Genomic DNA, 50,070 nt, shown 5'->3' on the forward strand with positions numbered 1-50,070 from the left:
GCCGCTCTGGCCCGACTGATAGTTGGCACCGCCCATCTACCTCGCGAAGGTAGCCGTATGGCTTCATCGGCTCACCCTGGTGCTGGGCGGCTGGCTGGGCGAGAAGGGCGCGCAGTTCCTTGATGCCACGTTCTTGCGTGATACGCAGGCCGTTGCAGATGTCTTCGGCAAGGTCACGCGGCACGCTGACCATCTGCTCGGTGTTGCTGGATCGGTTTTCTGTGGGCATGGGATACCTCGCCGGGGTGGCGTGATTCGCAGAAATGGGGAAGGCGCTGTCAGGTTCTTCCAGCAGCGTCGGTTTGTTCAGGTAGTTGGTGTGTGCTATTCCGATAGGGTCGACCAAGGAGAGCTCTCATGAGATTTCTCATCGTTTTCGGAATCGCGTTAGCAGCCGCCCAGTTGGTTGGCTGTGGTGAAAAGGTGGAGGCGCAGCCGCAGGCCAACGTTGCTCCTAGTGCTTGCGGATGTTCTGATCAGGCAAACCTGATTGCGAATAAGCACGCCGTATACAATTGCAATTGTGGTGCGATGCAATGCGTCGTCGCATTTTCAGCAAATGGAACCGGCGGTCCCTTGGGGGAAGTTGCGTTGCAGTGCAAGTAGGTCCTTACCGGGTAGCTGGTTGTCTGGCAGCGCCGGACACTCAGGCGGCGGCTCGAACCTTGAAGGTAAGCATGGCCGTTGCGTCGTCGTTGAAACACTCAGCCAGCTCCTGATATGCCCGGTACTTGGCCTGGCTGCGAGTGGCTGCCCACACGCGCCGAACGTAATGGCGCGCGTCGCCAAGCATGTACTTCACGTCATCCCAGTCATACAGGCCGTTGGTGAGCACCTCGAACTGCTTCAGCGGCAGCTCTTCGGCCATTTCGCCGTACTGCATTTCCCAGGTTGGGTGGTAGTTACGGATGCGCTTCTTCGGGTCGCTGTCGAGGATGACACCGATGTAATGGCCGCGGTCGGCGATGATCACGCCAGGCTCGCCGTTGGCGATTACGCGGCGCCCGATCTCGGCTGGCACGTCGTAGTGGCGGCGAACGTAGTCGCAGTTGTAGTTGCTCATGGCTTTCTCCATGCATGCGCCGCCCTCCGTGGCCGGATGCGGCATGTTGATTACTTGAGAATTGCGCGGGCGCAGGCTTGGGTTTCGATCCAGAGCGCCGACGAAGGCCGCGCTTCGTACTTGACCAAGGCCTTGGCGATCCGCTCGGCCAACTCTTCCTTGCTACCGGTTAGAGCCGCCGGCGGGTGATGGGCAACCTGGATAGGCAGGTCGAATTGGCCCGGAAGGTCGATTCTCATGCGTCGCGTCTCCTTGAAGTGCTTCCAGCCCGCTGGGCGGCAAGTTGATCCATTGCTGGCACCGGGCATGCTCGGGTCCCTATCGCACTTTCAGCTTTTAGGAATCGTCTGATACTGGCTGGGCTCTCATGGAAGCATTATCGGTTTCCAGCGAAGCTATATCTCAAAGGATTACTCCTTGTACTGGCATTGCCCGTCTACTCCAGAAGGCTCCATCATGTTGTCCAAGAAGCTGCTTTTTATTGTTTGTTTATTCTTTATGCAGGTTGCTCCAAGCTATGCATTGAAGTGCCAAGAGGCTGGTACCGGCCGGATTGATGTTGAGGAAAGTATCAATGAAACTATAGCTATCCCGAACTCTTTGCCCGCGGGTACCGTGCTCTGGCGTCAAGCGACTAAAACAATTAGTGTTGAATGTTGGGTGGATATTGCCGGTAGGCCGGCAGAGAATATTTATTTCTATATGAATCCAAGTCGAGTTGACCTTGGTAAAGATATTGAAATTGGCGTGACATACCAGGGCAAAGACTATTTATACTCATCCTTGACCGGTGGCAAACTGGATATCGGATGGCGTGTTGATGGATGCACCGAGAACTGTGGCTGGCAGAAAGAAAAAAAGAGTATGTCCTACTCGTTGTTTTTCGTTAAGAAGTCACCTGCCGGAGATAATAAGGAGGGGCCAATTGCCCCGTTCGCAATCCATAGAGCGTTCCAGTTTGATGGGGTTGGCGGTGCGCGTCCCGGATCTAGCTACAACGTAATTGTCTCTGGCTTGAATAAATTTCGTTATCTACCATGTGAGTCGTTGATAAAAATCCATCCAAATGTCATCAATTTCGGTGCAATTCGCGCGTCGGGGGCGGTGGTGGGCGCGACGATCAAGGAAGTGCCATTCACTATAACCGAACAGCGAACCTGTAGTGCCGCCTATGGCCTGGGCGGTTATCTGGAACCGTTAACCGCTACATTGTCTGCGGCACAGGATACCCTAATTCCGACCGACAACAAATCGGTGGGGATTAGCTTGATCAACGAAGTTGATCAAAGCCCGTTAATATTTAAGAAAGAGTTTGTGCTGACGCCCAAGACTACTTCGACTACCAACTCACATAATTTTCTCGCGCGCTTGAAGTGGATGAGTGCGACGCCAGAGTTTGGTGAATTCAATGCGGGCGCAACCTTGGATGTTTTTTACAAATAAAATTTCAGATTTTCTTGATTCATAGATTTAAATGGAGGTCATGTCTTGTTCCTCTAGCGAGGAGTTCTATGGCGTTATCCTTCACCAACAGGATCATGTACCCGTAGCTGATGCCAAGCTTCTGCGCCACTTGGTTCCGAGTGATGCCGGTACCGGCCAGGGCCTTGACCTGCTTGCCGTGCTTGGCGCGCTGCTCATCGCGCTTCTTCCTCGTCTCTGCTCGGGCTCCGCGATCGGTGCTGCTGACCAGGAAGGTGATCAGGTGCGCCTTTGATAGCTGAAGAAGCCGGGCGCGCTCGGCCTGGCCCATCACTATAAGACGCCTGCTTTAATCCGCTGGGTGGCAAGTGAACATGCAGCTGCCGGCGGCGCTGCTGGGTGATCTTTTGGATGCGTCTCATGGGTAGCACACCTCAATTGGCTTCTTGTTCGTAGAGCCAGAGGGCATGACCACTAGTAGACGCTTGTTTCCGCGATACACGCCCCAGGGCCGACCAGTGGAAGTGGCCATGGCCGCCGCGTACTACACGGCGGGGATGGGCAGGGCGATTGTGGCGATCATGGTTACGCCCCGGCCAGGTGATGCAGCGGGGCGAAAGGGATGTCGTCGTCGAAGCTGTCGTAGTCCGGGCCTGGGGCGCCTTGCTGGTTCTGCGGCTGGGCCTGCGGGCGGCTCTGCTGGCGCTGCTGCTGGGGCCGAGGCTGTTGCTGCTGGCTTCCTTGCTGCGCCTGCGGCGGCGGGCTGCCGGCGAACTTGATGATGATCACGCGGCCGGTGAGCTTCACTCCCTGGGAGTGGTCGGCCTTGGTGTAGGTCTCGACGTGGGCGTCGTCGATGGTGAAGTGCAACTGCTGGCCCTTGAGCAGGTAGGGCGCCATGGCTTCGGCCTGCTTGCCCCAGAGCGTGGCGTCGACCCACTGAGTGGGGCGCTTGCCATCTTGGCCTTTGCGGCCGTATTCGCAGGCCAGGGCCAGGTTGCAGACGGCATTCCCTTCAGGCGTGTAGCGCAGTTCAGCGTCGCGGCCCAGGCGGCCGATATCGGTAAGAGTAGGCATCGTGATTCCTTGGTTATGCGGCCAGGCCGAGCACCTTGTTCATGCGCTCGTCGAGGATTTCGTAAAAGGTTTTCACCCGCTCGGTGAGCTTGCGGATCATGGCTTCGTCGCGGTACACGCGCTTGACGAAGAGCGGCATGCCGGGCCAGTAGCTGATGAAGTCGATCCACTCGCGCTCCGACACCCACAGGCCGCCCTGGCACTGGGCTACGTGCTCTTTTGGAACATCGCCAGCCAAGATCACGCCCACCTGAAACTTGGGCAGCTTGGTCTTGATCTCGGTGAGGCCGTCGTCGCCGACAAGGGCGTCAGGCGAGTAGCCGATGCCGTGGTTCAGTATGATCCCGACTGAGCGAGTCTTGAGGCTCTCGCGGTCCTCATAGAGCCCGCGCGCAACACCTTCAAGCTCGTGGCCCCGGATTGTTGCCTTTGTCTGGAAGGGGATCTCGGCGGCCTCTTCGGTGATGCGCTCGCCGATCAGCTGGTCCATGTAGGTGAAGGCGGCCACACCAAAGCCCGCTTCGCCCTTGCCACTTACCAGCAGGCAGTCCAGCTCCGAGCAGGTGATGATGCCCAAGCGCAGGGCCAGCCACTCCGGCGTGCCTTGCTCGATATCAGTGATGATCTGCATGGGAGGTCTCCTAGTCTGCGGCTGTGTTCTGGTTGGCTGACTTGGTGAGCATGCCCAGCACCTGGTCGAACGCGGCTTTCTCAACCGCAGATGGGGTGCCATGGATGCTGGCGAACGCGGACTTGGCTTTGTCGCTGCAGCGTTCCAGCAGCATGGCCAGCTGGCTGGCTTGCACCGAAGTTACCCGCGGCGTCACGACTGCACCGTTGCCGTCGTCGTCCTCGCCGGTGGTGGTGAAGTTGAGCAGGGCACCGGCGGTGTACCGCTTGCCGTAGCTCACGCTGGAGGCCACGGCCTGGACGCCGTTCTTGCTGCCTGTGGTATCGGCCGGCAGGACCAGGGAGGTGGTTTCCCGATGCCCGGCGCGGTGACTCAGTACGCCCTCGACCTCGATCCCGCGCTCGTTGCGTGGCGTGCGGAAGGAGAGGGCAAAGCCGTGGCGGGCCAGCACTGGCTTGATCATCTCGTTGATGTCCTCCCAGAGCGCATAGGTGCTCTGGATGCGGCCGCTCTTGTCTTTGATCCCGCCGCGCTCGCCGATCACCGGCAGCTCTTCCTGCATGGCGGCCAGGGCCTCGTCGAACTGCTGCTTGGCCTGCAGGGCCTGAATGTTCTGGTGCATGACCATCAGGCGCTCCATCTTGTCGATGTCGGCGTTCGGGGACATGGCAACCTGCTGGATAATCTGCAGAACGGTGACCGACTCGGTGGCGATCACTGGGCTGTTGGTCTGTTCGACCCGGGCTACTTGGCTCATGGCGACCTCAGTAGGAAATGGAGACGTTGGGGATCTTGCGCTGCGCGATCAAGGTGACCGCTTGCTTGGCGCAGGCCTCAGGCATGCCACCAGCAATGAAGGCTTCCAGCGCTGCGCGGTTGATGCTCCGGCGATGGGCTTCGTCGCGTTCGCGGGCTTGCTGCTGGCGGAGTATCTCGGCCGCAGCGTCGTCTGCCCGGCGGCGTTCATCAATGCGAGCTTGTTCAGCCGCCTGCTCGGCACGTTGTGCTGCGGCCTGGCGCTCCTGCTCGGCGCGCTGCTCTGTGGCGACTCGATCTGCTTCGGCCTGGGCCCTTGCGCGCTCGGCTTGCTCGGCCTGCAGCTTCAGCTCCAGCTCGCGGCGGTCGGCGGTGGCCTTGGCTTCAAGTTCGCGGCGCTGGGTGGCTTCGCGCTCGGCCTGGGCCTTCTGCTCGGCTTCGATCCGGGCGCGCTCGGCGGCTTCCCGAGCGATGCGCTCTTCGCGCTCTTTCTGCTCGCGGGCTTCAGCCTCGGCGCGCAGGCGGGCCAGTTCGGCCTGTTCCGCTTCGTACTGCTGGCGGGCGGCGAGGGCGGCGCGCAGCACCTTCAGCGAATCGTCCTTGGCCCGGGCTGCTTCGGCTTCGAACTCTTGCCACTGCTCGCCCAGGGCGATGGCCTCAACCTTGGCGATGCGATCAGCCAGATCTTCGGCGGTAATGCCTTCCAGCGCTTCGGCGTGGAGCTTCAGGTGGGCAATGGCGTTGTTGTGTCCGTCTACCCGAGCATCCTCGGCTGCCTGCCAATCATCCAGAGGTTTGCGCACCTCCTTCTGCCAGGATTCAAGGATGTCCCAAACACGTTTGCGCTCTGCATCGATGCGGCCAGGAACCTTCTTTTGTTCTGCTGAGAGCTCCTTGCCCTTGTTTTCGATTGCCGTCTTGGTGCGTGCAACCTCATAGGCCATGGACGCGATTTCCTTGCGGCCTTTGACGGTTTTCAGGTCAGGAACCACGGCCAGGAATTCGTCGATCTTCACGCGAATCTGGTTCAGCCATGGCTCAAGGCCCTTTTCAGCGCTGTACACCGCCAATGCTGTTTCCTGGGGCGGGGCAACGATCAGTTCTTTTTCTGCGGACATGCGAATCTCCCGCGCCATCCCTGCGGTGGGCGCTGATGAAGGGGTTACTGAGTGATCCGATCAGCGAGAGCGCTGAGCAGCATCAAGAAGGTGAAGAGGGCGATAGCTGGGAAAGCGCCGCGCCAAAGCAGGTAGCGGCGTTGGCGTTGGTGGCTGGTCATGGCCGAACCCTCACCGCAATCCGGCCACCTTTCATGGTTGCGCTCAAGCGGCGTGGCAGGCTGGCCACTGCACGTTCACGCGGCAGGCCGATCACCTCATTGAAGGGAAGCCCGAAGCCCAACATCACCAGCCTGGCTTCAATCTCGTCGCATTGCTCATCGATGAGCGATTTAACCGGTGCAGTGCTCATGCAACCTCCTTGCGCCGCTCGGCAACCCGGCGAACGCGCTCGCAGTAGTGTTTGAACTCGTCGGCGTTGATGCCGCCAGCAGTGAAGTGGCGGACGATCAGGGCTTCGGTTAGGGTTTCCTGCAGCCTCGACCCTGATTGCTCAAGGTCGTCCAGGGCGCGGTCTATGGCGATGTGTGGGCTCATAACTCAGCGTCCTCGGCCTGGGCGATCAGCGCGTCATCAGCCAGCGGCTCAAGGAACTCTGCGGCCAGGTCAATCAGGTGCTGATCCGGCTTGTCGTCGCCCAGCAGGCTCGCTGCCGTGGTCCTGCAAGGCTCGCCAAAGGCCGCCTGAATGACGATCTCTGCCAGCCAGTCGCCTTTGTCCTCGCCATTCTCCCAGCGCTTCAACAAGAGCAGCTGAATGTGGGTCTTGAACTCGGCGAAGGTGACGATGCGCGATGCACGCAGGCGGCGCTGCACCTTGATGTCGCTGCCCCGGGCCAGTTGCTCGCCGGCTTCTTCAAGCCATGCTTGGCGGGCAGAGTCGCGGGCATCAACCACTGGAGGCGCCTGCCGGTTGTCGTACTCAAACTGAGCTTTTCGAAGTGCGCCCATGGTCGTCTCCAGTTGGATTGTGCGGCCGCATTGGCCAGATGCCAGGCGCGGGTGACCAAACCCAGCCGTGAGACTGGCCTGGCACCTGCCGATGCGGTCGATTTGAAGGGAAGGGGGGCAGGCGCCCGGCGCTGCCCGGGAAGCATCTGGTCTGGCCGGGAAGGCCCCGGATTCGCCTGCGGTGATGCGATCTGCATCGGGGTGTGATCTGCGCTTGTCATCGCAAGGACGCCCATTCAGTACCGCCTCAAGGGCTCAGCGCGTTGACGTCGCGCCCGGTATGGAGTCGCCTTTCCAGATCACACTCCGATGCAGCCTGGTGATGGGGAACCAGGTGATCGGGCAGTTAACGTCAGGCTGACGTGGCGCTGGTTGTTCAGTCGTTGACGCCTTCGACATCAACCCACTGGCCGCCGACGTAGCGGGTTGGCGTGAATGGCTCGCTGATATCGACAATGTCGAGCAGGCCGTCATCCGCACCGCGCAGCTCGTCGTCGGTGACGTCTTCGGCGCTCTTCATCTCGCCGTCTTCGAAAATGAGCAGGTACATCGTTTTGCCCTCCAGGGCGGTTGATTTCCCGTCAGCCCCTCGTGAGAAGGGCTGCCAGTGAAATCGTCATGCTGCGAACAACTCTTGCTGCTCCGGCGCCGGCATCAAGAAAGCCACCAGCTCCTCGCTTGGCCATTCCGTGACGTCCGTCCAGTCGGGGTGGAGCACCTTGAGCTCAGCCGGGTGCAGCCACCGTCCTTGCTGCTTGTCTGGGCTGATGCAGAACTTGAAGCCTTGGTCTTTCAGATGCATCGCGTTGTCCTCCAGTTGATTCCCAATGCCGCCTCATAGAAGCGGCATCAGTGAATCGTCGGTTACGCAGCGCGAGCCAGTTCCTGTTGAGCCAGCAGCTCAGTAACAGCCTCGGCCGGCGTACAGTCGTCGGCGTAGAAGTCGTGCAGGTCGCTTTCCTCCTGCGAGCCCAGGGCGACCTGGTGGCCGAGCAACTGGGATGCCTTGTCGAGCCAGCGGTAGTAGGTGCGTTCTTCTGCGTCTGCGCGGCATTCGTCAGCCGCCATGGTTGCCATGTTGAACATCGTGAATCCCTCCGGTTGATTTTCCGGATGCCCCTCGCAAGAAGGGCACCGAGAAAATCTCGTGCTGCGGTCACTCCAAGCGCCTATAGATGCCCTTTTAGCTGGACCTTTCAGGGAGACGGTTTGAAGCGCAACCCTCGGTCCGTCTTGCGCGGCCAACCCTGTGTTCCTGGCTGACTGGCGTTCGTCGTGACGTTGAGCAGGCGAAGGTTCACTTCGCAGTAGCCAGTTCCAGAGCTGGCATGGGGATCGAATTTATTGCTCGCGCTGTGCCGTTGCCGGGATCGATCCGCGAGGTTCCCATCAATGTGTAAAGAGCGGTGAGGCTTGAGGGCCTCCCGAGGGGCTGTGTGGCGCCTCGATGGATGCAAATTAGCAATCGCTAAACTTATCGTCAATAGCAAATGCTAAATTATTTTTCAGAACTCCTCCCACCCTTCATGAATAACCAGGGTAAAGGTCGGCGAGCTGGGGTTTTACAATCTGCTAAATCTGGGTATGCTTCCGCCAAGAACTGTACATCCATACAGCTATAAAGGAGCGAGCAATGTCACGCCCGCAAAAGCAGAAGCAACAAGAACGCACCTCGATGAGCGGGATAGAGCGGCTGACGCTCAGGGTTTCAAACATGATTAATCACCCAATCGCACAGGATCAGCGCTGGGTAACAATCCATCGCCTGGACACAGATGGCGACCGGGAGTGGGATGACGTGATGGGGTCGATCGCCGAGGTGGACGGAATTGAAATGACGTTCAACGACGACGAATCATTAACCCTGCGCTGGGAGGCGTCTTCCGAAGAAGACCCTCAGGCAGAAACTCATGATGAATTTGTGGCGATTGAGGAAGAGGCGCCTTTCTGACGACCACAAAAAAGCCCGCGCTGACCGGGCTTCATCGAAAAGCTCGTTCAGTCGGGCAGGGGAGGGAACTTGCCGCTCACGGTGTCGCGATAGTCAACGGTCGCAAAAACGCTTTGCTCGCCTGACAGGCGCTTTGCCGCAACTTTGGCCTCATCCTTCGTCGCAAAAGGCCCTGCACCTATATTGGCTCCATCCATTGGGACAGCAGGGAGTCCTAGAGCCTCAATAGCCGCCCGCGCCCTTTCTTGGTCCTCACCAGGCCGGCAAGGCACAGAGGCAACCCATCCATGCTTTAATTTGGGAGGTGCGACTGCTTCAGCCTCAGCGCCGCAAAACCGGCATTTAACGGCTGCTAACTTGATCTGCTCAGCGCATTGCGGGCAGGCTCTGGTGTCGCTGTAGCTCGCCGCGATCTTGTCGCTGCTCCCGCGACCGCCACGCATGTTCATCAGAATGCCAGCTATCAGCAGGATGCCCCCAATGATCGTGTAGTTCTGCCGCTCAGCCATGAGCCCAAGGTTATTCACTCGGCCTAGGCCTGCTGGTACAGACACATCCATTACCATGGCGCCACCCAACAGTAGTACGCCCACCACAATCACCAGAATTCCGAATCCCCGCACAGGTATCCCTCCCAAGACAAAACTGCCATCCTACCACCCTGGCCCAGCGCCATCATCCAGACAAAGAAAAGCCCGCCTGGGGGAGGGCGGGCTAAGGGTTTCACGGATGAGAATTCACCATGCCTGCGGTGAGGTGAAAATTCTGTGAAGGATAGGCGTGCAGTCGGTTATGGCTTCGTAGCGTCAAGCTACAGCAGTTGCCTTCGGAATCTCAGCATCTGGAATCTTTAGGCCATTCTTGAAAAACATTACCTCGTCGCCGACATATCTGGCCTGGGCAGTGTAGTGAAGACCATATTTCAGGGCTTCGGTCTCGTTGTACATTTCGCAAATTTGGGGGGCATTGTCGTAGGACACAACCCATTGCCTATTGAATTCCGGCGACTGGAGCAATTGGGCAATTTGGAGATGGTCGTCGTGTTTGTAGAAGTTTCGATACAGGTCTCGGCCCTTCACATAGTAGGGAGGATCCAGGTAGATCAACGAGCGGCTTGGGAGCAGTTCCGACACCCTGCTCAGAAGGCTATACGCATCCTCTTGGTGGACCGTGATGCTGTTTGCATGCCGGCCAATTCGCTCAAGCCTCGCTGCGATCATTTCTTTGTTAAATCGAGCATCAAGTCTGTACGTACCAGTTTGCGCTTTACCCCCGATGACACCCCCTTTGAGAATTCCGGAGCGATTGGTCCGATTGACAAACAGGGTGGCGAAGCCTTTTTCAGTAATGGACAGGTCTGGGTCTTGGGCAAGCATCACTTGGCGCAGGCGATACCATTCATCCATTGTGATGGGGGTATCGTGCAGGATCTTTAACAGCCCCTCAGGATCAGACGTCGCAGCAAACCAGAAAGCATGAACTGCAGGGTCGAGGTCGTTGATGTGGATGTGGCTCGCATGGCCATCGAACAGAAGCTCCAGCGCTACACCTGCACCGCCAGCAAACGGCTCTAGGTAATGACCGCCATCCAAGCCGTTGGCACGCATGACCTCTGCGATGAATGGCGCAAAACGCGCCTTGCCGCCAGGGTAGCGTAGCGGGCTATACAGCTTGTTGGAGTACATGTGATCTCATCCTTCGAGGCTCTCAAGCCTCAGTTTACCGCCGCGCAGTATACTTGGCCAGCCTTCAAAATGTGAGCTTTGCAGTATGAGTGGCAGCGGCAACGAGCTCAGTTTCGAACTTTTCCACTAGTGTTTGATGCTCTGAAAGCCACAGCTCGACCAGCCGCCACTCTTGGATAATTTCGAGCCTTTCGTTCCACCACCGCTTTGCCGGCTCACGCTTGGTAATGTCGGTGTTACCTCGCAGGAGATGCTCCTTTAGCTGGTCGCTAGTCACCCCGCAGGCTCCAAGCTTTGATCTTGTCTCTGGGTAGGATGCGTTATTGCCAGATAGCGTTTTGGCAAACTCGTAAATGGTTCGCTCTGGAGAAAAGCTTGAGCCGTTCGGTTCGCCTCCCCCAGGAAGCTTTACCACATTTTTAAGGGTGCCCTTCCCGTTTTTCACTGAAGCATCGGCATCTACAACAATCAAAACTTTTTTGAAGTGCGAATCAAAGGCTTGTAAGCCTTGCAGGTTGTTACATCCAACACTAATTGGAATAGATTTTAGGCTGGCCCCGCAAGCGTTTTTTACTTTCTTCTTAAGCTGCGGCGTTAGAAGTGTGCGGAGGAAAAAATCAGCTTCTGCGTCTTCTAAGTAAATTTTCAGATATTTAGGTTGTGCTTTTGTTTTTTTGGGTGCTTTTGGTGGAATTAACAGCATATCGTTTCGGATTGATTGGATCGATGGGTCGACCAATACGCGAGGCTGAACTGTATCCGTAAGGTAGACAATGGAGTCCATAGACATCCCACTGCCTCCGATTGGATTGTTCTCAGGATGTGCCGCTTCGAGTAAACATAGTGAGTGAGTGGTAGCAACAACCTGTATGCGAAATTTCTTCGCATAGGTTCCAATGGTCTCTATCAGCCTCTGTTGCGCATGAGGATGGAATCCAGCGTCAAGCTCATCGATAACTAAGAGCCCCCCTGGATACTCTTGCCACTCCCTCTCTAGCTTTCTAAAGGATGCAAAAGCTGTAGCGATTGCGCTTAGGCTGTCCTGTCCGAGTGAAACACTTTTGGGGCTATGGCCATACTCAGGATGTTTCGCAATCTTATTTGTACCCTGGATTGATTGTGTGGTTATAACCTTTCCGGCTTGCTCCGCGTCCGCTAGATTTATTACGCTGGAGATGAAATTTGCGATAAACGTCGCATCCGTTGAGTCTATGATGGTATCAACAAGGTTGACTATTTTTTCAGGATCACTTTCACCAATAGGGATCATCCGGGTCATCCCTAAATATATTGTCGGCAATGGAACCTTGGCCGCCACGCCCACTGTGATTCCGTGTTCGTCCTGAACGAAGCTACTGTCAGGTTTATTCCTAGGCACAACCCTAGCTTCTAGTCGGGTTGTCTCCCCATCACTATTAATGACAGTCCTTTTTGAAAGGGCGCATCTTTTTTGGAATGGTGTGGAGTTTATTTCATATTCAAGCACTGGGCTTGGAAGAGTGTTCGCTTCCTGGTGAGACAGAAACTCGCTCTCGTAATCTATGTGAATGATCTCGTTAAGTAAGCCTCTAAAAAGTTTTCCGGTATAGCTGCTATGTTTTTTGGTTGTAAGTCCAGAGCCATTCGCGACAAGCGCCAAAATAGTTGATTTGCCAATACCGTTGTGACCGGCAATGAGTGTCAATCTTGGGGCGAACTCAATTGTTAGATTTTTCAGCTTTCTGAATGCAGGCTGCTCGATAATAAGCTTTTTTACACTAATCTGCTGAAAATTTAGGCTCGTTTGATTGGCAAGTTTTTTCTTGCTCGTATGACGTGGTGCCATGATTGTCCTTGTCATTATCGACTTATGTTTCTAACTGATTCTGTAATTACAAAAATTACGTCATGCCCACAAACGCTCTCTAACTTCCCGCAGACTTTGTAATTCTCCCACTCTTCACCTCGTCCCCATACCCAACCAACCGATCCTCCCCAGCCTGCATCACCTGGCAGATCCTGATCACTGCCTGGGCGTCGGCCTCATTCCCGGCTTCACTCAGGCGAACAGCAATTCTCATCAGCTCGACCGCTGACCACTTCAGGTCAGAGGCCAGGCCCTGGAGGTCTCGGCGCAGGTCTTGGTTGGGCTTGGTTAGGGGCATGGCTAGGCTTTCCTGGCGTTCCAGATAAGGAGGACCTTGGCGTGGATCGTCACGTCGTCGATGCGCGCCGTCTGATTCTCGTAATGCTGGTTATCTGAGATCAGGCGATAGTGCTCTTCGTCTAAGCGCATCACACGCTTGATGTACAAATCTTGGTGCCAGGTTAAAACGTAGATCCCTTCGCCGATGAAGTCCCTTACGCCCTTATCGACAATGACTAGGTCCTTATCGTTAATGGTGCCTTCCATGCTTTGCCCCCAGCCATTGATCATCGCCAAGGCAGTCGCAGAGGTATAGGTAACGCCCTTTTCCCGGAGGATCTCCTCACGTACGACTAGATTCCGGACCACTTCTGTGTACTCGGGAGGGAGCTGGCCGTCGCCCATGGCGGCGCGAATGTCATAGTGGGGAATTAGGATCTCTTCGTTCGTTGGGCGCAGGCTTGAAATATTTGCAGGAAGAAAAGTTGACGACCCGTCATCTGGCTCTTCCGCAGCTGCAACTATTCGATCCCGCGCCTCGCTGGAAAACCCTTTCACCTTGGCGAGTGACAGCTTCAGCTGATCAATGGCTGATAGCCCGGCTTTCGGTGGGGCATTTTTTTCAGGTGCGACAGGATTGACCAGGGTACCGGAAGGTAGGCCAATCTTCTCCTCGAGGTTCGCCGCGGCTTTCTCTCCGAGGTTTCTGTGCCCGTTGAGGATCTGGGACAGATACGAAGCATCCAGCCCATGCTGATTAGCGAAATCTTTCTGGGATGCCCCGGCCATTAAGGTCTTGAGGGCATCCACTCTCTGCTTGTTGATATCCATTCCCCCATCATCGCCATCTGTTAGCAATCAGTAAATTACGATCTGCTATTGCCTGGCCTATTAGCAGTTGCTAATCTGTGGGCTATACGGAGGTGCACCTATGAATCTGCACGACTACATCAAGCCTTTCGATAAACAAACGCTGGACAGCTTTGCAGCCAGTTGCGGCACCACTGCGGGTCAGTTGAAGCAGGTTGCATATGGCTATCGTCGACCTGGCGCAGCTTTGGCTATCAGCATCGAGCGTGAGTCCTCGCGCGCAGTTACCTGCGAAGAAATGCGCCCAGATATCGACTGGGCGTACCTGCGCAGCACCGACCCAAGTAAAGCAGCCGCTTAACCCATTCCAACCGCAAGGAGCAGTAACTCATGGGCTTCAAAGACCCAATGACCCAGCGCCGTGACTTGGCCAGAAAGGTTCGCCTTTATCCATTGCTCGATCGGCAGCTTCAGCGCGCAGCTCACAAAAGCCGCCGCGAGTACGCGACATACCTTTTTGAAATGCTCGAGTGGGCCGCCGTGAATGGTGGCATCGAAGCCCTCATGCCCGACGACCTGAAGGATATCGCGGGCTAGAGGCCCTCAGGAGGGCACGATGGAATTTACAGAAGAAAACGTGCCGCCCGAGACCAGAGCCAAGATCCACAGCCTCATGAAGGCTAGAGGGTGGACGTTCGAGGAGGCGGTAAACGAGATCCTTCTCGAAGCGATCACCTCGGGGGCGACGGTCTTCGTTGGTAGGCGCAAGGCACCAGTTTTGACGCTGGTGGGACTGAAGAGACCCTCTACCGGATAAGTGAGGGTCTCAAGGCGGGCCTCAAGAGGGCCTCAAATTTCAGACACAAAAAAGCCGGGATTCCGCCCCGGCTCTCTGCAACACAAAACTCTGAAGGGAATTATGCATATGCAGACCCAAAGTGTACAGGCCCTCAAGCGGGCCGCGCCACAAAATGCGAACGACGAAAACGTGGCGCGCACGATGAGCAGCATCGAACTGCGAGACCTCATCAACGATGCACGCTTTACCGCTGGCGAGCCAAAAGTCAGGAATGACCAGTTCCTTTCACGGGTCGAGGACGAGCTGGGCGATGAGCTTGAGGGGGTGCAAAAATATTACACCCCTGTTTACGGCAACCAAGTCGCCACCTACAGCCTGACGCTGGATCAATGCATGCTGGTTGGCATGCGTGAGTCGAAGGCTGTCCGTCGAAGTGTCCTGGCCAAGCTCAAGTCCCTCGAAGCGCCACGCGTCATTGCAACACTGCCGGACTTCTCCAGCCCGGCAGCCGCCCGCGCGTGGGCTGAGCAGTACGAGCTGCAGCAGGCCGCCAACCAGGCCCTGGCCGTTGCCGCGCCAAAGGTTGAGTTCGTCGACCGCTATGTCGAAGCCACAGGCCTGAAGGGCTTCCGCCAGACCGCCAAGCTCCTACGGGCTAATGAGGCCCGCTTCCGCGAGTTCCTGCTCGACAAGAAGATCATGTACCGCATGGGCGGGGAATGGCAGGCGTACCAGCAACACATTGACGCCGGCCGGTTCGATATCAAGACCGGCACCACTGAAGGCGGTCATGCGTTCAACCAGACCAAATTTACCCCGAAGGGCGTCACCTGGGTGGCCGGCCTGTGGGCTCAGTACAACCTGGAGGCCCAATGATGGCCCGCATTCGCACTGTCAAACCCGAGTTCTGGTCGAGCGAGCAGGTCATGTCCTGCAGCCCGCTGGCTCGCCTGTTGTTCATCGGCCTCTGGAACTTCTGCGACGACGGCGGCAATCACCCGCTGGCGCCCCGGACCATTAAGGCCTTGGTGTTCCCCGGCGATGACATTACCACCGGCCAGGTGAGCAACCTGCTTGGCGAGCTTGAAGGCGCGGAGCTGACCCTGAGCTACTGGGTAGCCGGGAAAAACTACCTTCATGTCCGCGGCTGGAAACACCAGAAGATCGAAAAAAAGAACTACAAATACCCTGCGCCACCGGCTGAATCTGATGACGATTCGGAGAGTGGTCGTCGACAATTCGCCGAGGAGTCGTCGACTGGTCGTCGAGCGGTTGACCCCGGAAGGGAAGGGAAGGGAATAGGAGAAGATCAACACAACACTCAACGCGCGGAGCAGGAAAATTCCGCCGACCCAAAGGCGCCCTGCGAAATGACCCTTGAGTGGGTGCCGGACCAGAAGCTCCTGAAGGCCTATGCGCACCGTATGGGTATCCCTGTTGACCACTTCACCGCCGAAGCCACAGCCGCGTTTGTCTGTCACTACTCGGCGTCTGGCCGCATGGAGACTCAAGCGTCCTGGGTGAGCCTGTTGGTGAAGTGGGTGAAGCGCGACGCAGCTGCCGGTAGCAATGTTCGCCAGTTCCCGCTGAAGCGCCAGGCGAATGGTCCTGATTTCAACAGCACCAGCTGGGCTGACGACCTGGGGGCGCTATGAGCAAGCCAAAGCCGCCGCAAAGCGCAACCCAGCTCATGGCCAAGGCCACCAACCTGCCGCCAGTCATTCCGGTCACCGCGAGGCAACTGCCGCCCGGCACAACCGAAGTGGTCAACGCCCTGTTCAAGGAGCTGCAGGCGATCTTCCCGGCGTGGAAGCAAGCCTGGCCAGACAACGAGGCGTTGAACGCAGCAAAGCGCAGCTGGGTTAAGGCGTTCATCGCCGCTGAGATCAACACCCTGGAGCAGATCCGCTATGGCCTGCTGAACTGCCGCCAGTTCGGCGGCGACTTTGCCCCGAGCGTTGGCAAGTTCATCAAGTGGTGCCAGCCGACGCCGGAGATGCTGGGCATTCCGTCGCACGACAAGGCATTCCGCGAAGCGCTGGAGAACTCGCACCCGAGCCGGGCTGACAATCGCGCCTGGTCACACCCGGCGGTGCGCCACGCCGCGCTGCAGTGCGAGCTGCACAACCTGGCTGACCAGATCTCGGAAAAGGCCAGCAAGATCTTTGACCGGGCCTACGACATCACCATTCGCCTGCTGGTGCAGGGCAAGCCGTTGGAAGACATCGCGATCGGCATCGGCCACGACAGCCAGAAGAGCGCTGCCGAGCTTGCCGAAGAGCATGCAAGGCAGAAGCAAGCCCGCCTGCTGGCGGTACAGCAGATCCCGTCCGGCGCCGCCGCGTGCCGTGCACACCTGCTGGCCAAGTTGAACATCAAGCGCGCCGGGCAGCTGGCCGGGGAGGGGGTGTGATGCCTTTGACGACTCGACAAGTAATCGCGATGCGCAACATCGCCCACTCCCTCAAGGAGTTCTACAGCGACTGCGACGCGGCGGTAACTGACTTCATCTCCCCTGGATGGATCGCTGTGATCGACGACCGCACGGCCCTGATCTGCGAGCAGTGCCATGGCGAGGGCCAAGTAGGAGGCCTGACCCCAGACGGCTACGACAGTGAGAAATGCGACGCCTGCGACGGCACCGGCCTGAATCTGGAGAAGCACTGATGGACACCACCAAGTCTGCGGCTGATTGGGCTGATGCCCACTGGTCTCCGCTCACGGGCGAGGGCACAGAGTTAACCAGCTTCAACACCTGGCATCACCGGCGGTTTGGCTTTGTCGATCATCGCAATGTCACCTGTGCAAGTCGCTGGGCAATTTGGCAGGCCTCCCGCGAGGCTGTGGTGGTTGAACTGCCACCGGCGCCGGCCAGGCCGGAGGAGCCAGAGTTTGCCCTCGATGACAGTCACATGGATGCCTATAACGCGGCAGTCCGCATGCGTGATGCCTGCGCGAAGGCCATCGAGGCCCAAGGCCTGAAGGTGAAGCCATGACAGCTGCTTACTTTCTGATTGTGCTCTACACGGGCTCCAACGGTTACGCCCTGACTTCTGTCCCGATGGAGTCTGCCGAGGAGTGCAAACAGGCGGCAGCTCAGGCGAAGGCCGACCTTGAGCGCGCCTTAACCACTGTTCGTACCTCCTGCGTGAGGGCCAAACCATGAACATCGACAAAGCAAAGCTGATGGCCTTGGCCGAGGCAGGTGCTGCTAGCGGCAACTGGCTGGAGTGTCCGGCAACTGACGTCCTGGCCCTGCTCGCGGAGATCGAGATGCTGAGTGCTCAGCGATTGATGCATCTCCGGCTCAACGTGAGTCTCCGGGCACGCCGGAAGGCATGGGTCTCGCACTGTGAAAAGGCCGAGGACCAGCTTCTGGATGTCCAGGGCGAGCGCGACCAGCTCAAGGCCGAGAACGATGCGCTGCGCAAGGCTCTCGGTGACCTTCTTGCGTTGTACGAGGACGACGAAGGTTGCCGTGATCTGCCTGAGTACATAGCCGGGCGAGCGGCCATGGCCACGGAGGCGAGCCATGGATAAGTTCGGCCTGCTTTTCGCGCTGATCGTAGGCGTCTCTATCGGCTGGGCCTGGGCTCATCACACTGTAGCCACTGAGTGCGAGCGCCTGGGTAGGTTCTACGTCGGTAAGCGCACCTTCGAGTGCAACAAGATTGAGGAGCGAAACCATGGCTGAGCTCGCCCTTATCCGCACCGCCCAGGGCCTGGTGCCGGCCACCGAAGCTGACCGCGAAACCATCCAGTGCTGGAAGGCTGGTCAGGTCATCCACGGCAAGTTCACCAAGATGCGCAACGCCAAGTTCCACGGCAAGTTCTTCGCCATGCTGGATCTTGCGTGGGATTACTGGGAGCCGGTCGGCGGCCTGGTGCCTCGCCAGGAGCTGCGCGGCATCCGTGGGCTGGCCAAGTTCTTTGAGGAGGCCAGCGGCAAGCCAGGCCAGCTTTCCGATGCAGTGTCGGCCTATATCGCCAAGATCGAAGCCGACCGCGCCGAGCGCTTCCCGTCCGTAGACAAGAGCCGCGAAGCCTTCCGCGAGTGGGTGACCATCGAGGCCGGACACTTTCACCTGGTACGCACGCCTGAGGGCGTCCGCAAGGAAGCCAAGTCGATCAGCTGGGCGAACATGGACGACACCGCATTTGAGCCCCTGTATCGCGACGTCTTCAACGCCTGCTGGCGCCTGGTGCTGTCCGCTCATTTCGAAACCGAGCAGGCCGCCCTGGCTGCTGCTGACCAGATTGGGAGCTTTGCATGATCTGGATTATTGCCCTGATCCTGGCGCTCACCGGTGAGCCCTTCGCCTCAGTTATCGCCTGCATGATCGGCCTGCTTATGGGGAGCAAGTGATGCGCGTAGCCCTCAAGGAAGTGAAGCAGAAGACCTGCAAGGGTTGCGGCGGCAAGTTCCGGCCATCGCTTTCGACGCAGAAGGCCTGCAGCGTGAAGTGCGCCATGGTCCTGGCAAAGCAACCGGCGAACCTGAAGGTAGCCCGGAAAGCGATCGACCAGCGCGAGCGCAGCGAGATCAAGGTACGCAAGGAGAAGCTCAAGACCCGGACAGACCATGTGCGTGAAGCCCAGGCCCTGTTCAACGAGTTCATCCGCCTGCGCGATGCCGGCCAGCCGTGCATCAGCTGCGACTCACTGCCCAGTGATCACGACCTGATCACCGGGAGCCGCTGGGACGCCGGCCACTACCGCTCTGTTGGCGCTTGCCCTGAGCTGCGCTTCGAGCCGCTCAACGTGCACCGACAGTGCGTGAAGTGCAATCGCAACCTGTCCGGCAACGCGGTCGAGTACCGCATCCGGCTGGTACAGCGAATTGGTGCTGACCGGGTGGCCTGGCTGGAAGGGCCTCATCAGGCCTGCAAGCACACCATCGACGACCTGAAGGCCATCAAGGCCGAGTACCGGGCAAAGATCAAACAGCTGAAGGAGGCTGCAGCATGACCACACCATGGGCGTTTTTCATTCTGGCTGTGATGCTCGTGGCATCCGGCGCCGTGCTTGCCTGGGGCGCTGCAGTCGCCCGCAAGCGTAGTAGCGAAGAATTCATCTTGAGGAAATCCAAGCGGGCAGGGGGTAAGCCATGAAGTACCAGAGCGTTTTGGCAGCAGTAGTGCGTGCGCTGGCGGCAGAGACCATGAGCGGCGTGGGTGGTGGCGACTTCGAGCCGAAGGTGCAGGCTTCGAAGCTGAAGGGGGAGATCACCGGCAAGGACGCGGCGATGCTCGTGGACTGCTGGGTGCATGCCCGCCTGCACAGCAAGTTGATCCCGAGACACTGGAATGCGCTGACAGCCAGGTTCTCCACCCACAAGGCTAAGAAGGTCGACGCGATTGGCAAGCTGGTTCCGCTGATCGCCACCCAGGCGCCGGACTTGTTCCGTTACAAGGCGGTCACCGCCTGGGCTATCCCGCCGGTGAAGGGAGTGCAGCCGCAAATCGGGCATGAGGTGGCCAGCCGGGCGGCTCGTGATCGTGCTGAGTTCGATTCGCTGCATGCTGGCGTGGTCAAGCACCTGGCGGGCGGCGAGATGCCAGAGGATGCAGGACAGGCGCGCCGCGACCAGTACGTGAAGCGCTCCACCGACATGATCGTGCTGCCGGCAGAGTTCTACGACATAAACACCTGGGACGGCCAAGGCCTGAATCGGACCACCTACTGGCGCTGGAAGAAGGCCATCGAGAAGGTGCTCGAAGAGATGGTCACCGAGGCCCTGGCAGCCTCCGGCAAGATTTTGGAGGAAGAAGGCGTTTTGATGTCAGATGCCGCTTGACACCTGTGCAACAATGCAACATTATTTGTTCATCCTGTCATTCCTGCGTGTGTTGAGGATTGGCGAAAAGAACCCGGCCAAGTGCCGGGTTTTTTATTGCCCCCAAGAGGGCCTCAATAGCCCCTCTAGCGAGGGAACAACTGGAGCAGATCGATGAGCGAATCCACTCAAGCGCAGATGGATGCGCTCAGCCTCACTGTTTGCCGCCTGCAAGCCGAGCTTTCGCAGCTGAAGGCGGATCGAGATGCTTGTGATGCGGCTGTTGCCGAAGCTGCAGCTGCAAACCGTGCGGCCATCGAGTCGGCCTGCGGCAGCGTGATCAGTAGCTTCAATGGCGCGGTGCAGATGAATGTCGGTACCGGCGAGCTCAAGTTTCGGGATCCTGAAGAGGCATCGAAACCGACTGGCGAGCCTCGCTTCATTACCGCCGGCAAGCTATCTGATGTTTGCGGTCAGCTGGATTGCGACCTCAAGACCGGAGTCTTCACTGTTCGCAGTCCATCGGGCGCTGTGTCGTGGGGTGATCTTGAAAAGGGTGAGGTCACTGGTCGTATCGATCCAGGCTCTGATGTTGAGTCGCTCGACCTGGGCGGCGTCACTCTCTACGGCGATCTGGCCGTCAAGGTGCGTGAGGTTCAGGGCATCCTGGCAGCCCACGGCGCTGGTGAGTTGAAGGTGGTCAAGCCCAAGGTCGAAGAGGGTAAAGACTTCCTCGTTGTCGATGGCCAGATGTTCATCAGCCAGGCCTGTGTTGACGCTAGCAAGCTCGCAGCTGGATACGCCATCAAGACTGAAACCCTTGGCAACGGCCTTGAGGTTATGGCCGGCCTGATCAGTGAGTCCCAGCTGGGTGAAGAGCTGCGCAAGAGAACCGAGTGCATCAGCGCGGATGACGGCCTGGCCTGCGCCGTCCGGCAAGTCATCCGCGAAGAGCTGCGACCAGGCGGCATGCTGAACTCCCGCTAATCCTGCTGCACCTTACCCGCCTTGAGCGGGCTTCTTTTTTTCATGGAGCACCACCTATGGCCGAGCCAACAAGCGCCGCCGCGAGCGTAGTGCTGGGCAAGTACGGGGTGGTGATGGCTGCATTCATCGGCTCGATTCTCTCGCTTGGCTTCCTGAAGGACCTGACCCGCTTCCAGGCTGCGACTGCTGTTGCAACTGGCTTCGGCTTCTCGGTTTACCTGACCCAGCCTGTCACTGCCTGGCTTGCCCCCAAGCTTGAACTTGCGGTGACCGATGACCTGCTGTGCGGCGTGGCCTTCGTGCTGGGCCTTACAGCCATGAACATCATCCCGGCAATCAAGGCTGCCATGGGGTCGTTCGTCGCGGCGCGAGGTGCCTGACATGAACAGCATCCTGGTTTCAGCGCTGACCGCCCTGGACGTGTTTCTGTGCGTTCTGGTTGTGGTTGCCGCCTGTGACTACCTGCGCAAGGTTCGCCCGGCTGACCAGCCGCTACTGAGCATCGCTTTGTACCTGGTGGCCATCGGTGGGTTCGGTGCATTCGTCACCGCCCTACAGGGTCACTGGGTAAACCCATTTGGCGCGATGCTCCACGCTGGGGTGGTCGCCTATGCCTGGGCCCGGCGCCGCCATGTTTTCGGCTGACCCGCGCCACAAATTCAAGGTGCGTCATTTCGTGGCGCGACCACCACTCAGCCTGTGCGCAGGCCGGAGATATCCCATGAAGACCGAATACCAGGTCCGCCCTGTTACCCGTTACATCGTTACCCGCTACACCCTTGATGGCGCAAGTGAGGGTGGCGCCCAAGGCGCATCATCCGTGACGGTAGGGGAGTTCGCCAGCGGCCGGCAAGCCGATCTGGTTGCTGATGCACTGGTGGCAAAGGATAAGGCTGATGGGATCGAGTCCAGTCGTTCACGCCACGGCCTGAGCCTGGGTGAAGTTATCTCTGGTCAGCGGGTGGAGTAGTCCGAATGGCTACAGTGTCTGCGAGAGTCGTCGCCCGCCATCGCTGGTGGCTCAAGTGCTACCTGGCCGGCGTGTTCGCCATGGCGCAGTTGACCGGTCGAGACCCATGCCCGGAGCGCTTCAGCTACTGGATCAAGCGAGGCATCAAGATCGAGGTGCGGCTGCATGGCAAGACCAATACCGCCGGCTGACCTGCTCGAGTCGCCCTGGTTGATTCTTCGTCCCGCTCCGGATGTATGGGAGTGGATACAGCAAGAGATCCTCGCCACCACTGGCAGCATCCACAACGAAGATCACGCTCACCTGCTCGACGCCAACATCGGCGTGCTCTGGGCATCCTCTGGATTCGCCAAGCAGGGCCGGGTGGTGCTGGGTCAGGCCGAGCAGGTCATGTTCCGTGCCGGTGGCTGGCAGAAGGCTCGCCAAGAGCAGCAGATGCGGGACTGGTTTGGCGAGGAGCCGGATTACCTGATCACTCTGGCCGCTGACTACTGCGCCCAATGCACCGATGCTGAGTTCTGCGCCCTGGTCGAGCACGAGCTTTACCACATTGCTCAGGCGACCGATCAGTACGGCGCGCCCAAGTTCACCCAAGAAGGTCTCCCCAAGCTACAGATGCGCGGACACGACGTTGAAGAGTTCGTCGGTGTAGTTCGTCGCTATGGGGCAGGGGAAGACGTTCAGCAGCTGATTGACGCTGCAAGCCGGCCGCCTGAGGTGGCCAAGATCAACATTTCGAGGGCCTGTGGGACCTGCCTGCTCAAGTCTGCCTGATCCTTGACAGGACCTTGACGGAATAGACCCATATGGCAGCCCTGAAAGATGAGGTGAAGCGCTTCATTGTGCAGGCGCTTGCCTGCTTCGATACGCCCACTCAAGTAGTCCAGGCCGTCAAGGAAACTTACGGCCTTGAAATCTCCCGTCAGCAATGTGAGCAGTACGATCCGACTAAATACGCTGGCCGTGACCTTGGTGTGAAGTGGAAGGCGGTTTTCGAAGACACCCGCAAGCGTTTTCGCGAGGAGACGGCCGAGATCCCGATTGCGAACCGCGCCTACAGGCTTCGTGCCCTGGGCCGGATAGCAGAGCGCGCCGAGACCATGAAGAACCTGCCGCTTGCCATCCAGGTGCTGGAGCAGGCGGCCAAGGAGGTTGGCGACATCTACGTCAACCGGTCCGCCAAGGTCGACGACTCATTGAATTCAGTACCACCAACCTCCGTACGTGTTGAGGTGGTCGACGCGAGGAAGCGGGATGCCGACGCTTAATGTGCCCCAGGCGCGGTTCCTCGCCATGCCTCACAAGTTCCGCGGCTTCGTTGCCGGGTTCGGCTCAGGGAAGACCTGGGTAGGTTGCTCCGGGCTCTGCCAGCACGTTTGGGAGTGGCCGCGAATCAACGCTGGCTACTTCGCCCCGACGTACCCGCAGATCCGGGACATTTTCTTCCCAACGATCGAAGAGGTGGCCTTCGACTGGGGGCTGCGCATCAAGATCAAGGAGTCGGACAAAGAGGTCGACTTCTACAGCGGCGGTCAATACCGCAGCACCGTGATCTGCCGGTCGATGGAGAAGCCCGCGACCATCGTCGGCTTCAAGATCGGCCACGCCCTGGTCGACGAGCTGGATGTTATGGCCAAGCTCAAGGCTGAGCAGGCCTGGCGGAAGATCATCGCGCGGATGCGCTACAAGGTTCACGGGCTCAAGAACGGTGTGGATGTTGCCACGACGCCTGAAGGGTTCAAGTTCACCTACCAGCAGTTCGTGAAGCAGATCAGCGAAAGGCCAGAACTGAAGACGCTGTACGGCTTGGTCCAGGCCAGCACCTATGACAATGAGGCGAACCTGCCGGACGACTACATCTCGTCCCTGGAGGACTCTTATCCGCCGCAGTTGATCAGGGCTTACCTACGTGGCCAGTTCGTCAACCTTACCTCCGGCGCCGTGTATCCCGACTTCGACCGTAGGCTGAATCACAGCAACGAGGTTGAGCGGGAGCGGGAGCCGCTGTTGATCGGTATGGACTTCAACCGGCTGAAAATGAGCGCCGTGGTGTACGTGCTACGGGGCGGCTGGCCGATTGCTGTGGCCGAAGTCACTGATGGGCGTGATACGCCGTACATGGCCGACCTGCTTAAGCGCCAATATGCGAGCAAGGGCCACCCGATCCAGATATTCCCGGATGCCTCGGGCGCCAACTCCAGCAGCAAGAACGCCAGTGAGTCGGACTTGAGCATCCTGCGGCAGGCGGGCTTCTCCATTCGCGTGAACAGCACGAACCCTGCCATCGCTGACCGAGTGAACGCCGTAAATGCCCTGATCCTCAATGGCCAGGGCGAACGACGACTGAAGATCAACACGAACAGGTGCCCGCACCTCACCGACGGCTTGGAGCAACAGGCATACGACAAGAACGGCATGCCGGACAAATCCAGCGGCGTGGACCATTTGAATGATGCCGGTGGTTACCCGCTGTCTTTCCTGTTCCCGATTTCCAAGCCGATGACGACGACCCAATCCCTGAGAATGTGACCATGAGCGATAACCCAAGTATCACGCTGCCCGCGGTCGACGCCATGCGCGCCTACTGGGCCGTGATCACGCCGCTCATGGGCGGGACGATGGCCATGCGCGATGCGAGCAAGACCCTGTTGCCGCAATACCCCGCCGAGGATGACGATTCCTTCAAGGAGCGCCTGCGCCTCTCGACGCTGCTGCCGGCGTATTCCGAGACAGTCGGCAACATGACTTCTCGAGTGTTCGCCGAGCCGCTGCAGGTCGGTGACGATGTGCCTGAGGCCATACAGGTGATGGCGAAGGACATCGACTTCGCCGGCAATGACCTCAACTCCTGGTCGGTGGAGTTCTTCCGCGAAGGCCTGAGCCATGGCTTGTGCCATGCATTCGTTGATCATCCACCTACCCAAGGCGTGCGCACCCAGGCAGAGGAGCAGGCGGCCGGTGTGCGGCCCTATGTCGTTCTGGTGAAACCAGAGCAGGTTTTGGGCTGGCGCTCCAAGGGCGGCGTGCTCACCATGATCCGCTACATCGAAGTGATCGAGGAGGAGGATGGCGACTTCGGCGCCAAGTGCGTCGAGCAGGTCCGCGTGTTGGAGCCAGGCAAGTGGCGGACCTACCGCCGTGCCGAGAAGGGCGGTGCATGGGCGCTGCATGACGAGGGCACCAACAGCCTGACCAGCATCCCTTGGGTGACGTTCTACACCGGGCGCACTGGCTTCATGACCGCGAAGCCTCCGCTACTGGAACTGGCTCACCTTAACGTCAAGCACTGGCAGAGCCAAAGCGACCAGGACAACATCCTGCATGTGATTCGAGTGCCAATTCTGGTGCGGATTGGCGTGCAACCGATGTTCAATGATCAGGGCCAACCGGTGCCGCCAGAGTTCAAGGTAGGCACCGGCGCGCTGACCGACTTGCCGGCCACCGGCGACCTCAAGTATGTCGAGCACACCGGTCAGGCGGTCGAGGCCGGCCGTACGGCGCTGCAGGACCTGATCGGCGAGATGCGCATGGCCGGGGCCAAGCTACTGACTCCTGAAAAGGCTGCGACCAAGACCGCCACGCAAGCGGAGGAAGAAGCAGCTCAAGAGCTTTCTCCGCTGGCGCGCATGGCAAGTCATTTCGGCGACTGCCTAGCGCAGCTGCTGCAGTACATGGCCGACTATCGTGGCCTCGGCGAGGGTGGCGCGGTCGAGATGCGCGGAAACTTCGACGTGGACTACATGCCGGAGGTGTCGCTTCCGACCCTGGTGGCTATGGCGAACGCTGGCATGATCTCCAAGGAAACGCTGTTCACCGAGATGCAGCGCCGCGGTGTGATCAGTGACGAATACGACTGGCCCGAAGAGCTTGAGAAAATCGAGTCCCAAGGCCCTGCACTCGGTGCGCTGTGATGAAGACGGCCAACGAGAGGTTGCTGGATGAACTGATCGGGCATGAGGTTGACCTTTCCAGGCTGAGCAATGGCCAGGTCAGGGCGATCATCAAGATCCTGAACAGCAAGGACGCCGAGCTGCGGGCTGCATTCATTGAGGCGATCGACAATCTCGGTACCGATCTATCGGCACCGGCAGTGGATAGGGCGCTGGCTGAAGTGCTGCGCCTTAACCAGGCCACGTTCGTCGAGATCCGTCAGGCCCTGGACCAGGCCACCGACAGCTTGATCAGCTACGAGCTCGCTTTCCAGCAGGGTGCGCTGCGAGCAGTTCTGCCTGCGGTGGTGCAGGAGGCTTTGCCCGTCGCTGCACCAGTGTTCAGCCAGGTCAAAGCAATAGCGCAGGCCAGGCCATTTCAAGGGCGTCTGCTTAGGGAGTGGATGACCGGGATCGAGGCGACCCGCGCTGCTGCAGTTCGCGATGCCGTCCGTGCTGGCGTGGTCGAGGGCCGCACGACTGCCGATATCGTCCGTACCGTCATGGGTACCCGGGCACAGAACTACGCCGATGGCATCTTGCAGAAGCCCAGACGCGAGGTTGAGGCGGTCGTCCGGTCCGCTATATCGCACACTGCTGAAACAGCCAGTGACGCCGCCTACGAGGCCAACAGCGACATCATCAGCCATGTTGAATGGCTCAGCACGCTGGACACGCGCACATCGACCGATTGCCGCATCAGGGACCGTCTGCCGTACAGCTTGGGAACCTACAAGCCGATCGGGCACAAGATCCCATGGCTTGCCGGACCTGGGCGGATTCACTTCTGCTGCCGGTCCACCAAGCTGCCGATCCTGAAGGGCGCATCCAGGCTTGGATTCAGCGATAGCGCGACGCGGGCCAGCATGGATGGCCAGGTTCCGCAGTCGACCACATACGCTGACTGGTTGCGTCGGCAGCCAGCAGCGCGCCAGGACGAGATTCTCGGACCAGCGCGAGCGCGGTTAATGCGTGAGGGTGGACTGAATCTGGAAGCCTTCTACAACGACAAGGGCAAATTTCTGACCCTTGACGAGTTGCGCGAGCGCCTGAAGTAGCCCGCGCCACGAAACGGACAACCGCGCTTTTGTGGTGCGGTCCCTCAACGCCTCGCCATGCGCGGGGCTTTTTTCTGCCCGCAGTTCGGATGAACAGGGCGCTAATTGGCCGGAAGGCCTGCCGATGGGCGGATGCCCGGAGATCGATCCATGAAGCTCAAACTTGACGAAAACGGCAACGCTGTCCTGCAGAGCGGTCAGCCTGTCTACGTGCACGACGACGGCAAAGAGGCCCCATTCGATGCGGCCGCAGCAGTTACCAAAATCTCGGCATTGAACCGTGAGGCCCAAGGCCACCGCGAAGCAAAGGAAGCGGCTGAGGCCCGCGCCAAGCTGTTCGAAGGCATCGAGGATGCTGAGGCCGCGATCAAGGCTCTGGAGACCGTCAAGAACCTCAAGGAGGGTGATCTGGTCACTGCCGGCAAGGTTGAAGAGATCAAGTCTGCCGCCAAGCGCGCAGCTGAAGAGCAAGTTGCAGCCGCTGCCAAAGCGGCCGCAGAGCGCGAGAAGACATTGCAAGGCGACTTGGAGAAACTGCAAGGCCAATTGCATGGCGAACTCATCGGAGGCAGCTTCAGTCGGTCGAAACTGATCGCGGAGAATTTCGCGATTCCAGGTGACCTGGTGCAGGCGCGCTTTGGCCAGGCCTTCAAGATCGAAGAGGGCAAGGTGGTTGCCTACGACCCGGCCGGTAACAAGATCTTCAGCCGCGCCCGCCCGGGCGAGGTGGCGGACTTCGACGAAGCGCTCGAGGCTCTTGTCGACCAATACCCCTACAAAGAACAGATCCTCAAGAGCTCTGGTGCGAATGGCGGCGGCGCCCCAAATGGCGGTGCACCAGGCGGCAAGCCCTCGGCAGGCAAGGGCAACTTCGGCGGCAACAAAGAAGACCGCCTGCAGGCCATCAAATCGCAATTCCCTGATCTGGCCCAGTCCTGATCAGTCCCTAGCTGTCATCCCGGATGGGGTACGGCGCACTAGGGCGGATGCCCGACAACCATTTATTGAGCCCATCCGGGCAACAGCTATAGGAGCTCCAACATGGCGCTTTCCGATATGGAAGTGTTCAACACCTACTTCATGCCTGCGACCATCGAGACGCTGGCGCAGATGGTCGAGCGGTTCAACGCCGCATCCGGTGGCGCGATTCTGCTGACCACCGACGGCTTTGACGGCGACTTCCTGCAGACCAGCTTCTACGCTGGCCTGGCGGGCGCGCGTCGTCGCGTGAACCGTTACGGCAACAATGGCAACGTGAACGCTGTCGACCTGACCCAGCTCAAGCACAACACCGTCAAGGTCGCGGGCGGCTTCGGCCCGGTGCGTTATGAGCCATCCCAGATGACCTGGCTACGCAAACCAACTGCCGAGGGCGTAGAAGTGGCGTCCCGCTACTTCGCCGAATCCCTGCTGCAGGACCAACTGAACACTGCCATCGCCGCGTTGGTGGCAGGCATCGGCAACCAGGGCGCTGCCGCGGTCGTCGATGTGTCGGGCACCAAGAAGGTGGACTACATCGCAGTGAACGACAGCCATGCGCTGTTCGGCGATCACTCCAGCCAACTGATCGCTCAAGTGATGGATGGCGCCCAGTTCCATGCCTTCGTGGGCCAGAACCTCACCAACGCCGAGCAGCTGTTCAAGTCTGATGCCGTCCGCGTTGTCGATATCCTGGGTCGCCTGGTTGTGGTGACCGATGCTCCTGCACTCTACAGCGCTGCTGTGGCCGATCCGGCCGCGCCGGCCAAGCGTCGAGTGCTATCCCTGGCTCAGGGGGCAGCCACTGTCCACGATGCCCGCGACCTGATCTCGAACATCGAGACCAGTAACGGCAAGGAGCGTATTGAGACCACCCTGCAGATCGACTACAGCTTCGGCGTCGGTCTTCGCGGTTATGCCTGGGACGTTGCCAACGGCGGTGCCTCGCCTGATGACGCGGCTCTCGCCACCGGCGCGAACTGGGACAAGGTCGCGACCAGCATCAAGCACACCGCCGGCGTCATGGCTATCGGCCAGGCCTGATGAATCAAGTGACGCGGCCTTTCGGGGCCGCCAACCTCGGAGACTGACATGTCCGAAAAAATCATTTACGAGCGCCATCCGGTTTCTGCCGAGCGCAAAGCGGACCTGCGTCGGAAGGGCTACAAGATCATTGATGCGAGCTTCGCCCCGGAGGATTACGAACACCCTGAGCCGATCAAGGTCGCCAAGCCCAGCGATAAACCATCTCTCGATGCCTTGAAAAAGGCCTTGGACGAGAAGGGCATCAAGTACGACGGGCGCGCCGGCGCTGCTGCCCTGCAGAAGCTGCTCGACGACGCCATCAAGGTCGAGGGGCTCAAGGCCAGTCTGACTGAGAAGGGCATCCAGTACGGCGACGACGCCAGCCTGGAAGACCTCCAGAAGCTGCTGGACGAGGCCGCATAATGACCACCTACATCAACGCCGTGCAGGTGGATAGCCTGCTGGGGGCCGATTGGGCGCCCGAAGAGAAGAAGCCGCGCGCGGTGCTGATGGCCAACACCTGGCTGACCAACCTGGGGCTGCCTGCATTCGACCCGGTACCGGACGATGTGGTTCAGGCTGGTGCTGAGGTCGCCCGGGAGGCCGCCGCTGGCAACATCTTTGCGGCCAAGGAAACCGGGGTGCTGAGCAAATCGGTAGATGCTGACGGAGTGTCCAGCAGCAAGACCTACTCGGCGACCGCCCGAAAGATCAGCGCCGGTGAATCATTCGCCTTGGCGTTGCTGAACCAATACCTGGGCACCGGCCAGGCCAAGATAGTGAGGGGCTGATATGGGCCTTCGAGACGAGCTGCAGGCCGACATGGCTGAGGCCTTTAACACTGACCTGGCTGATGCTGTAAGTGCGGTAGAGGGCAGCAGGGCGGTGAAGGGTGCCTATGACCCCGCAATTGGTGGCGCCCCAGAGACGACTATCTACTACACCGGGCGCGGTGTCTTTGGGCAGTACAAGGCCAGAGAGATCGACGGAGCGCGCATTCTGGCTTCGGACGTTCGCCTCAAGGCCCTCCAGAACGAACTGTTCATGCAAGAGGGTGGCGTGGTCACAGTCATCGCCGCGGTACCGGCCATCAACGACCGCATCAGCGGCTACCGCGTGGTCAACGTCGGCCAGGACGCGGCCAAGGCTACCTGGACCATTCAACTGAGGAAGTGACCATGGCGCGCGGATCGCACATGAAAGAGCGGTACGGCGGCCTTGATGGCAGTTTCTCAGCCCAGCTCCAGCAGTTTGCCGACACTGCCAGGGAGTCGATTGATCTGACCTTCCGCGAAGTTGTGATTGCGATTGGGCGCGACCTGATTCGGATGTCACCGGTTGGCAACCCCGATGTCTGGAAGGTCAACGTCGAATCGCAGGACAAGGCTGGCGCGCAGGTATCTGCTTACAACGCGAAGGCGGCCAGCATCAATGCTGCAATTGCTGCCGAGACCTCGAGCTTCACCAAAAGCGGCAGACTGAAACGGGGAATCAAGTACCGCAAGCCTCTGACCAAGCGCGAGCAGCTGGAGAACTACGGCTACGGTGCAGGTGTTCGCAAGGTTGGCCAGGGTTACGTTGGCGGTCGATTCCGCAGCAACTGGCAACTGACTGCTGGCGCGCCTGCATTGGGCGAGATTGAAGAGATCGAGAGCGCTGATGAAACGATCGCCAAGATCATTGGCGCAGCTGGCAGCCTGACCCTTGGCGAGGTCGCCTTCATCGTCAACAACTTGCCCTATGCAGTCGCATTGGAATATGGCCATAGCACCCAGGCACCGACCGGCATGGTCAGGGTGACCATCGCTGACTTCCAGAACATCGTGAGCAGAGTGATCGAGGCGAGAAAGGTATGAGCCATGCACGCGCCCGCCAGGCGATTGAGATCAAGCTGGCGGCCTGGGCAGCTGCGCGCCCGATCCGGGTCGCGCACATGGAGGACGGCTTCGAGGCCGTCCCAGGCGAAACCTACCTCAGGGCCTTCCTGCTGCCGGCCAGCACCACGACCCGCTACTTGGCTGCCGAGGCCTATGAGTACCGGGGTATCTACCAGATCAGCATCGTCTGCCCGGCGGGCCAGGCCCTGGCTACTGCCGATGCCCTGGTCGACGAGCTCAGCACGCTGTTCCGCGTCGACACCGAGCTCAGCCGATCCGGCTTCGAAGGGCTGATCGTCGGGCCGCTGGAGCAGGGTCCAACCATCACCGAACCGGCGACCTACACGGTCCCGGCCAGCTTCACCTACCAGGGTGTCGCAGACCAACCGCCCGCTGGGGCATAACCAACCGCCGCCCGGCGGGCATCAATGAGGAAACACACCATGGCCGCACGCATCCCGCTGCCCAACGGCTCTGTTGTCGAGATCGCTTCTGTTCTCGGCACCGCTGTACCTTTCACCTCCCTGACCAACGCCAAGCCTCCGGTGGCCGCTTCGGTCGGGCACGGCATCGACGCTGGCGATATCCTGCTGATCAACTCCGGCTGGGCGCTGATCAACGACCGCGCCGTCAAGGCGTCCGGTGTTACCGCCGACGCTTTCTCCCTGGCCGGCCTGGACACCACCAACGAGGAGCGCTTCACCGCAGGTGCTGGTGCCGGCTCTGTTGTACCGGTTTCGGGCTGGACTCAGATCTCCAAGGTCACCGCCTTCGCTGTATCCGGTGGTGAGCAGCAGTTCCTCACCGTTGGTTACCTGGAGAATGACGACGACCTTCAGTTCCCCACCAACCGCAACCCGATCAGCGTTTCGATCACTGTCGAGGATCAGCCTGAGGCCGGGTATGTCGGCGTGGTTGAGGGGTATGACGACTCCAAGGAGCTTGCGGTTGTCCGCCTGAAGCTGCCTGGCAATCGACAGATCCTGATGCCCGGCTACGTGAGCATCACCAGCACCCCGACCATGGACCGCAACCAGCTGATGACCCGTACCATCAGTATCGGCCTGTCCGGTCGCCCGACCCGCTACAACGCCTAAGGGGGATCCATGGCGAAGATCAAAATCGCGCAGAGCCCAACGTTCGGCGCCGCGGTACAGCTTCCACGGGTCGGCTCCGCCCCGGTCGAGGTTGGTTTCGAGTTTCGTTACTTGGACCGTATCGCGCTGTCCGAGATGTTCGACCGCTGGAACAAGGCGCGCGATGCCTGGGAGGAGAAGGCGAAGAAAAAGGGTGTCAGCTGGAAGGACGCCACTGCCGCCGAGATCGAGCTTCAGGCTGAGCAGTTGAAGGATATCGTGGTCGGCTGGGATCTCGACGACGAGTTCAGCGACGACGCCGTCCTCGAGCTGGTGCGAACCTGCACTGGCGCGCCAAAAGCTGTCATCGACGCGTTCCAGAACGCATACAGCCCGGCCCGCCTGGGAAACTGAAGAGCGCGGCCAGGGCTGTCTACGAGCAGGGCGCCTCCGAAGGGCAACTGGCGATGCTCGGCCTGAGCCGCGCCGACCTTCCCGAGGAAGAGGTAGAGGTCTGGCCGGATGCCTGGCCAGCCTTCCGCCTGTTCGAGGCTATGTCCACTCAGTGGCGGACGGGCATGGGCGGTGCCTCGGGTCTGGACTACTCAATCATCCCGGCCATCGCCTCGATGCTCGGCATCAAGCGCCGCGACCTTCCCGACATTTTTCCCGATCTCCGTGTAATGGAGGCCGAGGCCTTGGCCGTCATGGCCGAATCCGTGGAGTAGATCATGACCACCATTGCCGAACTCGGGATCAAGGTTGATTCCGGCGATGCTGTCGAGGCTGCAAGCGACCTCGACAAGCTGGCAGACGCTGGCAAGCGTAGCGAGGAATCGGCGGGCAAGACCGGGCGCGCCTGGGAGTCAGCGCTGAGCGGGATGCAGGGTGATACCCGGCAGATTGTTCAGGAGCTGCAGGCTCTCAACGCCAAGCAGGCTGAGCTGGCACAGCAGATGATCACGGTCGGCCGTGCCGTGACCACCGCCGCGGCGGGCATGACTGCATTCAAAGCCGGGGCTGAGCAGGCTGGGCAAGCGCAGGCTGCGTTGACCACTGCCACGGACGCCGGGGCCCAGGCCAGCCGCCGTGCTGCCGAAACTGCTGATGATCAGCAGGCTCGCCTGTTGGCCATGGCGCGGTCATCCCTGGAGGCGAGTGAGTACGTCCAATCGCTGAACCGTGCAACCGCTCAAACCGCCGAAGTTACCAGCCAAGCGAATGCCGTGCTGTCGGAGAACGCCAGCCGGCAGGCCGCCATCAACACCCGTGCACAAGCTTTGTTGGCGACAGAAGAGCGCCTGGCCGGATCCGCCAAGACCGCCGCCGCCGCCCAGCGCGATCAGGGCCAGGCTCTCGACGACCTGCTCGGTAAAATCGACCCTACGGTCGCAGCCATGAGCCGTCTGGATCAGATGGAGCAGAAGCTGCAGGGATTCAAAGCCAGCGGCGTCCTCGACCCTGAGACTTTCGCTGAGTACAAGGGGAAGGTTGACCAGGCGAGGGCTGCTCTGGGCGGTGCAGATGCTGCACTGAGCAGCACTGGCATGACTGCAAAGGCTACCGCTGCAGCGCTGCGAGGTGTACCGGCTCAGTTCACTGATATTTTCACGTCGATCGTCGCTGGTCAGCCGATCATGATGGTTGCGTTGCAACAGGGCGGGCAGCTCAAGGACATGTTCGGCGGGCTTGGCCCGGCAGCGCGCGCCTTGGGCGGCTACATCCTTGGCCTGATCAACCCCTTTACCGTGTCGGCTGCTGCCGCAGTGACGCTGGGGTACGCCTTTTACAAAGGTTCCGAAGAGGCACACGCCTACAGCGACGCGCTGATCCTGACGGGTAATTCCGCTGGGCTGACTGCCGACCAAATGGGCAGTATGGCCAAGCAGGTAAGTGCGACTGTTGGCACGACCGGGGCAGCTGCATCGGTTCTGGCGAGCCTGGCCGGTAGCGGCAAGATCGCCGGCGACAGCTTCATGGATGTGGCCCAAGCAGCCGTTTCGATGGAGGAGGCTACAGGCAAGGCGGTTTCCGAGACCATTGCCGAGTTCGTCAAGTTGGCGGACGACCCAGTCAAAGCCTCGGTAGCGTTGAACACCCAGTACAACTATCTGACGAGTTCGGTCTACTCGCAGATTGCAGCACTCGAGCAGCAGGGGAAGCACGCAGACGCCGTCAAGCTCGCCACCGACGCCTTCGCGGACGCAATCAACGAGCGCACCCCGAAGATCATCGAGAACCTGAGCTGGTGGGAGCGCGGTTACAACGCGGTCGCCAAGGCTGCCGATCAGTTGAAAAACATTGGCCGGGAGAGCATCGACGACGATATCCGTCAGGCAGAGATCAACTTGGCCGGTGCTGAGCGTGGCGACGTTGGGGCCTTCCAGAACCGCGACACCATGGTCGAGTTTTACACCGATCAGCTCCAGTTCTTGAAGGACAAGAAAGCAGCCCAGGAGGAGATCGCTGCATTCGATCGCCAAGAGGCGGAAGCCAACGAGAAGACCATCAAGGCCATGGCCAAGGTCGATGCCCTGGAGAAGTCAGCCTGGACCAACTCTAAGAAACGCAGCGAGGCGCTCAAGGAGTACGAGCGCTCCCTGGATATCATCAGAAAGAAGGATCCAGCCGACGCGCGACTCAATCCTGAGGCTGTCGCAAGGGTTCGTAGCAACATCGCCGAGCAGTACAAGGACCCAGTCGGGCGGACTGGCGCTGTGGACCTTTCCGGCTTCAATGCACAGAAGAACACCCTTAACTCCATCCTGGCTGAGTACAAAAACAACCAGAAGGAGCTGGATGCAGCCCAGAAGGCCGGCATCATCTCCCAGGAGTCGTACGCGGCCCAGCGCGCGGCCATCATCGAGCAGCAGAAAGGCGAGGTGACCAACGCCTACCAGGCGGAGATCGCGGCGCTCGAAGCTGCCAAGGGCAAGGCCGGTACCTCGGCCGCCCAGCAGATCCAGCTGGACCAGAAGATCGCCGATGCCCGGGCCAACATGGTCAAGGCGCAGAAGGACGCTGATTCGGAACTGGCTGTGCTGGCCACGAACGAAGAGGGGCGGCTGCGCAAGCAGGCCCAGGCGGTGCAGACCTACACCAGCGCGCTGGATCAGCAGGTGAAGGCTCTGCGCTTGCAGGGCCAGCGATCTGCCGAAGGCCTCGGCCTAGGCGACCGGCAGCGCGGCCTACAGGGCCAGCAGAACGGCATCACCGACCGGATCAACCAGCAGAAGCTGGACCTGGCCAACCAGTACGGTGACGGCTCCCGCGGCATGAGCCTCGATGAGTACAACCAGAAGCTCTCGGCGCTCGACAAAACCCAGCGCGACCTGCAGGAAACTGCGATCGCCAACTACAACGACATGACCGCTGCCCAGGGCAGCTGGAGCGCCGGCGCTTCGTCGGCCTTCCAGAACTACCTGGAGTCGGCCCGAGATGTCGCCGGCCAGACCAAGAGCCTGTTCACCAACGCCTTCAACTCGATGGAAGATGCCGTCGCGAACTTCGCCATATCCGGCAAGTTCTCGTTCGCCGACTTCACCAAGTCGATCCTGGCGGACATGGCGCGGATCGCCACCCGGCAAGCTGCCTCAGGGCTGCTGTCGAGCATTGCCGGCAGTGCGCTGGGCGCCTGGTTCAGTGGCGGCAGCGCACCTACCTCTGCAGGCTCGACCCAGGCCGGCTACAGCCCAGAGATCATGGACAACTTCGTCTCTGGTCAACGTGTCGCCGGCGGCCCGGTAGCGGCGAACTCGCTCTACCAGGTCAACGAACTGGGCCCGGAGCTGCTGAATCAGGGAGGGAAGACCTACCTGATGATGGGGGCCGAGGGCGGCACGATCACGCCGCTGGGGGCTGGGCCAGTATCCGCTGCGGCAGCTGGAGCGGGCGGCGGTACGGTGATCCATGTGTCGGTGAGCATCGATGGCGAGGGAAATGCCGCCTCGTCGGCCGACACCGCTGGGTACGAGCAGTTCGGCAGCGAGCTCGCGACGTTTGTTGAGCAGAAGTACAACCAGATGATGGCCAAGGATCTCAGGCAGGGCGGCCGTATCAACACGGCATTGAAGGGGTGCTGATGGCTATCGAGACATTCACCTGGCGGCTGCAGTCTGGCGAGCAGGGCGAGTTCACCTTTGCGGTTCGAACCAAGCGCTTTGCGGATGGATACGAACAGTCCGTAGGCGAAAGCCTGAACAACCGTTCGCAGTCCTGGCCCATCACGTACACCGGTACCAAGGAGCGGGTGAAGGCCGTAAAGGCCTTCCTTGATCGGCACCAGGGCGCAAAGGCCTTTCTGTGGACGCCTCCGCTTGGAGAGCTCGGCCTCTACAAGTGCGTTGGATATCAGCTCAGCAACCGCGGCGGCTTGATCTACGCCCTGACCGCAACCTTCACACAGACATTCCACCCTTGAGGTCAATCCATGCCCCTGATCAGAGACATCCAGAAGTTGGAGCCTGGCAATGAGGTGATCCTCTTTGAAATCGACGGCTCCGAATACGGCGCCGACGTGCTGCGATTCCACGGCCACGCTATCCCGCACTCGCCCGAAGAACTGGCTGCAGCCGGCGCGAACGCCGATCAGCTGCCGGCCAAGTCGATCTTCTGGCAGGGCAACGAGTATGCGGCCTGGCCAGTGCAGATCGAAGGTATTGGGGCGGACAGCAATGGCTCGGTAGCGCGGCCAACGCTGTCAGCCGGCAACGTCAATGGCCGCATCACAGCTCTGTGCTTGGCCTTCGACGACCTGCTGAAGTTTCAGCTGACCGTGCGCGAGACCCTGGCCCAGTACCTGGATGCCGAGAACTTCCCGGGCGGGAACCCCGAAGCGGACCCGACCCAAGAGGCGCTCGAGATCTGGTACATCGACCAGAAGACCGGCGAAGACGGTGAGATGGTCGTGTGGGAGCTCTCTTCACCGGGCGAAATCGACGGCTTTGGTCTGCCGGGCCGGCAGATGACCACCTTCTGCCACTGGGCCATGACCAATGGCTATCGGGGCCCTGACTGCAACTACACCGGCGCCGCGATGTTCGACGACGAGGACAACCCGACGGACGACCCTTCGAAGGACCAGTGCAAGGGCTGTCTCAGCTCCTGCAAGTTGCGCTTCGGCGAGACCAACGAGCTTTCCTTCGGCGGCTTCCCAGCCGTATCCCTGATCGCACGGAGCTGACCATGCGCAAACACATCCTGGCCGCCGTGCAAGCGCACGCCGCGGCTGAGTACCCGCGCGAGTGCTGCGGGCTGATACTGGCCTTAGGTCGAAAGCAAATCTACGTGCCGTGCACCAACACTGCGAGCGACCCGGGCGAAGAGTTCCGGATCGCGCCGGAGGAATACGCTGCAGCAGAAGACCGGGGCGAGGTGATCGGCATCGTGCACTCGCACCCGGACGCCACCAGCCGGCCATCGCCGCGTGACCTGGCCATGTGCTCCGCGACTGGTTTGCCATGGTGGATACTTAGCTGGCCAGAGGGGGACTTCAGGGAGGTTCTGCCCACCAGCCACACTCTACTGCTGGGCCGGCCATTCGTACACGGCGCCTGGGACTGCTGGCAGGCTTGCGCGGACTGGTATCAGCGGGAGTGGGGGTTGGAGTTTCCGCCCTATGCCCGAGAGGAAGGTTGGTGGGAACAGGCCTCCGGGCCCAGCCTGTACGAGCAGGCCTACGAGGCGGCTGGCTTCTACCAGGTCGACCGGCCACAGCGCGGCGACATGATCGTCATGGAGGTGGGGCGCACGGCGCACCCGAACCATGCCGGGATCTACCTGGGCGCAGATCCGCAGTTGCCCGGCGAGCAGGTCCAGGTGTTCGGCCAGGGGCCGTTCCTGTTGCACCACCTGTACGGCAGGCCATCAGAAATCATGGTGTTCGGCGGGCCTTGGCTTGCCCGGACACGCCTTGTGTTGCGTCATCGGGATGCAAAATGAAGCGGCATGGCCGCGTGGAGGAGGGCATGAGCAACCAAAAGGCAGATGCTGTGGCGGTGAGTCGGCTCGAAACTAGGATCGACCCAAGAACTAGAGTCGTTCCATCGAAGTCGCCGGCTCCATGCGACTGGGACGATAGAGAGGTCGTCCCGTTACGACAAGATGGGCCGTGGGATCCACGAGAGCTGCTATTTGTTGGTTTGTCCTGCTCTGCAATTGACCCGGGAGCGCCCGCGCTTGTGGCGATCACTGCTCGAAGCGTCGTCAGCCCAAGTAAAGGCGATAAATATCTCTCTTGAAGTCCATAATGAGAGCGCCGCATTCGATCGCAAGCATTCCTACAATCAGATGTTCGGTCGCAGGGCTGTTGCGTAAGGGTGCTGAAAAAATGTCGGTCTCTATCTGTACGGCAGCCTCTGGAAAGTAGAGGTGGCATCGGTGATGGGTACTATCAACTGTGGAGGTACTGCCTCGAGTAATGGAGGTTCCGATTTGCGGGCATAAAGCCCCTTCGATCGTCTCCATTGTCCCGTAGTTATGATCTGCGCCGGTGTCGAGGAGGGCGTAGTGCGCATTGAAACTGCTCGGCGCGAAAGCGCCATTGTGATGATCTGGGTCAAAACGTAGCACTACTTCAACGACAGGCCGACCTGGGCGGCGATCTCTGACCACACCATCGTCATCCATGAATTTGACCCGAACGCACTTGAGTCCTTCGGGCAGTGAATACGCTGTCAAAGCGACCTCCTAGGTCATCAATGCCCCAGTCCATGGGCTTGCAGGCAACGGACTGGGGTAGTTCGTTGGAGGCACAAAGCTACTACGGCCTCGAACAGGCCCGGTACTGGCTTTCCATCCACACTGGATGGGTGGACAGTTGCGACTTCTAAGTGCGCGCGAGCATCATCTGGACATCGATCACTACTGGAGGCGTGGATGCCTGACGACAAGAAGTTCTATGTAATGAACTGGTTTACCGGCAAACCTTTTGATGTGGCGGGCGATGGTACGGACATGAAAGGACTATGCTTTGAAACTGAAGAAGAGATGAAGGCGTTTGTGGCTGCACACTGGCCGGATGGGGCGGTGGAATTGGTCCCGGATCGATAATCGGCAGAAGCCCAGCCCCGCGCTGGGCTTTTTGCATCTGGTGCAAACCTTCTGATTGGCTGTGTTAAATTCCAGCCTCCAACATGGAGGTGCCAATGAGCAACAGAGGGAAGGATCGCCAGATCGACAACATTGAGTTCAACGTCAGCGACATCAAGCGCAGCAAGGACTTCTATGGCGCGGTTTTCGGTTGGAGCTTCGTTGACTATGGCCCAACATACACTGAGTTCAGTGACGGTCGGTTAACCGGTGGCTTCACCACTGGCGAGCCAGTCAGACCAGGCGGCCCATTGGTCATTTTGTACTCAGACGACCTTGCTGGTGCCGAGAGAAGGGTTGTGGCTGCTGGCGGCGAGATCAGCCGGGAGGTTTTTTCTTTCCCTGGTGGGAAGCGATTCCACTTCATCGACCCAGATGGCTATGAGCTTGCTGTCTGGACAGCGGCGGTCTGAGGGAGAATGGAGCCCAGCCCCGCGCTGGGCTTTTTGCATTTGGCGCCGATCTTCTGCTACAGCTGAGTGCCTCGGGGCTTGTGTGCTCCTCTGCCGTACTTCTCAAGCATGAGCAGGAGAAAGTCCAACCCAGCAGCGAGCTGCTCTTTACGGGATTTGCTGGGTAGATCCTCAAACGCTGAGTTCGCCCTCAGGGTAAAGTCATGATCTGCCCCGAGCTTGCCAGGGTTCAACGCTAGATACCAAATCTGGAACGCCTGCATGGGCGCCGTCAGTGGGCCGCCTAGTTCGCCGCAGTCGAGGGTGGCTATGAAGATCAGCTCCTCGTTCTCGCATTCGTCGAAACTAAGTTGCGCATCAGGGTCTCGGTCCGCGTGTTTCAGGAAATTCTGGGCGTTGTGTATCACTGCCAGTGCCTGTTTTTTATCCAGGCCGGAATCTTGTATAAGTCGCGACCGCCATGACTCGTCCGGTTTCGAGTGCTCAACCAGGTCGGCAAATAGGCCGAAGGCAGCCGCGGCGAGCGTGCGAACCGCCAGCGGGTCATGATCGGCCAGGAGCAAGCCTATTGCTTCATCCAGTTGGCGTGAGGCTGCTTCGAATTTTGAGCATGTGACCTGCATAGTTTGCCCTCTGATTCTGCCGAGAACGAGATGTGCGCGGCCCTTGGCCTGGGTTGGGGTTAACTGCGGGAATTCCATCCAACCACTAGGCCGTTCTCCAGCGTTACACGGAGTAAATACCGATTGCTCCCCTCGTGGTCATACTTCCACACTTCTCGTGACTTGTTCTTCATGTACTTCTGGTCTACAGCATCGGGCTCTCCGGCGGAGTCGAACAGCTGTGCGGCGGTCATCCCTTCCCAAATTTTCCCCTTAACGATGGCCAGGGCGATGGATTCTTCGCCGTACTTTTCTACGAGATACGCGGTGCGAAGTGCTATCTCCTCTTGCTTACGCTGGTGTTCTAACTCAGCTTTGGAAGGTGAGGAGCGCGCAGCGTTCCGCTGCCCGGCAGTGAGCAGATGGCGGCTTCCATGGGCGTCAGGTCCAGAGATGATGTAGTCGTCCTCAAGGGCTTCGATCAGCCGGGCTGCGCGGTTGTAGCCGATCTTCAAATGGCGCTGAACAGCCGAGACGCTACAGCGGCCGGTGGACGTTACAAGGCGCGCAGCTTCCAGATACAGTGGGTCCTCATTGGGCGCCAGGTCTGAAAGATCGATCTGTGGCTGTGGCTGTGGCTGTGGCTGCGGACTCGGAGATTTGGCTGCCGAGCCGCCGAAAAATGTCTTCCACCAAGACATCCTTGGCTCCTTACTGGTTGGCGCTGGGCTGGGCTTGGGGGTCAGTCTTTATCGAATATGATGGACAAGTGGTCTGGCCCATCCCAGTCAAGGGTATACCCAGCCGCTTCTAACTCCCTGCAGATTTCGCCGGTGGTTTCGTCATGTTCCGAATCACTCATTTCGTCGAGTCCCATGTCTCGAAGGTCGACGTGAGCGATTGATGCCCCCTTGTTGATAGCAATCTGTAGCTCCGAGAGAACCTCTTTCCGGACCTCTACTGCGGTGCGTTTTCGCGATTGCGCAGCCAGCTCCCTAGCCTTTCTAGCGCTTGGAATGACATCAACTCGCCCGCTACGGAAATGACTTTCCTCTAGGCGAGCAACAATTTCGGCGTTCAGTGAACGCTTGGATTCTTGTGCGGCTAGCTCGATATGCTCACGCAGATCGGCCGGCAGTCGTAGCTTGAATTGGGAATCGTCTCTACTCATGGCGCGGATGATGGACCACGGTGGTGTTGACATCAATGGGACCACCGTGGTTCTATTTGTTTGGGATCACGGTGATCCCTTGGTGAGCGGAGGCGGCATGGCAAGAGCAGATGCGCAATTCAAGCTTCGACTTCCCGGCAGCCATAAGGCCTGGGTTGAGATAAAGGCGAAGGAAGGTTTCCACAGTATGCAGGCTGTCATTTTGAAGCTTATCGATGAGGCTATGAGGCGAGATGAGCAGATCAAGCAGGCATGAAAAAGCCCCAAGCGTTGCAGCGCTTGGGGCCTCGGATAACGTCAATCAGCTTAGGAAAAACGTCATGAGCGATAATAGCACAAACGTAATCCCTTTCAATTTTGGCAAGCAGCAGGTGCGCACGCTGTTGGTCTGCGACCAGCCTTGGTTTGTGGCAAACGACGTATCGGCGGCGCTTCTGTATAGCGAGGCATCAGCCATGACCCGTCATCTGGACGATGACGAAAAGGGCCTGTCAATTGTGCAGACCCCTGGTGGCGAGCAAGAAATGCTGGTTATCAATGAGTCTGGCTTGTACTCGGCGATCTTGCGCAGCCGCAAGGCTGAGGCCAAGCGCTTCAAGAAGTGGGTGACCGCCGAGGTCCTGCCGGCAATCCGCAAGAACGGTCGCTACGAGGACCGCCAAGCCAAAATGCCAACCCTCATGGATGAACTCATCGGCATGAGCGAGCTGAGCGTTATCAAGGGCCTCATCAGGGACAAGGGGAAGGCGGTCGCAGCAGACAAACGTCAGAGCTTCGCGCTGACCATGCACAATCGCCTGCATACCCGCTTCAACGTGCCGCGCACCGAGCTTATCCCGGCTGGCCAGTTCGAAGCCGCCTGTAATTTCATCGCGGCCTACAGCGTGCTGGAGGGGGAATTCATCGCCAAGGAGCCGCCACAGCTCCAGTTGCCGCTGAACATCCATTACCCGGTTGAGGCGCTTGCCGCCCTGCGCGAAGGGATGCTGACCATCCGCAACGACAAGCAAGCATGGTTGGACGTGACGCTCGACGATCTTCGCGATACCCGTGACAACAACACGCCTTTGGAGCGCCTGTTGTGGGATCTTGAGAAGGCTGGCTTCGATATCCGCGGCGCCTGGTGGGAGCTTCGCACCTACCGGAACAAGCTGCGGGAGATCAGTTCGTTCGTGACGGGTATGGGGCGGGTGATTGAAGAGCCTCAGCGTTACGCGGTAGATGCACCCAGCGGGAGGGCAGCGGCATGAGCGCATTGATGATCGCGGGTATCGAAATTCATCAGGATCACGACGGCCGATTCAGCCTGAACGACTTTCACAAGGCCGCGGGAAGCGAGAACCGGCACAAGCCATCGTTGTGGACCGAAAATCAGCAGGCTCAAGAGCTAATCGAGGAGATTGGCAAAGCAGGAATTCCTGCTTTGAGGATTGTCCGTGGCGGTCGGTCGCCTGGAACCTACGCTTGCAAAGAGCTGGTGTATGCCTATGCCATGTGGGTCAGCCCTACGTTCAGCTTGCATGTGATCCGCTCATTTGACTCGGCATCTGCCAATGACGCGGTTATCCCACAGGAAAAGCGACTTCCGATTGCCGCCGACAACCTGGATGCAGCAAAGCGTATTGCAGAAAGCTTCGGCCTGGAAGGTAACCAGGCGCTGCTTAGTGCCAACAGCATGGTCCGCTCAGCTATCGGCATCGACTTGATGGAGATGGCTGGCGTGAAGCGCCTGGTCAACGAAGCGCAGGAGCTGAACTACACGCCGACCGAGCTTGGCGCGAAGTTCGGCATGAGCGCGGCAAGCATGAACAAGCTGCTGGCGCAGTGTGGGTTGCAGCATCATGTGATCTACAAACCCGGAAAGAAACGTTGGGAGGTTACGCCGGACGGCAAGGAATTTGCCGTAATCACTGACACTGGCAAGAAGCACAGCGACGGAAAGCCGGTTCAGCAGATCCTCTGGAAGGAGTCGGTGGCCAAGCCCCTGAAGCGCCTGGCCGAGAAGCTGCAGGCTGAAATGCCGGAGGTCGTGGCTCACGGCCTGTCGCGGTAACCCTCCACACAAAACCGAACCCCGCCATCGCGGGGTTTTGGTACTGGCATTCCGAAATCGCCCGTTCGGGTGGTAGAGTTTCCCGAATCTGAACAGGGATGCTCTCGATGTGAACCTCCTAGATGCCATTCAGCCGTACCTTTACGGCCCCGATGACACCATTAGTCACCAGTACGATCCGGTAGCGTATCGCCTCACTGTTGAGGATAAGCTCAGCCTAGAAAAGGCCATCTTGGTCCGTGGCGCAAAAGCAATTGAGAACGTTATCAAGGGCGGAGCAGTGCTCTACCAGCGTACGCCTCAACGCTTCTCTGGCGAGGATGAGGCCTATCTTCGCGGTTTGTTCGCTCCGGGAACCGAGACTGCGGCGCCGTGGAGCGGACCTGATCACATCGTTGTCAGTCAACATGATCCAGACCCCAGTGGCGTCATCATGGTGGAAAGCTACTCACCTTTTGAGGATCGCTTCCTGTGCTTGCCGTACTCGAAGAAGCTGGATGGCGCTGACGGTATTGCTGCTTATCAGTTTTGCGCGACGATGCAAGCTCGAAATTCTCTTCGCGTACTGCAGCAGCACGGCCGCCTGGAGTCATTGCCGCTTGGGAAACTCCCAAAAATAGCTAGGCATGAATGGCAAGGGATATGGGTGCCAACAACCAAGCATAGGAGAGTGTTTGCACAGGGAGGGCAGATGGCGTCAGAGATTGGCCCTATCGCCGCAGACGGAGGCGACTACCTGAGGTTTCTTCTCATAGTGAAAACGGTCGGCAAGTTGAAGGCCCCAATATCAGAAAAACGCAGGCTGCTATCTGAGGTTGAGCGCATGAGAGGGCAGGCAGGAACTCACTTCAGCGTCTTTGTCGACAAGGCTTACATGAGTCTTGAAGATATGATGAAGCTTTGAAGAAATAGACGATTTACTCCAGAGGGAACAAGATGCGAATTCTGATAAGTATGTTGGGGCTGATGCTGCTGGTGGGGTGCACGACTGCCTCTGATTTGAAGTCCGGCGCCCCAGTCTTTGTGGGCAACACGAATAAAACGAGTAAACAGTATGCTCTATGCGTTTACCCCAAGTGGCAAGATTTAAACCTGGGTTCGACTATGTCGGAAACGGAGAACGGCTACCGCTTGGTGATGGGGAGCTCGGCAACAGGGCAAACTGATGAGCTGCTTGAAGTAACAGCGAGCGCCGAGGGGGCTAGGGTCACCCATTTCCAGAGGATTGCTTGGCAGCAACTTGGCCGGGGCACTGTATCTGAGGCAGTAAAAACTTGCCTGTGAGGCAAAAATTCCTACCAAGCCGCCATCAAGGCGGCTTTTTTGTTCTTGGAGAAAAGCATGTCAGCTCTGGCCATTTGTTATCAACCTCTTACTACTATCCGTCTGTTCGGCCAATTGCGGCAGTTTGGGAAGAGCTATCGATTGGCTGTCAGCTCACCAGCTGAGGCAATCAAAGCCCTGTGCGTTCAGATTCCTGGCTTCGAGCGCTTCCTTTCAAATGCCAAGTCTCGTGGTCTTGAGTTTGCAGTATTCCGAGGAAGAAGGAACATTGGGGAAGGCGAGCTCACTTATCAGGGAGTAGGGGAGATACGGATCGCCCCTGTCGTCGTTGGTAGCAAGCGCGCCGGTCTACTCCAGACAGTCATAGGTGTAGTCATGATCGCTGCATCATTTTTCGTCCCGGGCAGCACGCCTGCCGCCCTAGCAGCAGCAAACGGCTTAATGGCAGGGGGTATTGCGCTCTCGGCAGGCGGTGTCATCCAGATGCTCAGCCCGCAAGCCAAAGGCCTGAAGACCAGCGCTGCCCCTGAGAACACTCCGGGCTACGCCTTCGGCAGCGCCAAGAACACCACGGCCAGCGGCAACCCTGTACCGCTCTGCCTTGGGCGCAGGCGATGGGGTGGCGCGGTTATCAGTGCCGCGATCTACGCCGAAGACCAGATGTAACCCGCACACAGAACACCGACCGCCACCTGGCGGTTTTTTTACGCCTGGAGGAAAGTATGGGCGCAGCACTGCAACTGGACATAACGGGTGCTAAGGGCGGCTCGGACAAGCCTAAACAACCAACCGAAGCGCCGGACAGCCTGCGCTCGGTCGCCGTGGCAAAAATGCTGATCGCCGTGGGCGAGGGTGAGTTCGAGGGCACGCCAACTGCTCGTGACATCTACCTGGACAGCACGCCTCTAGCCGATCCGACCGGCAATCTGAACTTCCCGAACGTGAAGTGGGAATGGCGCACCGGCTCGGTGGAGCAGGGCCATATCCCGGGCATCCCGTCGATCGAGAACGAGATCAGCGAAAGCGTTGAGCTGCGTAGCGACAACGCCTACATCCGCGCTATCGACAGGTTGGAGCTGTCTGCGATCCGCCTGCGCTTTGCCTGGCCAATGCTCCAGTCGATTGACGAAGGCGGCAACGTCAACGGCTACCGGATTGAGTATGCCGTGGACCTGGCCACCGACGGCGGCGCCTATCAGCAGGTGCTGCTGGAGGCGGTCGACGGTAAGACCACCAGCACCTACGAGCGTACCCGTCGCATTGATCTGCCGAGGGCCACCAGTGGCTGGCTGCTGCGCGTCCGCCGCCTGACGCCCAACCAAAACAACAACAAGATTGCCGACACCATGCAGATCGTCGGGCGCACTGAGGTAATCGACGCCAAGGTCCGCTACCCGAACACCGCGCTGCTGTACATCGAGTTTTCTGCCGAGCAGTTCCGCAACATTCCGGCGGTCACCGTGGACTGTGACGCACGTAAATTTCAGGTGCCCAGCAACTACGACCCGCGCACCAGGGTTTACACCGGGGTCTGGGACGGCACCTTCAAAGAGGCCTGGACCGATAACCCGGCCTGGCACACCTACGGCATCACCGTGAACGACCGTTTTGGCCTGGGCCGGCGGATTAAGCCCTGGCAGGTCGACAAGTGGGAGCTTTACCGGATCGCCCAGTACTGCGATCAGTTGGTACCGAACGGAGAGGGCGGCCAGGAGCCGCGCTTCATCTGCAACCTGAACCTGCAGAGCAAGACCGACGCCTGGAGCCTGTTGCGCGATATTTCGGCGATCTATCGGGGCATGACCTACTGGGCGCAGGGGCAGGTCTACAGCCTGGCCGACATGCCGCGGGACGCCGACTTCGACTTCGCCTACACCCGGGCGAACGTTATAGACGGCAAGTTCACCTACTCGAGCGCCTCAGAGCGCACGCGCTACAGCCGCGCCCTGATCAGCTACGACAACCCGGCGAACAGCTACGACACCGATGTCACCTCGGTGACCGACCAGAAGCTGCAGCGCCGCTATGGCGATAACGTGCTGGAGATCAGCGCAATTGGCTGCACCCGCGAGTCGGAGGCCCAGCGCCGCGGCAAATGGGCGCTGCTGACGAACTCACGAGATCGAGGTATCACCTTCAAGGTCGGGCTCGATGGGCGCATCCCGCTGCCGGGCTATGTGATTCCAGTCGCGGACGAGTTGCTGGCGGGCCGGCCAATTGGCGGGCGTATCGCTGCTGTATCCGGCCTTACCATCGGCTTGGACCGTGACACCCAGGCCAAGGCCGGTGACCGATTGATCCTCAACCTGCCAGATGGCACCTGCCAGGCGCGCACCGTTCACTCGGTGAGTGGCCGGGCTGTAACGGTCACCACCGCCTACTCGGTGGCGCCTGAGCCCGAGCTGGTATGGGCGCTCGACGCCGACGACCTGGCGGTACCGCTGTACCGTGTGACCAGCGTGACCCGCCCAGAGCCTGGCGTGTTCGAGATCAGCGCGGTGCAGTACGACCCAAGCAAATTCGCGCACATCGACACCGGCGCCCGCCTGGAAGAGCGGCCGATCAGCGTGATCCCGATCACCGTCGTTCCGCCGCCGGCGAGCGTAGCCCTAACCTCTAGATATGCCGTGGACCAGGGTATCGCGGTCAGCACCATGACCATCGCCTGGCCAGCCGTTAATGGCGCTGTGGCCTATGACGTGGAGTGGCGAAAGGACAGCGGCAACTGGATCAAGCTGCAGCGCACAGGCACAACCTCGGTCGACGTGACGGGCATCTATGCCGGCGCCTACCTGGCCCGTGTGCGGGCGGTGAGTGCCTTCGATATCTCATCGATCTGGAAGAGCTCTAGCCTCACGCAGCTGACCGGCAAGGCCGGCCTGCCGCCGGCGGTGTCGTTCCTGAACACCACGCCACTGGTCTACGGCATCAAGCTGACCTGGGGCTTCCCTGCTGGCGCCGAGGACACCCAGCGGACGGAGATCTGGTACAGCAAGACCACCTCGCGGGACGACGCGATCAAGCTGGGCGACTTTGCCTATCCGCAGGCCGAGCACGAAATGCACGGCCTGGCTGCTGGGGTCTCGTTCTTCTTCTGGGCGCGCCTGATCGACCGCACCGGCAACATCGGCCCGTGGTTTCCGACTGGCGTTGGCGTCAACGGCCAGTCCAGTTCTGACCAGAGCGAGTACGAGGAGTACTTCAAGGACAAGATCGGCAACGGCGCGCTGTACCCAGTACTGCGCGAGGAGATCGCGCTGATCTCTGGCCCGCCGACCCTGCCGGGATCGGTCAACAATCGTCTCAAGGAGATCAACGACCAGCTGCAGGAGCAGATCGACGCGATCGGCGACGTGGTCGACGCGCTTGAGTACGACCCGGCCAAGGCCTACGCCCAGGGCGACAACGTGCGCCAGGGCCAGCGGTTGTATGTTGCGATTCAAGCCGTGCCAGCTGCCGCTGGCGGTGGTAACGCGCCGCCGAATCCAACCTACTGGCTCGACATCGGCCAGGTGGCCAGGACGGAGAACGGCACCGCGGCGCGCGTGACCGTGGTGGAGACCAAGGTAACCGAACAGGACGGCAAGCTGACGGCCCAGGCCCAGCGTATCGATGGTGTTCAGTCGAGCCTTGACGGCAAGGCAGATGCCTCAACGGTGAATACGCTGGCCAACCGGGTGACCCAGACAGAGCAGGGGCTGACAAGCCAGGGCTCGGCCATCACCGGGCTCACCAATAGCCTGCAGACCACCGACAGCAAGGCCACCGCTGCGCAGCAGGCAGTTCAGGCGCTGAGCAACACGGTCAGTCAGCAAGGCAACACGATCACCAGTCAGGGGACGGCGATCACACAAATCAAGTCGTCAATTGGCCAGCAGCCGGACAACCTGGTGCTCAAGGGCAACTTTGAGGACGGGATCGCCGCGCCGTGGGGCGCTGCCACAACGACAGTGGTTGCCACAACGGCGCACCCATCAGCAGGGAAAGCTATTGCGTTCTACGAGGCCAGCTTCTGCGGCCAGGACCAGAACATCCTCACCGCGCCTGGTGAGCAGTTCGACCTGTCTGCCGATGTTTACCGCGCTGAGATGACTGCAGGGCAAACCGGTAGCCTCCAGCTCCGTTTCGCCGACAAGAATGGCGTGAACCTCGGCTATTTCGACGCCTTTACGTTCTCCGCTGGCGGTGGGTTCCAGACCTTCAAGGGACGGATCACCGCGCCTGCCGGGGCGGCGTCGGCTCGGTTTGTTTCTCGCCTGCAACCGGCAGGGGGCAGGGCGCTGTGGTGCAACATCGTTGGCCGCCGGGTAACCGCGGCGGATTCAGCGAATGCGGAAGCGGTCTCGAGCCTGAGTTCGACGGTAACCCAGCAGGGCACAACGATTACCAGCCAGGGCCAGGCGATCACCAACCTCACCAGCAGGGTAACCAGTGCCGAAGGCGTCAACAGCGCCCAAGCCCAGGCGATCAGCCAGCTCGATACCAACGTCACCCAGCAGGGCAACCAAATCACCGCGCAGGCTACTCGCCTGGACGGCCTGTATGTCCAGGTGAACCCAGAGCAAGCGGGGACCACCGAAGGTTTTGCTGGCAGCAGTTCTAGCTCGGTTGGGGTCTGGTCCGAACAGTCGGGCCGGATTGAGGACGGCATCGCTACGGGCCAAAGGATTGACACCGTGCAGGCGCAAGCCGGTGAGGCAAACGCCTCGGTCCAGATGCTGAGCGAGGTAGTGGCGGGTGTCGATGGAAAGGTTTCCGCTCAATCGACATGGAAGACCGAGACGAACTCAAACGGCAAAAAAGTTGCAACCGGTATCGTTCAGGGAAGCAATGGCGAGGTTGGGGAGATCCTGCTTTCCGCCCAGCGTGTTGCCATCATCGATGGTATCAACGGCGTGGAAGGTAACCTGTTCGTTTTCCAGAACGGCCAGCTCTTCGTCAACCAGGCATTTATCAGCCAGGCGTTCATCAAGGAGATCGTGCTCGGCATGACATTGCGCTCTGCGGCGGTCAACTCGCAAGGGTTGCCGCTGCTGGAGATCAACGTGCCAGCTGGGACGCTGACATTGCGCGGACAGACGGCAGATGGTTCGGTGTTGCTCAACAACTACGGCCTGTATGTCTACGACCTGAACTACATCGAGCGCACAGGCGTGGGGAGGATGATCTGATGGCGTTGTACGGATTCAGGACCAAGGACGCAGCGGGGGTGGTCACTTTCGACACCTCTGTCACACCTATCCGGTCCCTGAAGATGATGACAGTCACCGGGGACGGCAGCTTTGACCAGTACATCTCAATTCCGGAGATTCAGGCGCAGTCATTCGTCGTTGTCGACTCCCTGGAGGACCGGGGGGAATTCACTTATTCCCCTGCCGCCTGGTACTCGGCCGG

Annotated in this window: 71 protein-coding genes and 2 pseudogenes; 50 read left to right on the forward strand and 23 right to left on the reverse strand. The window is 59.5% G+C overall.

All coding sequences use genetic code 11. The features are described 5' to 3' along the window. Window positions 1–346 (reverse strand): annotated as a pseudogene (locus ABIE20_RS26615) (hypothetical protein); the annotation flags it as partial. A gap of 11 nt (window positions 347–357) precedes the next feature. Here ABIE20_RS26615 and ABIE20_RS26620 point away from each other — a divergent pair. Continuing rightward, the gene (locus ABIE20_RS26620) at window positions 358–606 is read left to right on the forward strand and encodes a hypothetical protein (protein ID WP_019097566.1); all 249 of its coding nucleotides are present in this window, start codon (window positions 358–360) and stop codon (window positions 604–606) included. A gap of 40 nt (window positions 607–646) precedes the next feature. Here the strand turns inward: ABIE20_RS26620 and ABIE20_RS26625 are convergent, their stop codons facing one another. Together ABIE20_RS26625 and ABIE20_RS26630 are read right to left on the reverse strand one after the other, a co-directional pair. Beyond that, on the reverse strand, window positions 647–1,063 hold the full coding sequence (locus ABIE20_RS26625; protein WP_429508476.1) for a hypothetical protein: 417 nt from the start codon (window positions 1,061–1,063) through the stop codon (window positions 647–649). A 50-nt stretch (window positions 1,064–1,113) separates the two neighbouring features. Continuing rightward, a complete protein-coding gene (locus tag ABIE20_RS26630) occupies window positions 1,114–1,302 on the reverse strand; it encodes a hypothetical protein (RefSeq protein ID WP_429508477.1) in 189 nt (62 codons plus the stop codon). A gap of 217 nt (window positions 1,303–1,519) precedes the next feature. Here ABIE20_RS26630 and ABIE20_RS26635 point away from each other — a divergent pair, with 217 nt between their 5' ends. Beyond that, entirely contained in the window at window positions 1,520–2,506 is a 987-nt protein-coding gene (locus ABIE20_RS26635; RefSeq protein ID WP_429508478.1) for a fimbrial protein, read from the forward strand. Between the two features lie 19 nt (window positions 2,507–2,525). On the opposite strand, the gene ABIE20_RS26640 is transcribed toward ABIE20_RS26635, so the two are convergent. The 11 genes from ABIE20_RS26640 to ABIE20_RS26690 all read right to left on the reverse strand — a co-directional run bounded on the left by ABIE20_RS26640 (window position 2,526) and on the right by ABIE20_RS26690 (window position 8,103). Further along, entirely contained in the window at window positions 2,526–2,816 is a 291-nt protein-coding gene (locus ABIE20_RS26640; protein WP_429508479.1) for a hypothetical protein, read from the reverse strand. Window positions 2,817–3,070: 254 nt separating this feature from the next. After that, on the reverse strand, window positions 3,071–3,562 hold the full coding sequence (ssb, locus tag ABIE20_RS26645; protein WP_429508480.1) for a single-stranded DNA-binding protein: 492 nt from the start codon (window positions 3,560–3,562) through the stop codon (window positions 3,071–3,073). Between the two features lie 13 nt (window positions 3,563–3,575). Next, window positions 3,576–4,193 (reverse strand): lambda exonuclease family protein, encoded by a 618-nt coding sequence (locus ABIE20_RS26650; protein WP_045194502.1) that lies wholly within the window; start codon window positions 4,191–4,193, stop codon window positions 3,576–3,578. A 10-nt stretch (window positions 4,194–4,203) separates the two neighbouring features. After that, window positions 4,204–4,950, reverse strand: a complete 747-nt coding sequence (locus ABIE20_RS26655) for an ERF family protein (RefSeq protein ID WP_429508482.1) — start codon at window positions 4,948–4,950, stop codon at window positions 4,204–4,206. Between the two features lie 7 nt (window positions 4,951–4,957). After that, the gene (locus ABIE20_RS26660) at window positions 4,958–6,067 is read right to left on the reverse strand and encodes a hypothetical protein (RefSeq protein WP_429508483.1); all 1,110 of its coding nucleotides are present in this window, start codon (window positions 6,065–6,067) and stop codon (window positions 4,958–4,960) included. Between the two features lie 157 nt (window positions 6,068–6,224). After that, window positions 6,225–6,419, reverse strand: coding sequence for a hypothetical protein (locus ABIE20_RS26665; RefSeq protein WP_159388558.1), 195 nt, complete (start codon window positions 6,417–6,419; stop codon window positions 6,225–6,227). After that, window positions 6,416–6,604, reverse strand: coding sequence for a hypothetical protein (locus ABIE20_RS26670; RefSeq protein WP_429508484.1), 189 nt, complete (start codon window positions 6,602–6,604; stop codon window positions 6,416–6,418). The genes ABIE20_RS26665 and ABIE20_RS26670 overlap by 4 nt, the downstream gene beginning before the upstream one ends. Next, entirely contained in the window at window positions 6,601–7,017 is a 417-nt protein-coding gene (locus ABIE20_RS26675) for a hypothetical protein (protein WP_176794254.1), read from the reverse strand. Before ABIE20_RS26675 ends, ABIE20_RS26670 begins: the two co-directional genes overlap by 4 nt. A 376-nt stretch (window positions 7,018–7,393) precedes the next feature. Beyond that, complete coding sequence (locus ABIE20_RS26680; protein WP_429508485.1) at window positions 7,394–7,567, reverse strand: hypothetical protein; 174 nt, start codon at window positions 7,565–7,567, stop codon at window positions 7,394–7,396. 66 nt (window positions 7,568–7,633) lie between these two features. Then, window positions 7,634–7,819, reverse strand: a complete 186-nt coding sequence (locus ABIE20_RS26685; protein WP_429508486.1) for a hypothetical protein — start codon at window positions 7,817–7,819, stop codon at window positions 7,634–7,636. 62 nt (window positions 7,820–7,881) lie between these two features. Further along, window positions 7,882–8,103: a hypothetical protein gene (locus tag ABIE20_RS26690; RefSeq protein ID WP_429508488.1), complete on the reverse strand. Its 222-nt coding sequence runs from the start codon at window positions 8,101–8,103 to the stop codon at window positions 7,882–7,884. Between the two features lie 547 nt (window positions 8,104–8,650). On the opposite strand from ABIE20_RS26690, the gene ABIE20_RS26695 reads away from it, so the two are divergent. Next, a complete protein-coding gene (locus ABIE20_RS26695; RefSeq protein ID WP_429508489.1) occupies window positions 8,651–8,968 on the forward strand; it encodes a DUF1654 domain-containing protein in 318 nt (105 codons plus the stop codon). Window positions 8,969–9,015: 47 nt separating this feature from the next. Here the strand turns inward: ABIE20_RS26695 and ABIE20_RS26700 are convergent, their stop codons facing one another. The 5 genes from ABIE20_RS26700 to ABIE20_RS26720 form a co-directional block, all read right to left on the reverse strand. After that, window positions 9,016–9,534 carry a zinc ribbon domain-containing protein gene (locus ABIE20_RS26700; RefSeq protein ID WP_429508565.1) on the reverse strand — a complete coding sequence of 173 codons (519 nt, stop codon included), beginning with the start codon at window positions 9,532–9,534 and terminating at the stop codon, window positions 9,016–9,018. Window positions 9,535–9,774: 240 nt separating this feature from the next. Beyond that, window positions 9,775–10,653: a DNA adenine methylase gene (locus tag ABIE20_RS26705; protein WP_429508490.1), complete on the reverse strand. Its 879-nt coding sequence runs from the start codon at window positions 10,651–10,653 to the stop codon at window positions 9,775–9,777. Between the two features lie 64 nt (window positions 10,654–10,717). Continuing rightward, on the reverse strand, window positions 10,718–12,478 hold the full coding sequence (locus ABIE20_RS26710; RefSeq protein ID WP_429508491.1) for an AAA family ATPase: 1,761 nt from the start codon (window positions 12,476–12,478) through the stop codon (window positions 10,718–10,720). A gap of 79 nt (window positions 12,479–12,557) precedes the next feature. Then, window positions 12,558–12,797, reverse strand: a complete 240-nt coding sequence (locus tag ABIE20_RS26715; protein ID WP_429508492.1) for a hypothetical protein — start codon at window positions 12,795–12,797, stop codon at window positions 12,558–12,560. A gap of 2 nt (window positions 12,798–12,799) precedes the next feature. After that, window positions 12,800–13,609 (reverse strand): S24 family peptidase, encoded by an 810-nt coding sequence (locus ABIE20_RS26720; protein WP_429508493.1) that lies wholly within the window; start codon window positions 13,607–13,609, stop codon window positions 12,800–12,802. A 100-nt stretch (window positions 13,610–13,709) separates the two neighbouring features. Here ABIE20_RS26720 and ABIE20_RS26725 point away from each other — a divergent pair, with 100 nt between their 5' ends. The 38 genes from ABIE20_RS26725 (at window position 13,710) to ABIE20_RS26910 (ending at window position 38,004) form a co-directional block, all read left to right on the forward strand. Then, the gene (locus tag ABIE20_RS26725) at window positions 13,710–13,949 is read left to right on the forward strand and encodes a transcriptional regulator (protein WP_429508494.1); all 240 of its coding nucleotides are present in this window, start codon (window positions 13,710–13,712) and stop codon (window positions 13,947–13,949) included. 29 nt (window positions 13,950–13,978) lie between these two features. Continuing rightward, window positions 13,979–14,185: a hypothetical protein gene (locus ABIE20_RS26730; RefSeq protein ID WP_093382436.1), complete on the forward strand. Its 207-nt coding sequence runs from the start codon at window positions 13,979–13,981 to the stop codon at window positions 14,183–14,185. A 19-nt stretch (window positions 14,186–14,204) separates the two neighbouring features. Then, a complete protein-coding gene (locus ABIE20_RS26735; RefSeq protein ID WP_093382440.1) occupies window positions 14,205–14,405 on the forward strand; it encodes a hypothetical protein in 201 nt (66 codons plus the stop codon). A gap of 102 nt (window positions 14,406–14,507) precedes the next feature. Continuing rightward, window positions 14,508–15,263, forward strand: a complete 756-nt coding sequence (locus ABIE20_RS26740) for a phage antirepressor KilAC domain-containing protein (RefSeq protein ID WP_429508496.1) — start codon at window positions 14,508–14,510, stop codon at window positions 15,261–15,263. Next, complete coding sequence (locus tag ABIE20_RS26745; protein WP_429508498.1) at window positions 15,263–16,042, forward strand: DnaT-like ssDNA-binding domain-containing protein; 780 nt, start codon at window positions 15,263–15,265, stop codon at window positions 16,040–16,042. The genes ABIE20_RS26740 and ABIE20_RS26745 overlap by 1 nt, the downstream gene beginning before the upstream one ends. Next, entirely contained in the window at window positions 16,039–16,800 is a 762-nt protein-coding gene (locus ABIE20_RS26750) for a replication protein P (RefSeq protein ID WP_429508499.1), read from the forward strand. The genes ABIE20_RS26745 and ABIE20_RS26750 overlap by 4 nt, the downstream gene beginning before the upstream one ends. A 29-nt stretch (window positions 16,801–16,829) precedes the next feature. Further along, window positions 16,830–17,054, forward strand: coding sequence for a hypothetical protein (locus tag ABIE20_RS26755; protein ID WP_058540480.1), 225 nt, complete (start codon window positions 16,830–16,832; stop codon window positions 17,052–17,054). Continuing rightward, entirely contained in the window at window positions 17,054–17,383 is a 330-nt protein-coding gene (locus ABIE20_RS26760; protein WP_429508502.1) for a hypothetical protein, read from the forward strand. The genes ABIE20_RS26755 and ABIE20_RS26760 overlap by 1 nt, the downstream gene beginning before the upstream one ends. 166 nt (window positions 17,384–17,549) lie before the next feature. Next, window positions 17,550–17,927, forward strand: coding sequence for a hypothetical protein (locus ABIE20_RS26765; protein ID WP_429508503.1), 378 nt, complete (start codon window positions 17,550–17,552; stop codon window positions 17,925–17,927). Continuing rightward, on the forward strand, window positions 17,920–18,081 hold the full coding sequence (locus ABIE20_RS26770) for a hypothetical protein (RefSeq protein WP_429508505.1): 162 nt from the start codon (window positions 17,920–17,922) through the stop codon (window positions 18,079–18,081). Before ABIE20_RS26765 ends, ABIE20_RS26770 begins: the two co-directional genes overlap by 8 nt. Next, window positions 18,074–18,661, forward strand: coding sequence for a DUF1367 family protein (locus ABIE20_RS26775; protein WP_429508507.1), 588 nt, complete (start codon window positions 18,074–18,076; stop codon window positions 18,659–18,661). Before ABIE20_RS26770 ends, ABIE20_RS26775 begins: the two co-directional genes overlap by 8 nt. Window positions 18,662–18,752: 91 nt before the next feature. After that, window positions 18,753–19,355, forward strand: coding sequence for a recombination protein NinG (locus ABIE20_RS26780; RefSeq protein ID WP_429508509.1), 603 nt, complete (start codon window positions 18,753–18,755; stop codon window positions 19,353–19,355). After that, window positions 19,352–19,498, forward strand: coding sequence for a hypothetical protein (locus tag ABIE20_RS26785; protein ID WP_429508510.1), 147 nt, complete (start codon window positions 19,352–19,354; stop codon window positions 19,496–19,498). The genes ABIE20_RS26780 and ABIE20_RS26785 overlap by 4 nt, the downstream gene beginning before the upstream one ends. Next, entirely contained in the window at window positions 19,495–20,184 is a 690-nt protein-coding gene (locus ABIE20_RS26790; RefSeq protein ID WP_429508512.1) for a hypothetical protein, read from the forward strand. Before ABIE20_RS26785 ends, ABIE20_RS26790 begins: the two co-directional genes overlap by 4 nt. Before the next feature lie 153 nt (window positions 20,185–20,337). Continuing rightward, the gene (locus ABIE20_RS26795; protein ID WP_429508514.1) at window positions 20,338–21,150 is read left to right on the forward strand and encodes a hypothetical protein; all 813 of its coding nucleotides are present in this window, start codon (window positions 20,338–20,340) and stop codon (window positions 21,148–21,150) included. 56 nt (window positions 21,151–21,206) lie between these two features. Further along, entirely contained in the window at window positions 21,207–21,530 is a 324-nt protein-coding gene (locus tag ABIE20_RS26800; RefSeq protein ID WP_258593563.1) for a peptidase M48, Ste24p, read from the forward strand. 1 nt (window position 21,531) lies between these two features. After that, window positions 21,532–21,795 carry a hypothetical protein gene (locus ABIE20_RS26805; RefSeq protein ID WP_429508516.1) on the forward strand — a complete coding sequence of 88 codons (264 nt, stop codon included), beginning with the start codon at window positions 21,532–21,534 and terminating at the stop codon, window positions 21,793–21,795. 76 nt (window positions 21,796–21,871) lie between these two features. Continuing rightward, window positions 21,872–22,120 (forward strand): hypothetical protein, encoded by a 249-nt coding sequence (locus ABIE20_RS26810; RefSeq protein WP_429508518.1) that lies wholly within the window; start codon window positions 21,872–21,874, stop codon window positions 22,118–22,120. 5 nt (window positions 22,121–22,125) lie between these two features. Continuing rightward, entirely contained in the window at window positions 22,126–22,311 is a 186-nt protein-coding gene (locus tag ABIE20_RS26815) for a hypothetical protein (protein WP_429508520.1), read from the forward strand. Next, on the forward strand, window positions 22,286–22,894 hold the full coding sequence (locus tag ABIE20_RS26820; RefSeq protein WP_429508522.1) for a putative metallopeptidase: 609 nt from the start codon (window positions 22,286–22,288) through the stop codon (window positions 22,892–22,894). The genes ABIE20_RS26815 and ABIE20_RS26820 overlap by 26 nt, the downstream gene beginning before the upstream one ends. Before the next feature lie 32 nt (window positions 22,895–22,926). After that, window positions 22,927–23,388, forward strand: coding sequence for a DUF2280 domain-containing protein (locus ABIE20_RS26825; protein ID WP_429508524.1), 462 nt, complete (start codon window positions 22,927–22,929; stop codon window positions 23,386–23,388). Next, window positions 23,375–24,649 (forward strand): terminase large subunit domain-containing protein, encoded by a 1,275-nt coding sequence (locus ABIE20_RS26830; protein ID WP_429508526.1) that lies wholly within the window; start codon window positions 23,375–23,377, stop codon window positions 24,647–24,649. Before ABIE20_RS26825 ends, ABIE20_RS26830 begins: the two co-directional genes overlap by 14 nt. Before the next feature lie 2 nt (window positions 24,650–24,651). Beyond that, on the forward strand, window positions 24,652–26,031 hold the full coding sequence (locus ABIE20_RS26835) for a DUF4055 domain-containing protein (RefSeq protein ID WP_429508527.1): 1,380 nt from the start codon (window positions 24,652–24,654) through the stop codon (window positions 26,029–26,031). Next, window positions 26,031–27,107 carry a hypothetical protein gene (locus ABIE20_RS26840; protein WP_429508529.1) on the forward strand — a complete coding sequence of 359 codons (1,077 nt, stop codon included), beginning with the start codon at window positions 26,031–26,033 and terminating at the stop codon, window positions 27,105–27,107. Before ABIE20_RS26835 ends, ABIE20_RS26840 begins: the two co-directional genes overlap by 1 nt. A 150-nt stretch (window positions 27,108–27,257) precedes the next feature. Further along, window positions 27,258–28,046, forward strand: a complete 789-nt coding sequence (locus ABIE20_RS26845; protein ID WP_429508530.1) for a DUF6651 domain-containing protein — start codon at window positions 27,258–27,260, stop codon at window positions 28,044–28,046. 102 nt (window positions 28,047–28,148) lie between these two features. Then, complete coding sequence (locus tag ABIE20_RS26850; RefSeq protein WP_036995746.1) at window positions 28,149–29,129, forward strand: major capsid protein; 981 nt, start codon at window positions 28,149–28,151, stop codon at window positions 29,127–29,129. Window positions 29,130–29,177: 48 nt separating this feature from the next. Beyond that, window positions 29,178–29,534, forward strand: a complete 357-nt coding sequence (locus ABIE20_RS26855; RefSeq protein WP_429508532.1) for a hypothetical protein — start codon at window positions 29,178–29,180, stop codon at window positions 29,532–29,534. Beyond that, window positions 29,534–29,902, forward strand: a complete 369-nt coding sequence (locus tag ABIE20_RS26860; RefSeq protein ID WP_429508533.1) for a hypothetical protein — start codon at window positions 29,534–29,536, stop codon at window positions 29,900–29,902. Before ABIE20_RS26855 ends, ABIE20_RS26860 begins: the two co-directional genes overlap by 1 nt. Before the next feature lies 1 nt (window position 29,903). Further along, the gene (locus ABIE20_RS26865; protein ID WP_429508535.1) at window positions 29,904–30,287 is read left to right on the forward strand and encodes a hypothetical protein; all 384 of its coding nucleotides are present in this window, start codon (window positions 29,904–29,906) and stop codon (window positions 30,285–30,287) included. 2 nt (window positions 30,288–30,289) lie between these two features. Beyond that, window positions 30,290–30,967: a hypothetical protein gene (locus ABIE20_RS26870; RefSeq protein ID WP_429508537.1), complete on the forward strand. Its 678-nt coding sequence runs from the start codon at window positions 30,290–30,292 to the stop codon at window positions 30,965–30,967. Continuing rightward, window positions 30,964–31,392, forward strand: a complete 429-nt coding sequence (locus tag ABIE20_RS26875) for a phage tail terminator-like protein (protein ID WP_429508539.1) — start codon at window positions 30,964–30,966, stop codon at window positions 31,390–31,392. Before ABIE20_RS26870 ends, ABIE20_RS26875 begins: the two co-directional genes overlap by 4 nt. 39 nt (window positions 31,393–31,431) lie before the next feature. Beyond that, window positions 31,432–32,085 carry a phage tail protein gene (locus ABIE20_RS26880; protein WP_258702650.1) on the forward strand — a complete coding sequence of 218 codons (654 nt, stop codon included), beginning with the start codon at window positions 31,432–31,434 and terminating at the stop codon, window positions 32,083–32,085. A gap of 9 nt (window positions 32,086–32,094) precedes the next feature. Beyond that, entirely contained in the window at window positions 32,095–32,478 is a 384-nt protein-coding gene (locus tag ABIE20_RS26885; protein WP_429508540.1) for a phage tail assembly chaperone, read from the forward strand. 53 nt (window positions 32,479–32,531) lie between these two features. Continuing rightward, a complete protein-coding gene (locus ABIE20_RS26890) occupies window positions 32,532–32,792 on the forward strand; it encodes a DUF1799 domain-containing protein (RefSeq protein WP_196932267.1) in 261 nt (86 codons plus the stop codon). A 3-nt stretch (window positions 32,793–32,795) separates the two neighbouring features. After that, a complete protein-coding gene (locus tag ABIE20_RS26895; RefSeq protein WP_429508542.1) occupies window positions 32,796–36,146 on the forward strand; it encodes a phage tail tape measure protein in 3,351 nt (1,116 codons plus the stop codon). Further along, window positions 36,146–36,484, forward strand: a complete 339-nt coding sequence (locus ABIE20_RS26900; RefSeq protein ID WP_429508543.1) for a phage tail protein — start codon at window positions 36,146–36,148, stop codon at window positions 36,482–36,484. The genes ABIE20_RS26895 and ABIE20_RS26900 overlap by 1 nt, the downstream gene beginning before the upstream one ends. 9 nt (window positions 36,485–36,493) lie before the next feature. Continuing rightward, window positions 36,494–37,246, forward strand: a complete 753-nt coding sequence (locus ABIE20_RS26905) for a phage minor tail protein L (protein ID WP_429508544.1) — start codon at window positions 36,494–36,496, stop codon at window positions 37,244–37,246. 2 nt (window positions 37,247–37,248) lie between these two features. Continuing rightward, window positions 37,249–38,004: a C40 family peptidase gene (locus ABIE20_RS26910; RefSeq protein WP_429508546.1), complete on the forward strand. Its 756-nt coding sequence runs from the start codon at window positions 37,249–37,251 to the stop codon at window positions 38,002–38,004. Window positions 38,005–38,268: 264 nt separating this feature from the next. Here ABIE20_RS26910 and ABIE20_RS26915 read toward each other — a convergent pair whose 3' ends face one another. Next, on the reverse strand, window positions 38,269–38,691 hold the full coding sequence (locus ABIE20_RS26915) for a hypothetical protein (protein WP_429508548.1): 423 nt from the start codon (window positions 38,689–38,691) through the stop codon (window positions 38,269–38,271). A 249-nt stretch (window positions 38,692–38,940) separates the two neighbouring features. On the opposite strand from ABIE20_RS26915, the gene ABIE20_RS26920 reads away from it, so the two are divergent. Next, window positions 38,941–39,114: a hypothetical protein gene (locus tag ABIE20_RS26920; RefSeq protein WP_429508549.1), complete on the forward strand. Its 174-nt coding sequence runs from the start codon at window positions 38,941–38,943 to the stop codon at window positions 39,112–39,114. Window positions 39,115–39,209: 95 nt separating this feature from the next. Beyond that, window positions 39,210–39,566: a VOC family protein gene (locus tag ABIE20_RS26925; protein WP_429508550.1), complete on the forward strand. Its 357-nt coding sequence runs from the start codon at window positions 39,210–39,212 to the stop codon at window positions 39,564–39,566. A 56-nt stretch (window positions 39,567–39,622) separates the two neighbouring features. On the opposite strand, the gene ABIE20_RS26930 is transcribed toward ABIE20_RS26925, so the two are convergent. Genes ABIE20_RS26930 through ABIE20_RS26940 form a run of 3 tightly spaced genes read right to left on the reverse strand, consistent with a single transcriptional unit; the run spans window position 39,623 to window position 41,372 of the window. After that, entirely contained in the window at window positions 39,623–40,267 is a 645-nt protein-coding gene (locus ABIE20_RS26930; protein ID WP_429508551.1) for a hypothetical protein, read from the reverse strand. Next, window positions 40,249–40,869: a DNA translocase FtsK gene (locus tag ABIE20_RS26935; RefSeq protein ID WP_429508552.1), complete on the reverse strand. Its 621-nt coding sequence runs from the start codon at window positions 40,867–40,869 to the stop codon at window positions 40,249–40,251. The genes ABIE20_RS26930 and ABIE20_RS26935 overlap by 19 nt, the downstream gene beginning before the upstream one ends. Before the next feature lie 41 nt (window positions 40,870–40,910). Next, the gene (locus ABIE20_RS26940; RefSeq protein WP_429508554.1) at window positions 40,911–41,372 is read right to left on the reverse strand and encodes an Arc family DNA-binding protein; all 462 of its coding nucleotides are present in this window, start codon (window positions 41,370–41,372) and stop codon (window positions 40,911–40,913) included. Here ABIE20_RS26940 and ABIE20_RS26945 point away from each other — a divergent pair. The 7 genes and pseudogenes from ABIE20_RS26945 to ABIE20_RS26975 all read left to right on the forward strand — a co-directional run. Next, window positions 41,350–41,595 (forward strand): hypothetical protein, encoded by a 246-nt coding sequence (locus tag ABIE20_RS26945; protein ID WP_429508555.1) that lies wholly within the window; start codon window positions 41,350–41,352, stop codon window positions 41,593–41,595. The two genes, ABIE20_RS26940 and ABIE20_RS26945, sit on opposite strands and share 23 nt — an antisense overlap. Window positions 41,596–41,659: 64 nt before the next feature. Next, entirely contained in the window at window positions 41,660–42,589 is a 930-nt protein-coding gene (locus ABIE20_RS26950) for a BRO-N domain-containing protein (protein WP_429508556.1), read from the forward strand. After that, window positions 42,586–43,392 carry a KilA-N domain-containing protein gene (locus tag ABIE20_RS26955; RefSeq protein WP_429508558.1) on the forward strand — a complete coding sequence of 269 codons (807 nt, stop codon included), beginning with the start codon at window positions 42,586–42,588 and terminating at the stop codon, window positions 43,390–43,392. The genes ABIE20_RS26950 and ABIE20_RS26955 overlap by 4 nt, the downstream gene beginning before the upstream one ends. A gap of 109 nt (window positions 43,393–43,501) precedes the next feature. Further along, the gene (locus tag ABIE20_RS26960) at window positions 43,502–44,296 is read left to right on the forward strand and encodes a hypothetical protein (RefSeq protein ID WP_429508560.1); all 795 of its coding nucleotides are present in this window, start codon (window positions 43,502–43,504) and stop codon (window positions 44,294–44,296) included. Between the two features lie 437 nt (window positions 44,297–44,733). After that, window positions 44,734–45,342 carry a tail assembly protein gene (locus ABIE20_RS26965; RefSeq protein ID WP_429508562.1) on the forward strand — a complete coding sequence of 203 codons (609 nt, stop codon included), beginning with the start codon at window positions 44,734–44,736 and terminating at the stop codon, window positions 45,340–45,342. 56 nt (window positions 45,343–45,398) lie between these two features. Then, on the forward strand, window positions 45,399–49,847 hold the full coding sequence (gpJ, locus tag ABIE20_RS26970) for a TipJ family phage tail tip protein (RefSeq protein ID WP_429508564.1): 4,449 nt from the start codon (window positions 45,399–45,401) through the stop codon (window positions 49,845–49,847). Then, a pseudogene (locus tag ABIE20_RS26975) lies at window positions 49,847–50,070 on the forward strand (hypothetical protein); the annotation flags it as partial. The gene gpJ and the pseudogene ABIE20_RS26975, both read left to right, overlap by 1 nt.

This window comes from Pseudomonas sp. 2835, assembly GCF_050435905.1.
Taxonomy (GTDB): domain Bacteria; phylum Pseudomonadota; class Gammaproteobacteria; order Pseudomonadales; family Pseudomonadaceae; genus Aquipseudomonas.

Coding starts and splice junctions, on each gene's coding strand:
- ABIE20_RS26965 (WP_429508562.1), top strand. CDS start 44,734: ATGTCAGCTCTGGCCATTTGTTATCAACCTCTTACTACTATCCGTCTG.
- ABIE20_RS26760 (WP_429508502.1), top strand. CDS start 17,054: ATGGACACCACCAAGTCTGCGGCTGATTGGGCTGATGCCCACTGGTCT.
- ABIE20_RS26805 (WP_429508516.1), top strand. CDS start 21,532: ATGAACAGCATCCTGGTTTCAGCGCTGACCGCCCTGGACGTGTTTCTG.
- ABIE20_RS26735 (WP_093382440.1), top strand. CDS start 14,205: ATGGAATTTACAGAAGAAAACGTGCCGCCCGAGACCAGAGCCAAGATC.
- ABIE20_RS26640 (WP_429508479.1), bottom strand. CDS start 2,816: ATGGGCCAGGCCGAGCGCGCCCGGCTTCTTCAGCTATCAAAGGCGCAC.
- ABIE20_RS26655 (WP_429508482.1), bottom strand. CDS start 4,950: ATGAGCCAAGTAGCCCGGGTCGAACAGACCAACAGCCCAGTGATCGCC.
- ABIE20_RS26725 (WP_429508494.1), top strand. CDS start 13,710: ATGAATCTGCACGACTACATCAAGCCTTTCGATAAACAAACGCTGGAC.
- ABIE20_RS26850 (WP_036995746.1), top strand. CDS start 28,149: ATGGCGCTTTCCGATATGGAAGTGTTCAACACCTACTTCATGCCTGCG.
- ABIE20_RS26785 (WP_429508510.1), top strand. CDS start 19,352: ATGACCACACCATGGGCGTTTTTCATTCTGGCTGTGATGCTCGTGGCA.
- ABIE20_RS26650 (WP_045194502.1), bottom strand. CDS start 4,193: ATGCAGATCATCACTGATATCGAGCAAGGCACGCCGGAGTGGCTGGCC.
- ABIE20_RS26765 (WP_429508503.1), top strand. CDS start 17,550: ATGAACATCGACAAAGCAAAGCTGATGGCCTTGGCCGAGGCAGGTGCT.
- ABIE20_RS26775 (WP_429508507.1), top strand. CDS start 18,074: ATGGCTGAGCTCGCCCTTATCCGCACCGCCCAGGGCCTGGTGCCGGCC.
- ABIE20_RS26835 (WP_429508527.1), top strand. CDS start 24,652: ATGAGCGATAACCCAAGTATCACGCTGCCCGCGGTCGACGCCATGCGC.
- ABIE20_RS26915 (WP_429508548.1), bottom strand. CDS start 38,691: ATGGATGACGATGGTGTGGTCAGAGATCGCCGCCCAGGTCGGCCTGTC.
- ABIE20_RS26700 (WP_429508565.1), bottom strand. CDS start 9,534: ATGGTAATGGATGTGTCTGTACCAGCAGGCCTAGGCCGAGTGAATAAC.
- ABIE20_RS26810 (WP_429508518.1), top strand. CDS start 21,872: ATGAAGACCGAATACCAGGTCCGCCCTGTTACCCGTTACATCGTTACC.
- gpJ (WP_429508564.1), top strand. CDS start 45,399: ATGGGCGCAGCACTGCAACTGGACATAACGGGTGCTAAGGGCGGCTCG.
- ABIE20_RS26935 (WP_429508552.1), bottom strand. CDS start 40,869: ATGTCTTGGTGGAAGACATTTTTCGGCGGCTCGGCAGCCAAATCTCCG.
- ABIE20_RS26695 (WP_429508489.1), top strand. CDS start 8,651: ATGTCACGCCCGCAAAAGCAGAAGCAACAAGAACGCACCTCGATGAGC.
- ABIE20_RS26680 (WP_429508485.1), bottom strand. CDS start 7,567: ATGTACCTGCTCATTTTCGAAGACGGCGAGATGAAGAGCGCCGAAGAC.
- ABIE20_RS26745 (WP_429508498.1), top strand. CDS start 15,263: ATGGCCCGCATTCGCACTGTCAAACCCGAGTTCTGGTCGAGCGAGCAG.
- ABIE20_RS26920 (WP_429508549.1), top strand. CDS start 38,941: ATGCCTGACGACAAGAAGTTCTATGTAATGAACTGGTTTACCGGCAAA.
- ABIE20_RS26755 (WP_058540480.1), top strand. CDS start 16,830: ATGCGCAACATCGCCCACTCCCTCAAGGAGTTCTACAGCGACTGCGAC.
- ABIE20_RS26865 (WP_429508535.1), top strand. CDS start 29,904: ATGGGCCTTCGAGACGAGCTGCAGGCCGACATGGCTGAGGCCTTTAAC.
- ABIE20_RS26945 (WP_429508555.1), top strand. CDS start 41,350: ATGGACCACGGTGGTGTTGACATCAATGGGACCACCGTGGTTCTATTT.
- ABIE20_RS26715 (WP_429508492.1), bottom strand. CDS start 12,797: ATGCCCCTAACCAAGCCCAACCAAGACCTGCGCCGAGACCTCCAGGGC.
- ABIE20_RS26910 (WP_429508546.1), top strand. CDS start 37,249: ATGCGCAAACACATCCTGGCCGCCGTGCAAGCGCACGCCGCGGCTGAG.
- ABIE20_RS26635 (WP_429508478.1), top strand. CDS start 1,520: ATGTTGTCCAAGAAGCTGCTTTTTATTGTTTGTTTATTCTTTATGCAG.
- ABIE20_RS26830 (WP_429508526.1), top strand. CDS start 23,375: ATGCCGACGCTTAATGTGCCCCAGGCGCGGTTCCTCGCCATGCCTCAC.
- ABIE20_RS26730 (WP_093382436.1), top strand. CDS start 13,979: ATGGGCTTCAAAGACCCAATGACCCAGCGCCGTGACTTGGCCAGAAAG.
- ABIE20_RS26780 (WP_429508509.1), top strand. CDS start 18,753: ATGCGCGTAGCCCTCAAGGAAGTGAAGCAGAAGACCTGCAAGGGTTGC.
- ABIE20_RS26860 (WP_429508533.1), top strand. CDS start 29,534: ATGACCACCTACATCAACGCCGTGCAGGTGGATAGCCTGCTGGGGGCC.
- ABIE20_RS26705 (WP_429508490.1), bottom strand. CDS start 10,653: ATGTACTCCAACAAGCTGTATAGCCCGCTACGCTACCCTGGCGGCAAG.
- ABIE20_RS26895 (WP_429508542.1), top strand. CDS start 32,796: ATGACCACCATTGCCGAACTCGGGATCAAGGTTGATTCCGGCGATGCT.
- ABIE20_RS26890 (WP_196932267.1), top strand. CDS start 32,532: ATGCTCGGCCTGAGCCGCGCCGACCTTCCCGAGGAAGAGGTAGAGGTC.
- ABIE20_RS26620 (WP_019097566.1), top strand. CDS start 358: ATGAGATTTCTCATCGTTTTCGGAATCGCGTTAGCAGCCGCCCAGTTG.
- ABIE20_RS26885 (WP_429508540.1), top strand. CDS start 32,095: ATGGCGAAGATCAAAATCGCGCAGAGCCCAACGTTCGGCGCCGCGGTA.
- ABIE20_RS26685 (WP_429508486.1), bottom strand. CDS start 7,819: ATGCATCTGAAAGACCAAGGCTTCAAGTTCTGCATCAGCCCAGACAAG.
- ABIE20_RS26710 (WP_429508491.1), bottom strand. CDS start 12,478: ATGGCACCACGTCATACGAGCAAGAAAAAACTTGCCAATCAAACGAGC.
- ABIE20_RS26930 (WP_429508551.1), bottom strand. CDS start 40,267: ATGGAATTCCCGCAGTTAACCCCAACCCAGGCCAAGGGCCGCGCACAT.
- ABIE20_RS26795 (WP_429508514.1), top strand. CDS start 20,338: ATGAGCGAATCCACTCAAGCGCAGATGGATGCGCTCAGCCTCACTGTT.
- ABIE20_RS26840 (WP_429508529.1), top strand. CDS start 26,031: ATGAAGACGGCCAACGAGAGGTTGCTGGATGAACTGATCGGGCATGAG.
- ABIE20_RS26750 (WP_429508499.1), top strand. CDS start 16,039: ATGAGCAAGCCAAAGCCGCCGCAAAGCGCAACCCAGCTCATGGCCAAG.
- ABIE20_RS26660 (WP_429508483.1), bottom strand. CDS start 6,067: ATGTCCGCAGAAAAAGAACTGATCGTTGCCCCGCCCCAGGAAACAGCA.
- ABIE20_RS26675 (WP_176794254.1), bottom strand. CDS start 7,017: ATGGGCGCACTTCGAAAAGCTCAGTTTGAGTACGACAACCGGCAGGCG.
- ABIE20_RS26790 (WP_429508512.1), top strand. CDS start 19,495: ATGAAGTACCAGAGCGTTTTGGCAGCAGTAGTGCGTGCGCTGGCGGCA.
- ABIE20_RS26625 (WP_429508476.1), bottom strand. CDS start 1,063: ATGAGCAACTACAACTGCGACTACGTTCGCCGCCACTACGACGTGCCA.
- ABIE20_RS26665 (WP_159388558.1), bottom strand. CDS start 6,419: ATGAGCACTGCACCGGTTAAATCGCTCATCGATGAGCAATGCGACGAG.
- ABIE20_RS26955 (WP_429508558.1), top strand. CDS start 42,586: ATGAGCGCATTGATGATCGCGGGTATCGAAATTCATCAGGATCACGAC.
- ABIE20_RS26845 (WP_429508530.1), top strand. CDS start 27,258: ATGAAGCTCAAACTTGACGAAAACGGCAACGCTGTCCTGCAGAGCGGT.
- ABIE20_RS26855 (WP_429508532.1), top strand. CDS start 29,178: ATGTCCGAAAAAATCATTTACGAGCGCCATCCGGTTTCTGCCGAGCGC.
- ABIE20_RS26770 (WP_429508505.1), top strand. CDS start 17,920: ATGGATAAGTTCGGCCTGCTTTTCGCGCTGATCGTAGGCGTCTCTATC.
- ssb (WP_429508480.1), bottom strand. CDS start 3,562: ATGCCTACTCTTACCGATATCGGCCGCCTGGGCCGCGACGCTGAACTG.
- ABIE20_RS26800 (WP_258593563.1), top strand. CDS start 21,207: ATGGCCGAGCCAACAAGCGCCGCCGCGAGCGTAGTGCTGGGCAAGTAC.
- ABIE20_RS26690 (WP_429508488.1), bottom strand. CDS start 8,103: ATGTTCAACATGGCAACCATGGCGGCTGACGAATGCCGCGCAGACGCA.
- ABIE20_RS26940 (WP_429508554.1), bottom strand. CDS start 41,372: ATGTCAACACCACCGTGGTCCATCATCCGCGCCATGAGTAGAGACGAT.
- ABIE20_RS26720 (WP_429508493.1), bottom strand. CDS start 13,609: ATGGATATCAACAAGCAGAGAGTGGATGCCCTCAAGACCTTAATGGCC.
- ABIE20_RS26870 (WP_429508537.1), top strand. CDS start 30,290: ATGGCGCGCGGATCGCACATGAAAGAGCGGTACGGCGGCCTTGATGGC.
- ABIE20_RS26630 (WP_429508477.1), bottom strand. CDS start 1,302: ATGAGAATCGACCTTCCGGGCCAATTCGACCTGCCTATCCAGGTTGCC.
- ABIE20_RS26925 (WP_429508550.1), top strand. CDS start 39,210: ATGAGCAACAGAGGGAAGGATCGCCAGATCGACAACATTGAGTTCAAC.
- ABIE20_RS26905 (WP_429508544.1), top strand. CDS start 36,494: ATGCCCCTGATCAGAGACATCCAGAAGTTGGAGCCTGGCAATGAGGTG.
- ABIE20_RS26900 (WP_429508543.1), top strand. CDS start 36,146: ATGGCTATCGAGACATTCACCTGGCGGCTGCAGTCTGGCGAGCAGGGC.
- ABIE20_RS26740 (WP_429508496.1), top strand. CDS start 14,508: ATGCATATGCAGACCCAAAGTGTACAGGCCCTCAAGCGGGCCGCGCCA.
- ABIE20_RS26875 (WP_429508539.1), top strand. CDS start 30,964: ATGAGCCATGCACGCGCCCGCCAGGCGATTGAGATCAAGCTGGCGGCC.
- ABIE20_RS26950 (WP_429508556.1), top strand. CDS start 41,660: ATGAGCGATAATAGCACAAACGTAATCCCTTTCAATTTTGGCAAGCAG.
- ABIE20_RS26825 (WP_429508524.1), top strand. CDS start 22,927: ATGGCAGCCCTGAAAGATGAGGTGAAGCGCTTCATTGTGCAGGCGCTT.
- ABIE20_RS26815 (WP_429508520.1), top strand. CDS start 22,126: ATGGCTACAGTGTCTGCGAGAGTCGTCGCCCGCCATCGCTGGTGGCTC.
- ABIE20_RS26820 (WP_429508522.1), top strand. CDS start 22,286: ATGGCAAGACCAATACCGCCGGCTGACCTGCTCGAGTCGCCCTGGTTG.
- ABIE20_RS26670 (WP_429508484.1), bottom strand. CDS start 6,604: ATGAGCCCACACATCGCCATAGACCGCGCCCTGGACGACCTTGAGCAA.
- ABIE20_RS26880 (WP_258702650.1), top strand. CDS start 31,432: ATGGCCGCACGCATCCCGCTGCCCAACGGCTCTGTTGTCGAGATCGCT.